Origin of the sequence: Mesorhizobium sp. WSM1293 (assembly GCF_000513875.1) — a bacterium.
GTDB classification, from domain to species: Bacteria; Pseudomonadota; Alphaproteobacteria; order Rhizobiales; family Rhizobiaceae; genus Mesorhizobium; species Mesorhizobium ciceri.
This window is the reverse complement of record NZ_AZUV01000027.1, coordinates 1-54,884: the sequence shown is the minus strand read 5'-3', so window position 1 is coordinate 54,884 and position 54,884 is coordinate 1. Positions and strand designations below refer to the sequence as shown.

Genomic DNA, 54,884 nt, shown 5'->3' with positions numbered 1-54,884 from the left:
CTGCGTGTAGAGCATCCAGTCGTCGAGCGCATGGCTGCGGTGGAACCACATGGCGTGGTCGAGGCTCGCCGCCTGGATATCGCGATCGAAAATGGCGCGGCCATGCGCGAAGGTCGATGTGTCGAGCAGCGTCATGTCGGAGAGATAGGCGAGCACCGCTGCCTGGATGGCGCGGTCCGCCGGCACCGGACCGGTGGTGCGGATCCAGATGTTCTGCTTTGGCTCCAGCTTTTCGCGGCTGGTGTAATGCTTCAGCATCACCGGCTTCATCTCGATCGGCCGGTCGCGCTCCCAGTAGCGTTTGATGCCATCGGGCACCGCCTCGCCGAATTTGCCCAGCAATTCGCGTTGCGACAGCAATGTGTCCGGCCCCGGAACGTCCTGCGGCATCGGCACCTGGTGCTCCAGGCCGACCTCATCCTGCTGGAACGAGGCTTCGAGCGAAAAGATCGCCTGGCCGTGCTGGACCGCCACCACGCGCCGCGTGGTGAAGGAGCCGCCGTCGCGAATGCGGTCGACCTCGTAGACGATCGGCACCTTGGTGTCGCCGGGCCGCATGAAATAGCCGTGCAGCGAATGCACGTACCGATCGGGATCCACTGTCCGCTGCGCCGCCACCAGCGCCTGGGCGATGGTCTGGCCGCCGAACACGCGCTGCCAGTCGAGCAGCGGGCTGCGACCACGATACAGATTGTGTTCCAGCTTCTCGAGGTCGAGAATGCCGAGAAGCTCGTCCATGGCTGCCGTCATATTTCGCGCCCTCGCCGCAGAAGTGTTATGGCGGTTTCCGACAGGACGGACAGGCAGTCAAGGGCGCAAGACCCGGCCGGCGCAGGAGCGAAGATGATGGAACGCAAGGCGGACACGAAAAACAGATCCGGGCTCGATGTCCTGGTCGCCGGCGCCGGCTATGTCGGCCTGGCCGCCGCCGTATCGCTGAAACAGGCGCGACCGGGCCTCGCCATCGCTCTCGTCGATGCGGCACCTGCTGGCGCCTGGCAAAGGGATGGCCGCGCCTCGGCCATTGCCGCTGCCGCCTGTCGCATGCTCGACCAGCTCGGCGTGTGGGCCGAGATCGCACCCCAGGCGCAGGCGATCACTGAGATGATCATCACCGATTCGCGCACCGCCGATCCGGTGCGTCCGGTCTTCCTGACCTTCGGCGGCGAAGTGGCGCCGGGCGAGCCCTTTGCGCATATGGTCGCCAACAAGGTGCTGAACGGCGCCTTGCGGGCCAGCGCCGAAAGGCTCGGCATCGATATCATCGAAGGCGTCGCGGTGCAGGGCTTCGAGACCAACGGCAGTGGCATCACCGTGCATCTCGCCGACGGCGCGGCGCTGAAGGCGCGGCTGCTGGTCGCCGCCGACGGCGTCAACTCGAAGCTGCGCGACATGGCCGGCATCAAGACGGTGAAGTGGGAATATGGCCAGTCCGGCATCGTCTGCACGGTAGCGCATGAACGCCCGCACAATGGTCGCGCCGAAGAGCATTTCCTGCCGGCCGGGCCTTTCGCCACATTGCCGCTCAAACCCGGCGAGGACGGCACCAACCGCTCGTCGATCGTCTGGGTCGAGCGTACGCCCGATGCCGAGAAGCTGGTGGCCGGTGACGATCTCCTGTTCGAACACGAACTCGAGCAGCGTTTTGGCCTGAAGCTTGGCGAGATCCGCGTTACCGATGCGCCGCGCGCCTGGCCGCTCGGCTTGACCATTGCGCGTGCCTTCGTCGCGCCCCGCATCGCACTCGCCGGCGATGCCGCCCACGGCATCCACCCGATCGCCGGCCAGGGCCTCAATCTCGGCTTCAAGGATGTCGCAGCCCTTGCCGAGGTGATCGTCGAGGCCGACCGGCTCGGCCAGGACATCGGCGCGCTCGACGTCCTCGAACGCTACCAGCAGTGGCGCCGCTTCGACACGGTGCAGATGGGCATCACCACGGACGCGCTGAACCGGCTGTTTTCCAACGATATCGGCCCGTTGCGAACCGTCCGCGACATCGGCCTCGGCCTTGTCGAACGCATGCCGCGCCTGAAGGACTTTTTTATCCGCCAGGCGTCGGGGTTGTCCGCCAGCACGCCGCGATTGTTGAAGGGCGAGGCGATCTGAGCGTTATCGCTCAGTTGACCTCGAAACCCAGCTTCTGCCGCAGCCGCAATATCCTCTGGTCGGATATTTCGAGGCGTTTTTCGCCGCCCTGGGCGGCGCGGTTGACCATTTGCAGCAGATCGTTTCGCTCGGCGACATCGAGGCGTTCGCGCAGGAACGGCGCCAGCTTGTCGATGACGACGGTGGTGTCGTCGACCTGCGCCGCCGCCCATTTGGCGTAGATCACCGCCTCGTCGGTCTTCTTCTTGTCGGCGATCTCGGAAATCACCGCGCGGATGACAGCCTCGCGCTGCGGCAGGATGGGCCCATCCTCGGAGACGATTGATGTGATCAGCGTAGCCGCCGCTACGACCGGATCATCGATCGCCGTCAGAGGCGACAGAGCCGCCTGCTTGCGCAGCTTCTTGCGATGGATGTTGCCCTGCACGCGCCCGACAACGTCCGCAACCTCGCGAGCCGCGTCGTTCATCGCCTTCATCCGGTACCACCAGAACGCCGCCGCGCCCATCACGCCAAGGATAGCAATCAGGAAAGGCATGTCGAAATCCCCAAGAACCCCGGCGACGATAGGAGAACTCTCGCCTTGCTTCAACACGCAAAAGTTGCGCACCAAATGAACCGGGACGATCGTTCAATCGAACGCCTTGGTTTCCGCGTGGCTGTAGCACATGGCGGGGGCTATGACCCCGGCACATTGTAGATCGCCCGCACCTCGATGGTGCCGATTTCGGCCAGCGGGATCTCGCCGGCGATCTCCAGCGCCTGGTCGAGATTGTCGGCCTCGATCATGACGAAGCCAAGCAACTGCTCCTTGGTTTCGGCGAACGGGCCGTCGGTGATCAGCCGCTTGCCCTGGCGTCGCCGCACCGTCTTCGACGTCTTCACCGATTGCAGCGCCTGCGCGACGATCAGCACCCCACGCTGATCCAATGACCGGTCATGAGCCATCGAATCGGCATCGAGCTTGGCCAGACGCTCCGGCGTCATGGCATGGAGGTCGTTTTCCTCGCCATAGACCAGACAGACATATTTCATTTCCAGCTCCCTTGCTGTGACGAACCATAGGCGATCACGGTATCGGTTGAGTTCTTGCCGGCAGCGACATGGTCGAGAAGGCTGACCGCAATGCCGATGATTGCAACTGCCGCAAGCAGCCGGCCGAAGCCGGAGGGCGGCACATGCAGCGGGTCGCTTTTCCCTGGATCGGCCGTTCGGCAGGTGCTTGTCCAATGGGCAGAAAACAGATTGTTCATGCGAACCTCCATCCGCCACGAGAATCCGTGGCCGCCCGCAGGACGGTCGGGGCCGATGCAAGTCGACATTCTTGCACGCACATTTTTTCAAAAAAATTCGGTGCGGCTCGCAGGTGCTGCGTGCGCGCGCAAACAGCGCGGTGGCCTTCCCTCGCGCCCGCGCTATAGTTGGGAGGAACGCCGCCTGGCCGGCGCCACCGCTGTAATAAGGAGGAATTCATGGACCGCACCGCAAACGCCGTCTGGAAAGGCAATCTGAAAGAGGGCACGGGCACGCTCGACACCCAGAGCGGAACCCTGAAGGGCACGCCCTATTCATTCAAAGCCCGCTTCGAGGACGAGAGCGGCAAATCCGGCACCAACCCTGAAGAGCTGATCGCGGCGGCGCACGCCGGCTGCTTTGCCATGCAGTTTTCGCATTTCCTGGCCGAGAACGGCACGCCGGCCACCGAACTCGACGCCAAGGCCGTGGTGACGCTGGTTCCCGGCACCGGGATCACCGGAAGCGCCCTCACAGTGGTCGGCAAGGTCCCGGGCATCGACGTGGCGAAGTTCAAGGAATTGGCCGAAAAGGCCAAGGCCGGCTGCCCGGTCTCGAAGGCGCTCGGCGCCATAAACGTATCGCTCGACGCCAAGCTCGGCTGAAGGCCCGAACGGCAAATTCATCCAGAAGCCGCCGGCCCTTGGGCCGGCGTTTTCGTTTGCGGTCAGCCCTTCAACGCGGCCGCCCGCACATCCGATGGCGTCGCGCCGTAGCGCCGCCGGAACGCCCGGTTGAAATAGGAGAGGTCGTTGAAGCCTGCCTCGAAGGCGATCGCCGTGATGCTGCGTCCGGCATGACGAGGATTGCTGAGCATCCGATGCGCGCGCAACAGGCGCTGGCACAGCATGAAATCCGACAGCGACGTGCCTTCGCTCTCGAACAGTTTTCTGATGTAGCGGGCCGAAAGGCGGTGACGGCGGGCGATGTCTTCGGCCGACAGGTCGCCGCCATGGGCTGTTATTTCGGCCTTGATGGCACGCAGCCGCGCCACGCGCACGCCTCGGCCCCGGGCGATTTCTGCCGCGTCTCGGGTGGCACCCATGGCCAGAGCGACGAGATCGAAAATATGCGTCGTCGCCAGATGCCAGGCCTCCGGGGTCAGCACGTCGCCGGCATCCTGGATCGACCTGACATAGTCGAGCAGCAGCCGCATCGCCCCGCCGGAGGTTGGCAGCGGCTGCATCAGCGCCGGGGCCGGGTCGCCGATCAGCGGTGACAGTGCCTTGAGCGAGAAGCTCATATTGACGAAGCGAAGACCGCCTGGCTGGATGACATTGAGGCCGACCTCCTCGCCGCTCATCATCAGCGCCTGGCCGTTGCCGACCGGCTCCTCGCGGCCGCGATGCTTCATCACGCTTGCGCCATCGAGGGCGACCAGGAGGACGAGATCGTCGCTGTCGATCAGCGACGTCGAATGATGGACGCGGAATTCCGAACACGTGCCCGTGGCGATGCCGAGGCCAGGCAACGCGCGCACCTGCATATCGACATGCGTCGGGCCGAGTGGATCGAGATCGACCTTGAGCACCGTGCGGCCATAGACCTCGCGCATGACCTCGACGCGATCCCGCTCCGGAAGCGCGTCCGTCATCAGTCGGAACGAGGCGGTTGGCCCCATCGTCGCCGTCACCGGCATCCCCCATGCCTCAGGTCAATCAGAAGCGGCGTGATATGCGCCGCGCCTCCGAAAACGTCAATACAGGGCCGTTTGGGCCGTTTTTAGGGCCGCTGCGTCCAAGCTGCCCGCTTTTGCCGGACCTAGTTTGCAGCGCGTTTCCGATCAGGAAGCGCATCGCAAACAGCCACAAGGGGGTTCGATGTATCATTTGCAATTGTTCAGGACACTGTCGGGGCTCGCCTCGGCAGGCTTCAATCCACGCGTCTATCTGTTGTCCATCGCTCTCGGCGGAACCGTCGCCGACCATCGCGATCCGAAGCGGCCGTGTGGGGAGCGTCGGCCATGAGCGTCCGGCATACAGTCCTGGCGGCACCGGTCCTGTGCCTCGGCCTATCGGGCTGCGTCGGCATCAACCCGGTTTCTGCGGTCGTCGGCATGGCCGGCATGGCGGCGGCCAACTCCGCCGGCATGGCGCAATCGAGCGTCATCAGCCCGCAGGAGCAGGCGAAGTACGCCTCGATGTCCTGTGCGGATCTGCGGCAATTGATGGCAGGTTACGAAGAGGCGAAGAATCATGGGCCGTCGGTCAAGAAATACGGCGGCATGGCGCCGGCCGGCAAGACGGCGATCGTCAACAATGTCATCGGCACGCGGCTTGTCTATCTCCGGCAGCTTGTTGCGAGCAAAGGATGTTGAGGGCCTCGTCACACCACGCCTGCCGGGCGGCACTTGTCGGGCTTGCCGGCTGGCTGGCCTTCAGCGCCGGCGGCGCTTACGGCCAGGGCAAGGGACCGACGACACGCTCGCGCCTCGGTGCGATGCCGGGAGCGCTCGTCGGCAAGTGGGGTTTTGCAGTTGCCAGCGGCAATTATTGCGACACATTCAGCAACTGCGATCCAGGCAGCGGCGGCAGCGTCACCTTTACCTTCGGGGCTGACGGGCGCACCTATTACGCGCTGTTCCAATCGTCTCTGGTCGACGGCTGCGGTCAGGTCCGGTCGCTGACCCTGAAAACCGGCAAGGCCTCCGTGCGCGGTTCGACCCTGGTTTTCACGCCGACGGCAGGAACCTACAAATCCGTCAATGGTTGCCGGCCCGACCTTACGGGCCTCTGGAAATTCAAGCCCGGTGACCTGAAGCCGGTCTCCTTGCGTTGGCAACTGGACGGCAACCAGTTGCGGCTGATCGACCCCGACGGCGAAGCGAGCGGCGTTTACTCGAGGAGGTGAACCTAGCGCTCGCCGGTCAGCGCGTCGATGCGGGCGCGTAACATTGCAATCTCCTCCTCGAGGGCGCTGACGCGCTCCTCGAGGCCGGAGGCAGATGAAGCAGCCGACGCAGCCTGCATGGCGATGGGGGCGATCTGCGGAATCCCGCTCAGCAGATGGACGTAACGCTCCTCGCGCTGGCCCGGTCCGCGTGGGATTTCCTGGATGAGTGGCGGTCGGCGGCCGATCAGCATGTCGAGCTCGGCGCGCAAATCTTCGATCGACGAAAACCGTGCCATGCGCTCGGTGCGCGCCGACAATTCATGGGCCGTCTGCGGCCCGCGCAGCAACAGCAAGCCGATCAAGGCGGTCTGCGGTGTGGTCAGCGAGAAGCGCTGCGCCATCTGGTGCTCGTAGCGCTCGACACGCGAACCGAACATCTGCCGCACCAGCCCCTTTTGTTCGAGCAGCTTCAGCCCCCGGTGCACCTCGCTCTGCTCCAGCGCCATCACCGGCTCGCGCGCCGTCTTCTGGTTGGCGGCGGCCAGTGCCGCGTTGAGCGTCAGCGGATAGACATCCGGCGTCAGCTCCTTCTTCTCGATCAGGCAGCCGAGAATGCGAGCTTCCACAGGGGAAAGGATGGGAAGGTCATCGCTCATTGGATTACTCTCGCCGGCAACCAACCAACCGCCTAAACCCTTCTCTCCACCATCATCTTCTTGATCTCCGCGATCGCCTTGGCCGGGTTGAGGCCTTTGGGGCAGGTCTGCGCGCAGTTCATGATGGTGTGGCAGCGATAGAGCCGGAACGGGTCTTCGAGATTGTCGAGCCGCTCGCCGGTGGCCTCGTCGCGGCTATCGATCAGCCAGCGATAGGCCTGCAGAAGCGTTGCCGGGCCGAGATAGCGGTCGCCGTTCCACCAATAGCTCGGGCACGAGGTCGAGCAGCAGGCGCACAATATGCATTCATAGAGCCCGTCGAGCTTCTCGCGGTCCTCATGGCTCTGCAGCCACTCCTTGGCCGGCTCCGGCGACACCGTCTTCAGCCAAGGCTGGATCGACGCGTGCTGGGCGTAGAAATTGGTGAGGTCGGGCACCAGATCCTTGACCACCTGCATATGCGGCAGCGGGTAGACTTTTACCGCGCCCGAAATGTCGTCGCAGCCCTTGGTGCAGGCGAGCGTGTTGGAACCGTCGATGTTCATGGCGCAGGAGCCGCAAATGCCTTCGCGGCAGGAACGCCGCAAGGTCAGCGTCGGGTCGATCTTGTTCTTGATCCACAGCAGCGCGTCGAGCACCATCGGCCCGCAGTCGTCCATGTCGACGAAATAGGTATCGATGCGCGGGTTCTCGTCGTCGTCCGGCGACCAGCGATAGATGCGGTATTCCCGCAGATTGGTGGCGCCCTCCGGCTTCGGCCAGGTCTTGCCCGGCTTGATCTGCGAATTCTTGGGGAGCGTGAGTTCAACCATGTTCGATCCTCAATACACTCTGGCCTTGGGCGCGATCTTGGCGAGGCTGATGCCGCCGTCCTTTTCAGCCAGCTGCGGCTCGGTGTGCACCGGCCGGTAGGAGAGTGCCACCTCGCCGTCTTCGCTCAGCCTGGCCAGCGTATGCTTGCGCCAGACCGCGTCGTCGCGCGCCGAAAAGTCCTCGCGTGCGTGCGCGCCACGGCTCTCCTTGCGCGCCTCGGCGCTGTAGACCGTGGTGATGGCATTGGCCATCAGGTTTTCCAGCTCCAGCGTTTCGACCAGATCGGAGTTCCAGATCATCGAGCGGTCGGACACTTTGATGTCCTTCAACTCGCCCCAGATCTGCGAAATGCGCTTACAGCCATTTTCGAGCGACTCCTGCGTGCGGAATACGGCCGCGTCTTCCTGCATCGCCTTCTGCATCTTTTCACGCAGCACCGCCGTCGGTGTCGAGCCGTTGGCGTAACGCAGCCGGTCGAAGCGGTCCATGATCTTTTCGACCGAGGCTTCGTTGGGCGAAGGGATCGCCGACTTGCGGTCGATGACCTGGCCGGCGCGGATCGCCGCCGCGCGGCCGAACACCACAAGATCGATCAACGAATTCGAACCGAGCCTGTTGGCGCCGTGCACGGAGGCGCAGCCGGCTTCGCCGACAGCCATCAATCCGGGCGACACCTGGTCTGGATTGAGCGCCGTCGGATTGAGCACCTCGCCCCAGTAATTGGTCGGCACGCCGCCCATATTGTAGTGGACCGTGGGCAGCACCGGGATCGGCTCCTTGGTCAGGTCGACACCGGCAAAGATCTTGGCCGATTCCGAAATGCCCGGCAGCCGCTCATGCAGGACGGCGGGATCGAGATGGTCGAGATGCAGGAAGATGTGGTCCTTGTTCTTGCCGACGCCGCGGCCTTCGCGGATCTCCAGCGTCATGCAGCGCGAGACGACGTCGCGCGAGGCAAGGTCCTTGGCTGACGGCGCGTAGCGCTCCATGAAGCGCTCGCCCTCGGAATTGACGAGATAGCCGCCCTCGCCGCGCGCACCCTCGGTGATCAGGCAGCCGGCGCCATAGATGCCGGTCGGGTGGAATTGCACGAACTCCATGTCCTGCAGCGGAAAGCCGGCACGCGCGGCCATGCCGCCGCCGTCGCCGGTGCAGGTGTGCGCCGAGGTGGCCGAGAAATAGGCGCGGCCATAGCCGCCGGTCGCCAGCACCACCATCTTGGCCGAGAAGCGGTGGATGGTGCCGTCATCCAGGTTCCAGGCGACGACACCGGTGCAGGTGCCGTCCGGCTCCATGATCAGGTCGAGCGCGAAATACTCGATGAAGAACTGCGCATTGTTCTTCAGCGACTGGCCGTAAAGCGTGTGCAGGATGGCATGCCCGGTGCGGTCGGCGGCGGCACAGGTGCGCTGCACCGGGGGACCTTCGCCATAGTTCATCATGTGGCCGCCGAACGGCCGCTGGTAGATCTTGCCCTCTTCGGTGCGCGAAAACGGCACGCCGTAATGTTCGAGCTCGTAGACCGCGGCCGGCGCCTCGCGCACCAGATATTCCATGGCGTCGACATCGCCCAGCCAGTCCGAGCCCTTGACGGTGTCGTACATGTGCCATTGCCAGGAATCGGGACCCATGTTGGACAGCGAGGCGGCAATGCCGCCTTGCGCCGCCACCGTGTGCGAGCGGGTCGGGAACACCTTGCTGATGCAGGCGGTGCGCAGCCCCTGTTCGGCCATGCCGAGCGTGGCGCGCAGGCCGGCGCCGCCGGCGCCAACGACCACCACGTCGAACTTGTGGTCGACAAAGGTATAGCCTGCCGTGTTGGCTTGTTTCGCGTCCTTGGCCAACTCAGCCTCCGAATGCCAGCTTGAGCAGGGCGAAGATCGATGCGACGCCGACCGCTATGGTGAAAAATGTATTGAGCGCGATCAGCGCCAGCTTCATGCCTTCGCCATGCACGTAATCCTCGATGATCACCTGCATGCCGATCCGCATATGGGTGAGACCGGAGATGAGCACCAGGGCCATCACCAGCGCCACGAACGGGTTGGCAAGGGCTGCCCGCACATGCTCGTGGTCGGCGCCGTTGAGCGCGATCAGGAAACCGACGAAGAACAGGATCAGCGGGATGTTGGCGATCGCGGTCAGGCGCTGGCGCCAGAAATGCCCGGTGCCCTCGCGGGCGGAGCCGAGGCCGCGGACCCTCGCCAGCGGCGTGCGCATGTCGGTGTTTTTGCCGCTCATGATCAAGCTCCCCGCGCCATGGTGCCGGCGATCCATATCAGCAGCGTGAGCAGGATCGAGCCGGCCAGCGTCGCCCAGGCGATCTTCGAGGCGGTATGCTTTTCCAGGCCCGCGCCCGTGTCCCAGATGAGGTGCCGTACGCCGCCCAGCATATGATGCATCAGCGCCCAGGTGTAGCCGAACAGGATGATCCGGCCGAGCCAGGTGCCGAAGGCCCAATTGGCCCAATCGAAGGTCGCCTGCGAGCTTGCCGCCGCCATCAGCCACAGGGCGACCAGCAGCGTGCCGAAATACAGCGCGCCGCCGGTGATGCGGTGAATGATCGACATCGTCATGGTGATCGGCGGCCGGTACACGGTGAGGTGCGGCGAAATCGGCCGTTCACGTCTGGCAAATTCGCGGGTGGCTGGTGATTTGCTCATGGCTCCCCCAGTTCGGCGTCTCTCTGGAGCCTCAGGTGGAAATACGGCATTGCCGCTTCCGGTTGCGACTTCGGACAGCCGGTTTCTAATGCTCTTTTTGCACCGCGTCAAAGCCAGAAAACCGTTTCGAAAACGTAATTTAGTCTGACTAAAAGGCGGGCTTTGGCTTCAATCGATTAGGCCGGGAAGGCCTGAAGCCGGCTCGATATCGCTGCAGTGCAACATATCTGCCCCAGGGCCCAGCGGTGGTGAGACTGGCGTCAGCGTTTGCAGGTCTGCGGCGTCGATCCCTTCTTCATCACCAGCGCCTCGCGCCCGTCGATCACGATTGCGTCATGCGTGGCCGCCTGGTAGCGGCTGCTCTGGTTGGCAGGCGACGCCGCAAACTCCTCGGTCGCGCCGTCGGACCCGACCACACGCAACGACGTGCCTAGATTTTGGATGAAAATCATACCGTTGTTGCCGCATCTATAGGTGGCCGTGCCTGTGCCTGGTCGCGGCGCGGTAAGGTCGGTGATAATCTTGGTTGCAGCTGCCGGAGGCACCGCGGCTGCGACGGACTGCTGGGCCGGCGCAGGTGAGACGACGACGGTATTGGCTGCCTTCGGCGCGCTGTCTTGCGGCACACAGGCAGCGACGACACCGAGCAACGGGAAAACGGACACCCAAATCGGCCGGCGTAGCGCCATATGCTGTCCTCCCGCGCGGCAAGCGGCCACGATGCTTTGTCCAGATCACGATCGTCCCGACGCCAAGGCGGACGCCGCCGCGATGGTGCGGCCAAGCATGGCCGAATGATGGCCACCGGGTTTTCCATCCAGTCGGATATTAACGGATATTAACCATGTTTACCGAGACATCGCCGCCAACCGCGCCGGCCTCTTAACAAAGGTTAAGAAACCGTTAATTTCTGATTCGAGGAGGCTTTCCCTCAAGACACGGAGGACGCCATGCGTTCGAATTCGGGCAAATCGCGCCTTGCGGCGCTCGTCGTAGCAGCCTCGGTCGCCGGCCTTGCAGCGCCAGCGCTTGCCGGCGCACGGCATCAGGATCGCGTCTACGCCGATTCCTTCGGCAACCTCGTCGTCGACAGCGCCGCCGGCTACAAGCGCATCATCGTCGGCCAAGGCAGGCTGGCCAAGCAGCTCTCCGACTACACCAGCGCCGGCCAGCCCAAGGTGATCTACGAGAACGAAGCCGACGAAATCGGCGGTTATAGCGATTGCTACCGGCCGCCGGTGCTGGTGAAGGGCCGCTCCTATATGTACGGCCTCTCCGACGGCGAGATGCCCGAACTCAGCCCCTGCCGCTAGCTTCCGTTCCGGCTGACGACCAGTTGCCGGCAGGCCCGACGGAGACGCGCACGCAATCGCGCCCGGCATTCTTCGCCTGATAGAGCGCCTGGTCGGCCCGCCGCATCAGATCGGCAAAGTCTTCGCTCGCATGGAGTTCGGCGACGCCGAAGCTCGCGGTGCAGCGGTTGTCAGCCGGCAGTCCGTCTATGGGCAGCGCGCCGAAGGCGCTGCGCGTTCCCTCGGCGAACAGCCGCGCCGCGGCAAGGTTGGTTCCCGGCAGGATGATGGCGAACTCCTCGCCGCCAATGCGGCCGGCAACGTGATGCGCGGCGGCGGCTTCACGCAGGAAGCCTGCAAAAGTCTCGATCACCCGGTCGCCGGACGCATGGCCGAAGCTGTCGTTGACGCTCTTGAAATGATCGAGATCGGCTATGACCAGCGCGACCGGCACGCCTTGCCGCAGGGCGCCAAGCACCGCCAGTTCGGCATGGCGGGTGAAGCCGCCGCGATTGAGCAGGCGCGAAAGCGTGTCCGTCTCCGACTTCGACGTCACTTCGGCAAGCACGTCGCGAACCAGGATGGCCAGCATCAGCAGCGCCAGCGCCAGCGCAAAGACAGTGCCGAGCGATTGCGACACCAGCGCGTAGTTGCTTTGCAGATAGGCTTGCGGATTGGCGCCCCAGCCGCCGAGCGCATGGGCGATGAATGGCTTGGAGGCAAACTGCAGGCCGCTCGCCGCCAGCACGGCCATCAATATGCGATCGAGACGGGCAAGCTTTTGCCTCGATGACCAGACGATGGCCAGCCCGATGAACTGCATGACCGCATAGGGAAGCTGATAGGCCATGATGCGGATCAGCGACTGGCGGGGCAGGTCCTGTACGAAATACACAGCTATGGTGGTGGCCAACAGGAAAAACAGCATCGCCTTCCAGGGCGGCGCCACGCCGTATTTGCGGGCAAGCCCGCCATTGAACGCAATGGTGGCGGCAAGGAAGACCGCGAAGGCGGCAACGACCGGGAGCCGCGCGTCGGCAAAAGCGGGAATGGAGAATTCGATGGCCGAATAGGCCATGCCCAGCAGATAGCCAAATGCCAGCCAGCGCGCCGGCGCCCGGCCGACATCGTGGAAGGCGACCGCCATGAAGCAGGCCGCCAGCAGGCCGGCAACCGACAGATTGATCAACAGGATGAAGTTGGCGCCGCTCATGTTCTCCCGCACCCGCGCCGACAGCTAATCATCGACGGGCGAAGAAGACGTTAACGTCCTGGCCGGGCAGGATTCAGCCGGTCTTGAGCGGCTCCGGCAGGAACGCCGTTTCCGGTCGCTCATAGGACAGGCGTACACTGTCGCGGCCGTTCTTCTTGGCCTTGTAGAGCGCATCGTCGGCACGGCGCATCAGCGGCTCCAGCGCCTCGTCACCGCTGCGGGCCGCCACGCCGAAGCTTGCCGTCACCTTCGTTCCCTGGGGAAGCCCGTCGACATGGCCGGCCGAATAGACCGTGCGCACCGCTTCGGCGAACAGCCGTGCCGCGGCAAGATCGCTGAGTGGCAGCAGCACGGCGAATTCCTCGCCGCCGATACGCCCGGCAACACCGCGCGCGCCGGCCGCCGACCGAAGCTTGGCGGCGAAATCGGCAATCACGCGATCGCCCGCCCCATGCCCATGCACATCGTTGAGCGCCTTGAAATGGTCGAGGTCGGCCAGCACCAGCGCGACCGGGAACCGCGCCGAGGCGCAGTGCCGCAAGAGCAGCATGCCGCGCTCCTCGAAGCCACGCCGGTTGAGCAGGCCCGACAGAGGGTCGGTAAAGGTCTCGGTCTTCAACGCCTTCAACACGTCGAGTGCCGCGGCGGAAAACAGGCACAGCGCGATAAGCAGCGACAGCAGCGCGTGCGACAGCAGCGCCGTCGTCCAGTAGGACGAGCCATAGAACCCGTCATAGCTCGTGAAGGGCCCGTGCGCGATGACGACGATAAGGGTGCGCACGAAGAAGTTGACGCCCGACAGCAGCGACAGCACGAACAGGATTTTCTCGGTCGGGCCGCTGTTGCGCACCGGGCGCAGTTCGGCGGCAACCAGAAGGCTGATACCGCCGAAAGCGAAATTCATCGCCAGGATGCGCCAGGTGAGATCCGGCGCGATGAACAGGAACCAGCAAAACGACGCCAGTCCCCCGCAGGCCAGCGCGCCGATCCCCACATAGGGCACCTTGCGGCCATAGCGGTGGACGATGGCGCCGGCCAGGCAGCAGCCGGCGATGCTGAAGCAGATGTTCGACACCAGCTTGGTCAGCGGCATGCCGATCGGCAAGGTGAAATACTGAAGCAGGAAGCCCACCGCCGAGAGACTGTAGCTGAGCGCCAGCACGGCCAGATAGGGGCGGTGGCGCTGATAGGACCATAGCACGAGGAACGCCGCGCCGAGCGCCAGCGCGATCGTCGGGTTGAGCAGCGCTATGAGCAGACCCGTGTCCAAACGACTATGACTTCCCCTCGCTTACGTCGGGGAAGAGCTTAGAGGGCAAGCCCAAACAAGCGGTTAAGCCTCGCCGCAAGCAGGACCGCCATCTCAAAATAATGTCAGGGAACCGCCGTCTCCGGTCAGCGTTCCTTCGTTGACAATCTGGAGCGACCGATGGCCGACACAATCACACTGACCGACCACGATGCGATCCGCTCGTGGGCTGCCGGGCGCGCCGGCTTTCCCGCAATCGTCGACATCTCGCCCGAAGCGGGGACGCAGCCCATGTTGAGGCTGGTCTTCGGCCAGCACGCCTATCAGGATCAGGACCAGCCTGAACGGCCGCTCAATGCGGGAGGCTATGAACTCGTCGAATGGGACGAATGGTTCAAGCTCTTCGAGGAACAACAGCTTGCGCTTGTGGTCGCGGCCGAACAGCCTGGACGCCGCGAGGAGTTCCACGAACTCGTCCGCCGTGACGGGAAGCGTTGACCCGAGCCGGGTGCGGCTCGGGTCCGTTCAAGTCTGGACTACTTCCACTCGCGAATGTCGACGAAGTGGCCGGCGATCGCCGCCGCGGCCGCCATCGCCGGCGACACCAGATGGGTGCGGCCCTTGAAGCCTTGCCGGCCCTCGAAATTGCGGTTCGAAGTCGAGGCGCAGCGTTCATGCGGCTTCAGCCGGTCGTCGTTCATGGCCAGGCACATCGAGCAGCCCGGCTCGCGCCAATCGAAACCGGCGGCGACAAAGATCTTGTCGAGGCCTTCGGCTTCCGCCTGTTCCTTGACCAGGCCGGAGCCCGGCACGATCATCGCATCGACATGCGGGCTGACCGTCTTGCCTTCGACCACCTTGGCGACGGCGCGCAGATCCTCGATGCGGCCATTGGTGCAGGAACCGATGAAGACGCGGTCGAGCGTGATGTCGGTGATCCTGGTGCCCGGCGTCAGACCCATATAGTCGAGCGCACGCTGCTTGGAGGTGCGCTTGTTCTCATCGGTGATGTCGTCCGGGTTCGGCACGATGCCTTGCACCGACACGACGTCCTCGGGCGAAGAGCCCCAGGAGACGATCGGCGGCAGCTTGGCCGCGTCGAGCACGATCACCTTGTCGAAATGCGCGCCCTCGTCGGACTGTAGCGTCTTCCAGTATTCGAGTGCCGCATCCCAGGCCGCGCCCTTCGGCGCGCGCGGCTTGTCCTTGACATAGGCGAAGGTCGTCTCGTCCGCGGCGATCAGGCCGGCGCGCGCGCCGCCTTCGATCGACATGTTGCAGATCGTCATGCGGCCCTCCATCGACAGCGCACGGATCGCCTCGCCGGCATATTCGATGACATAGCCGGTGCCACCGGCAGTGCCGATCTCGCCGATGATGGCCAGGATGATGTCCTTGGCGGTGACACCTTCCGGCAATTGGCCGTCGACACGCACCAGCATGTTCTTGGCCTTGCGCTGGATCAGCGTCTGCGTCGCCAGAACATGCTCGACCTCGGATGTGCCGATGCCATGCGCCAGCGCGCCGAAAGCGCCGTGCGTCGAGGTGTGGCTGTCGCCGCAGACGATGGTCATGCCGGGCAGTGTAAAGCCCTGCTCCGGACCGATGATGTGGACGATGCCCTGGCGGATATCGTTCTCGGAATAATATTCGACGCCGAAATCCCTGGCGTTCTTGGCCAGCGCCTCGACCTGGATGCGGCTTTCCTCGTTCTTGATGCCGAACTTGCGCTCGGGCGAAGTCGAGACATTGTGATCGACCACGGCCAGCGTCTTTTCCGGATGCCGGACTTTACGGCCGGTCATGCGCAGGCCTTCGAAGGCCTGCGGGCTGGTCACTTCATGGACCAGGTGGCGGTCGATGTAGAGCAGGCAGGTGCCGTCGTCCTGGCGATCGACGACATGGTCGTCGAAAATCTTGTCGTAGAGGGTGCGCGGTGCGCTCATGTGCGTAAATCCGTCGATATGAGAATGGGAAAGAGCAGGTGCCGGACCTCCGGCCCGGCGAAACGACCCCGATGGGTCGGCCTAGGGTAGTCGGCTGGTCAGCGCCCCGGACACGCGCGCGGAGAAGCGCGACGGCAGGCGTTTTCTGTCCTGCAGCACGAACCCCTTGTAGGCCGGATCGCCAAAAAGCTCTTCCATGGCGTGGCTCATATCAATGTTTTGGGTTTTCGGCAATTGGAAGCTGCCTTCGCAGAACTCGGGTTCCTCGTCCTCACTTCCACACCTTCAGGGGGAGAGGAAGGGAGCCGACCTTACTTAAGCTAGCGCCTTCCTCTACCCCGTCGATCGGGGGAGAGGTGTCGAGCGAAGCTCGACGGAGTGGGGGNNGACCGGCTCAAGTGTTGTGATTTCGTGTCGAGGCGATGCATGCGCTGGGTTACCCGGCTGCACGAGATTTGGAGCCAGCCTGATCGTGCTCGCCTATCGGCGACTGTGCCTTCGAGAACCGCCTTCCCCCACTCCGTCGCTGCTTCGCAGCGCCACCTCTCCCCCCTCCGGAGGGAGAGGAAGGAAGCCAAGATCGGAGAACGCGCCGCTCAGATCACTTCAAACACGAACGTCTTCACCAGCGCATCCGGCTCGGCGATCGCATAGCAGCGGAACCACGGGCTTTCCTCGACCGGCCGCCATTTCCCAGTCTGCTCCAACTCATCGAACACCGCCTGGAAGCCGCCGCTCTCGAACACCCGGTCGCGCACGGTGAAGATCGCATGGCCGCCCTTGCGGGTGATGCGCACCAGTTCGTGCAGGCCTGTCGCCGGCGCATGGCTGATGGTGAACACGCCTGTCGAGAAGAAGGCGCGGAAATACCCGTCCGGCCACGGCAGCGGACCGCCCAGCATTGCCTGCTTCAGTTCGCTGTAGGCATTGCGGCTGCCGGCGATCTTCAGCATATCGTCCGAGAGGTCGAGCCCCGCAATGTCGCGGTAGCCGAGCGCATTCAGCGACGGTCCCGACAGGCCGGTGCCGCAGCCGGCATCGAGCAAGGGGCCATCGTCCGCCGGCACATGGCGCGCCACCCAGGCGGTGATCAGGAAAGGCAGGAGGTAGCCGAGCGAGGCGGTCTCGCTGTCATAGGTCGCGGCCCATGCGGCATAGGCCTCTTCAAGCGCTTCCGGCGTGTCGGCCGTATACACGGAATCCAGCGCCGCATTGGCTTTGTCGACGATCATGGGACCTCCTCAACGGGAATGCTCGGGGATCGTAGCGCTGCCTTGGCCGAAAGACTATTCCTCGTGCTGGCGGCGCAGCCGCCGTTCCAGCGCCCTGAGCGCCAGCGACAGGCCGACGGTCAGGATGAGATAGATGTAGGCTGTTATCGAATAGGTCTCGAAGAAACGGAACGAGCCGGCGGCGTAGACCTTGCCCATCTGCGTGATGTCGGCAACGCCGAGCACCGAGACCAGCGAGGAATCCTTGACCAGTGCGACGAAATCATTGCCGAGCGGCGGCAGGATGGTGCGGATCGCCTGTGGGAACACGATCAGCCGGAAACGCTGCGCGCGGGTCAGCCCGAGCGCCTTCGCCGCCTCGATCTGGCCCTTCTCCACCGCCTGGATGCCGGCCCGGAAAACCTCCGAGATGAAAGCCGAATAGCCGATGGTCAGCGCCATGATGGCGCGCCACAACAGCGACACGTCGCGCACCAAAAGCTCGCCGAACAGGCCGGCGCTTTGCAGCGGCGCGGTCAGCGCGTTCCAGGCCGCGACGAAGGCCGGCGCGCCGGCAAAGGCGATCCAGAACAACAGCACCAGGATCGGCACGCCGCGGATGATCTCGACATAGAAGCGCGCGATCTGGCGCAGCCAGCGCGAACCCGACATTCCCATCAGCGCGATGCCGAGACCGATGGCCGACGCCAGCACGAAGGCGATCACGGTGACGAAGATGGTGACGCCGATACCCTTGGCGACCGTGGCGAACACCTGGGCATAGAGATTGCTGGTGGCGACGAAGACGGCCACCGCGATCGCGATGGTCACGGCCACGACGAGCCACCAGGGGAAGTCGGCTTTGGAGGAAGAGGCGGGAGGCATCAAAAGGATTGCGCCAAGGCACCCCCCTCTGGCCTGCCGGCCATCTCCCCCTCAAGAGGGGAGATTGGCAGCTTCGTCGACGGCACTCTTTTTACAACTTTGGTGATTGGCGAAAGCGGAAAAAACAGCCAATCTCCCCCCTTGAGGGGGAGATGCCCGGCAGGGCAGAGGGGGGCGTTCAAGCGCGAAGTCGGCGCGAAATCACTGCCCCATCTTGTAATCAAGAAACCACTTCTTGTTCAGCGCATCGAACGTCCCGTCCGCCTTCAACGCCGCAATCGCCGCATTGACCGGCTTCACCAGGTCGGAACCCTTCGGGAAGATGAAGCCGAAATCCTCGGTGCCGAGCGGGCCGCCGATCAGCTTCAGCTTGCCGTCGGAGGCGGCGACATAGCCCTTGCCGGCGGTGCCGTCGGTCAAGACGACGTCAACGTCGCCGGATTTCAGTGCCTGCACCGTGGCGCCGAAGGTCTCGAACAGCTTGATGCGCGGGTTCTGCTCATTGCCGTCGAGCACGCTGTAGACGGCGGTGTAGAAGGGCGTGGTACCGGCCTGCGCGCCGATCAGCCCATCCTTGAAGGCGCCGAAGGTCTTGGCGTCGGTGAAACGGCTTTCATCGCCGCGCACCAGCATGAACTGTTCCGAGCGCATATAGGGGTCGGAGAAATCGACCTTCTCCTTGCGGTCGTCCTTGATGGTGATGCCGGTCATGCCGATGTTGTACTGGTTGTCGGAAACCGCCTGGATCATCGCGTCCCAGGATGTGTTCTGGTACTCGACGGCGAAATTCAGCCGCTTGGCGATCTCGTTCATCGCATCATATTCCCAGCCGATCTGCTTGCCGGTCTTGGCATCGATGAACTGCAGCGGCGGGTAGGCGTTTTCGGTGACCACCACCACCTTCTTGCCGCCGAGGTCGGGCAGCACCTGCGCAAAGGCGGCAACGGGTACCAGGACGAGGGCAAGCAGGCCTGCCAGCAGCAGTTTCGATTTGGTCATGACACACTCCCCGGAAATTGACGGACCCGGGCACGGCCGGGCTTGTAGGAAAATCCGGCGCCGACTTTAGCTTTCCGCAAGCGTCATGCAAGACGGTCCGCTGCGTCAGCGCGCGCGAAAAGGGATTCCGATGCCTTCATTTCCGGGATTCAGGAATGAACGGTGTCGCGGCAGCGATCAGCTCCGCTTCACGATGCCGGCATCCGCCTTGCGCAAGCCGGAGACGAACCGCGTCAGCGTGCGGTGCAGGGATTTCAACTCGTCGGCATCCAGCGGCAGGTTGCAAAGCATCGCCGCCGGCACGCTTTTGGCCTGCTCACGCAACGCTTGTCCCTTCGCTGTCGGCTCGACCAGAACCCGGCGCTCGTCGGCCAGGTCGCGCCGGCGTGTGACCAGGCCACCGGCCTCCAGCCGCTTGAGCAGCGGCGTCAGCGTCGCCGAATCCAGCCCGAGCGCTTCGCCAAGCTCGCCGACCGTGCTTGGAGCCCGTTCCCAAAGCGCCAACATGGCCAGATATTGCGGATAGGTCAGACCAAGCGGATCGAGCAGCGGGCGGTAGAGCTTCGTCATCAGCCCGCTTGCCGAATAGAGCGCGAAGCAGAGCTGTTGGTCGAGCCGCGGAACGTGAAACGTCCCGGTGGCCTCCGCCGGGACGTCCCTGGTGCTCTTTGTCGTCTTTTCCGTCATGCCGCCTTTACCGAAAGCGCTACGTCGACATTGCCCCTGATGGCGTTGGAATAGGGGCAGATCTTGTGCGCCTCCGATACAAGCGCTTCCGCCGCCGCCTGATCAAGGCCTTTCGTTTCCGCCGCGAGCGCGACGCCGAGCTTAAAGCCTTCGCCATCGGGAAGCAGGCTGACGGTGGAGGTTACCCCGGCATCCGTCAGCGACAGCTTCTGTTTGCGCGCGACAAAGCGGATGGCGCTTTCGAAGCAGGCGGCATAGCCGATAGCGAACAGTTGCTCGGGATTGGTGGCGCCCCCCGGCCCGCCGAGTTCCTTGGGCATTGCCAGATCGACCTTGAGCAGACCGTCGCTGGTCTCGCCATGGCCGGCGCGGCCGCCGGTGACGTGAGCCTGTGTGGTGTAGAGTGCCATATCAAATCTCCAATTACTTTGTGCGCGATTATTTAGTGCACAAAGTAACACGCCGTCAACAGCCGGATCCTGTGTCTGGCGCTGAAAGCGTTCACAGTCTGGTGAAACGAAAAAAGGCGGCCGAAGCCGCCTTTTTGAATGAGTTCCGAAAATCTTATTCGGCAGGGGTCGCTTCTGCGGCGGCCTTGGCTGCTGCTTCGGCCTCGGCGGCGGCCTTCTTCTCGGCGGCGTCCTGGGCGGCCTTCTCGACGGCCAGGGCCTCGGCTGCTGCCACCTTCTCGGCTTCGATGCGGGCCTTCTCGGCGTTTAGCGCATCGCGCTCCTCATCGTTCAGCTTGCGGGCGCGCACGCCGGTGTTTTCCGAAATACGGGCCGATTTGCCGCGACGATCGCGCAGGTAGTAGAGCTTGGCGCGACGCACCTTGCCGCGGCGAACGATCTCGACGCCTTCAACCATCGGCGAGTAGACCGGGAACACGCGCTCGACGCCTTCGCCGTAGGAAATCTTGCGAACCGTGAAGTTCTCCTGGAAGCCGGCGCCGGCGCGGGCGATGACGACGCCCTCATAGGCCTGAACGCGGGTGCGGGTGCCTTCGGTCACGCGGACCTGGACGCGCACGGTGTCGCCGGGCTGGAATTCGGGAAGCTTGCGCTTGGCTTCGATCTTGGCGGCCTGTTCGGCCTCGAGCTGACGGAGAATATCCATCTCAAAAGTCCACTTCTTGTTCTTCCGACAGTCAGAGCGTCCGACACTCGCCTTGCAGTTCCATTGACCGCTTGGCTATGCCTTTTGTCTCCAAGACATTTGTCTTTGAAACATCAGGCAGGGGCGACTACACCGTCATTGTTGACGGGTCCGGCAGATTCTTTCTGGCCGGTACGGGCGGGCACATACAGCTATTTCGCCGCTTTGTCACGCCTTGGGCGCGCATTTTCTGCTCGCATGGCACCATCGTAATCCTGCCGTGCCGGGTTGCGCCGGTCGTTCAGGCTTTCTAAAGCCTGAAATAACACAGTTTTGAGCGGCCGCAATTCATGTCTGTCTTCGATGCCATCCTGCTGTTTCTAGCGGGCTTTCTGTCAGGCGCCGCCAATGCGGTCGCCGGTGGCGGCACCTTCATCACCTTCGGCGCCATGACGTTGGTCGGCCTGCCGCCGATTGTTGCCAACGCCACCTCCTCGGTGACGCAATTTCCAGGCTACATCACCTCGACCCTCGCCTACTCGGCCGATATCAGGCACTTCTGGCGCGGCGCGCTGCTGCTGTGCCTGATCTCGGCCGTGGGTGCACTGGCCGGCGCTCTGATCCTTTTGGCGCTCGACAATCCCTCGTTTCGCGCTCTGGTGCCGTGGCTGCTGCTAGCCGCGACGGCCCTGTTCGCCGCCGGCCCCTGGCTGAAACCAGTGCCAAAGCCCGGCCATGAAGCGGCGGTGGGCTCGCTCGCCGGCTCGCTCGCACAATTTCTCACCGCCATCTATGGCGGCTTCTTCGGCGCCGGCATGGGCGTGATGATGCTGGCGACGCTCGGCCTCACCCAGGCCGGCGACTATCACCGGCTGAACGCGTTGAAGAACATGCTGGCCATGGTCATCGCCGCTGTCGCGATCGTCGTCTTCGTCTCGGGCGGCGTCGTCGCCTGGCCGCAGGCGATCATCATGATCCCGGGCGGCGCGCTCGGCGGCTATGCCGGCGTCTGGATCGCCAAGCGGGTGCCGCAAAACGCGGTGCGCGGCTTCGTCGTCGCCGTCGGCCTGTTTTTGGCCTTCTATTATTTTGCCAAGGGCTGAGCAGCGGCAAGCAGGTCCGGACGCCTCTCGGCTGTCAGTCTTTCTGACTCCGCCCGCCGCCAGGCGGCGATCTTCTTGTGATTGCCGGAAATCAGGACCTCGGGAATGTCACGGCCTTCGAACTCCTGCGGCCGCGTATAGTGCGGATGTTCGAGCAGGCCGTTTTCAAAACTCTCTTCCTCGCCCGACATCGCGTTGCCCATGACCCCGGGCAGCAGCCGCACCACCGCGTCGAGCAGCACAAGGGCGGCCGGCTCACCACCCGAGAGAATGAAATCGCCGATCGAGACTTCCTCCAATTCCCGCGCGTCGATCACCCGCTGGTCGACGCCTTCGAAGCGGCCGCACAGGATGACGGCGCCCGGCCCAGCGGCCAGCTCGCGCACACGCGCCTGGGTCAGCGGCTTGCCGCGCGGGCTCATCAGCAGCCGAGGCCGCGCATCGCCTTCCGGCGAAGCATAGTCGATGGCTTTCGCCAGCACGTCGGCGCGCATCACCATGCCGGCGCCGCCGCCGGCGGGCGTGTCGTCGACGGTGCGGTGGCGGTCGGTGGCGAAGTCACGGATCTGGATCGTCTCCAGCGACCACGTCCCGGCCTCGAGCGCCCGGCCGGCCAACGACAGGCCGAGCGCGCCGGGAAACATCTCGGGGTAAAGCGTCAGCACCGAAGCGGAAAAACTCACCGGTTGCCCCCGGCATCGCTCGGTCCGCGCGGCCTGCCCTTCGGATCGAAGTCTTCCTCACGCGGACCACCGCCATCCTCGTCATCGACCAGCCCGGCCGCCGCCGGATCGACGCGGACGAAACCTTCGGCGATCGACACTTGCGGTACGGCAGCCTGTGTGAACGGGATCAGCACGCCCTTGCGCCCGCCCAGCGTCACGTCGAGAATGTCGCCGCCGCCGAAATTGTGCACCGCGACCACCTTGCCAAGCACGGCACCCGTGTCGTCGCGGACTTCGAGGCCGACGAGGTCGGCATGGTAGAATTCGTCTTCCTCGCCATCGTCCGGCAGCATCGAACGGTCGACGAACAGCTCCGTGCCGGCCAGCGCCTCGGCCGCATTGCGGTCGGCAATGCCCTTGAAACGGACCACGACGACGGTGTTGGCGGGCCTGATGTCGACGATCTGGAAGGCGCGCCCGTCCCTGGCGTAGAGCGGCCCGTAATCGGCCAGCGCCAGCGGCTCGCCGGTGAAGGTCTTCACCCGCAATTCGCCCTTGATGCCATGGGCGGCGCCGATCACGGCCATCTGGACAGGGTTCTGGAGCTTGCTCATGGCGAAATATCCTTTGGCCTGCTCTAGCCCCACGCGGCTGTCATTTCAATGACGGGCTATTCACCGCTTCCTAACCCGAATATCGGAAAATGCCGCCATGCAGGAATTCCTCATCCCGGCCAAACCCGATCTCCAGGCGGCACGCGAAAGCTGGCTGAAGATCCTGGCGCGAGAACGTCGGCTGTCGCCCGAGACGGTGGAAGCCTATGAGCGCGACACGCGTCAGTTCCTGCATTTCCTCACCGGCCATTGCGGCGGCTCGCCCGGCATTTCGGACATCGCCGATCTGCGCCCGGCGGATTTGCGCGGCTTCCTTGCCGCCCGCCGCAATGCCGGCGCCGGCGCCCGCACGCTGGGCCGGGGTCTCGCCGGCATCCGCTCGCTGCTGCGTTTCCTCGAGCGGCGCGGCCTCGCCAATGCGGCCGGTGCGGCGGCACTGCGCGCGCCGCGCCAGCCCAAATCGCTGCCCAAGCCGCTGACGGCGAGCGATGCCAAGCATATCGTTTCCATCGAAGGCCAACTGGCGGAGGAACCCTGGATCGCAGCCCGCAACGCCGCCGTGCTGACGCTGCTCTACGGCTCTGGCCTGCGCATTTCCGAGGCGCTCGGCCTGGCCGGCGCCGATCTGGCGTCGGCGGCCGACACGGTGCTGCGCGTTGCCGGCAAGGGCGGCAAGACGCGCCTGGTGCCGGTGCTGCCGGTGGCGCTCAGGGCAATCGCCGAATATCGCCGGCTCTGCCCCTACCATCTCGACCCCAAGGGCCTGTTGTTTCGCGGCGCCCGCGGCGGCCCGCTCAACCCGGCCATCGTCCAGCGCGACATGGCCAAGCTGCGCTCGGCGCTCAACCTGCCCGATACCGCGACGCCGCATGCGCTGCGCCATTCCTTCGCCACGCATCTGCTCGGCCGCGGCGGTGATTTGCGCACCATCCAGGAACTGCTCGGCCACGCCAGCCTGTCGACGACACAAATCTACACCGGCGTCGACACCGCGAGGCTGCTCGAGATTTATGAGCAGGCGCATCCCAGGGCGTGAACGCCAGTAACGTTCACCATTTGGCCGAAAGCCTCCCCAACGTCGTCGTCCCTGGGCGAAGCAGGAGCGAAGCTCCGTCGCGGAGACCCTGGGATGACGAAGAAATGGGCGTTTCCGCTAATCGTTGAAGCATGAGCCCCATCGACGTCAGTTGAGGGCGATAGCCAGTCCAAGACAATTTCTCAGCACAGGTTAACCGTTTTGCCGCTTTTCAGTTCTAGAAGAGGCTCATGAAACGCGTCATAGCCATCGCCGACCGTGCTGCTTCCGTGTCGCTGAAGCTGCTCGTCGCGCTCAATGTTCTGTTCTTCCTGTCGTTCCTCGCCGTGCTGCTGTTCGCGGCCGGCAAGGCGCATGCCGAAGTCCCGACCTGCACCGGTGCCGACATGCTGTCGGCCCTGCAGAAGAACGATCCGGCGACCTACCGCAAGATCGAAGCGGAAGCCGCCGCGACGCCGAACGGCAAGGGCCTGTTGTGGAAGCTGGAAAAGCCCGGCGAGAAGCCGTCCTTCCTGTTCGGCACCATGCATATGACCGACCCGCGCGTCACCACGCTGCCTCCCGAAGCGCAGAAAGCCTATGACGCCGCCGGCACCATCGTCATCGAAACCACCGACGTGCTCGACAAGCAGAAGATGATGGTAGCGATGCTCAAGGAGCCGGACCTGATGATGTTCACGGATTCGACGACGCTGGCGTCGCTACTGTCGCCCGACGATGCGGCGGCCATGAACACCGCGCTCGACGCACGCGGCATTCCGCCGGCAACGGTTGCCAAGATGAAGCCGTGGATGCTCTCGGCCATGATGGCACTGCCGGCCTGCGAGCTGGCCCGTCAGTCAGGCGGCGCCCCGGTGCTCGATGTCAGGCTGGCGGAAGGCGCGAAGGCTTCCGGCAAGCCGGTGGAAGGATTGGAGACGGCTGAAGGCCAACTGCGCGCCATGGCCTCGCTGCCGCTGGCGTTTCACATGAAGGGCCTCGTCGACACGCTGAAGCTCGGCGACAAGGTCAACGACATCAACGAAACCATGATCGTGCTCTACCAGCGTGGCGACACCGGCATGTTCTGGCCGCTGTTTCGTGCCGCGATGCCGGACCAACAGGACGACCCCGCGGGCTACGCGGCGTTCGAGGAAACCATGATCACCAGCCGCAACAAGGTGATGGTCGAGCATGCCGAACCGATCCTTGCCAAAGGCAACGTCTTCATGGCGGTCGGCGCCCTCCACCTCCCCGGCCCCGAAGGCCTGGTCGAGGATTTCCGCAAGGCCGGTTACACCGTCACGCCTGTCGGACTTTAGTGACTTCAGCTTACTTCGCCAGGATCTGGGCCAGCATCGCCGGAACGACGATCCGGTGAAACGGCATGATGATCGCGAGATAGGCGCGCCCGAGCCAATTGTGCGTCTTGACGATCGTCGTCGCGGCCACCTCTTGCCGGCCGCTGCCAAGATCCCTGACTTCGACCAGGACACGGAAATCGAGATGCCGGTCGTCGAGGCCAAGCACAACCTTGCCGGGAAACTGGCTGATGAGCGGAAATATCCCGATCCGGCCCGACGGCAACACCGCAGTTTCCAAGCCCGTCTTCAGCCGGAACGGCCTGACGGCAAGATTGCGCAGCGCCATGAGCCTGCCGACCCAGGGCGGCGTTCGCCCCAGAGCGCGTTCGGCCGCGCCGAATGCGGTTAAGGAAAGGCCTTCAGTGACCAGCACATAGCGGTCTGCGAACTGGGCTCTGGCGAGAGCATCGCAGTGATTCGGGACAAGCTGAGCTGACGGATTCGTCACGGCAAAACCCTCTGATTCGACCTTAACAGACGCAAACTTGGCGCGCTGCGTGGCGAAACGACGCCACTCCGGCTGCGGAAGGGCAGGATTGTCCTTGTTTTTGGCGTTTTCCAACCCTAGCGTGAAACCAGTTCAATGATTGCGCGTTGTATGGTGTTGATTGATATTTTTCATCCACGGAGGACACTTTTATGGCGAACACACCGAATCCAAACGACCCGTTCAATTCGTCCACCAACGCACCAAGGCCAAGTGGCGGCGGCGGTGGTAGCGGTTGGCTGATTGCCCTGGTCGTCGTTATTCTGGCGGTTGTCGCGTATTATGTTTTCGGAAGAAGTGGTGAGCACCCGGCACCCGCCGAGCCGCCGGCGGCCAGCACACCGGCCCCAGCGCCTGCACCGGCGGAACCGATGAAGCCGGCTGAACCTGCGCCCGCGCCTGCTCCGGCACCTGCAGAACCGGCGCCTGCCCCGGCACCCGCGCCCGCACCGGCTCCTGCGCCGGCACCAGCCCCTGCGCCGGCACCTGCACCGGCCCAGTGATTGGCTCGATATCAGTTACGAACGGTCCGCTGAAAAGCGGGCCGTTTTGTTTTGTAGGGGCCGCCAGAAAGGCCTTTCCAGAAACTCGCTCCGGTGAGTCAGCTGGTGTGGTTTTCGAGAACCGGAGCGCAGCGGACATTGGGTCCGTGAGCAGCGCATGACCCCGAAGATCAGTCCGATTTTCGGAGAGGATCATGCGCCAATCAAAAAGGGTCACAGCATCCTTTGAGCGTCCAGGAGGGACGCGCGGCGCTGTGAAAGCGGAGAAAACCTCGCCAGATGGCCGCCGGAGTAGAGTTTATGAAAGGGCCTTAGATGTGGATCGGCTTGAAGAACGTCGCCAGCGCCGCCTCCTTGATCGCCTCCGACATCGTCGGGTGCGCATGGCAGGTGCGGGCGAGATCCTCCGACGAACCGCCGAACTCCATCAGCACCGCCGCCTCGTGGATCATCTCGCCGGCGCCGAAGCCGACGATATGCACGCCGAGCACGCGGTCGCTTTGCCTGTCGGCGAGGATCTTCACAAAACCGTCCGTGTGCAGCATGGCGCGCGCCCGGCCATTGGCGGTGAACGGGAATTTTCCGACCTTGTAGTCGATGCCGGCCTTCTTCAATTCTTCCTCGGTCTTGCCGACCGAGGCGATTTCCGGGCTGGTGTAGACGACGCTCGGAATGACGTCATAGTTCACGTGGCCGGCCTGGCCGGCAATGGTTTCCGCTACCGCCACGCCCTCATCCTCGGCCTTGTGCGCCAGCATCGGCCCGGCGATGACATCGCCGATGGCATAGATGCCCGGGATATTGGTCTTGAGATGGCCATCGGTCTTGACCCGGCCGCGCTCGTCGACCTCGACGCCGGCTTCCCTGAGCCCGAGGCTGTCGGCATAGGCGCGGCGGCCGGTGGCGATCAGCACGGCATCGGCCTCGATGGTCTCGGCGGCGCCGCCCTTGACCGGCTCGAAGGTGACGGTCGCACCCTTCTTGGCCTTGGCGACGCCGGTGACCTTGGCACCGAGCTTGAACTCGAAGCCCTGTTTGCCCAGCAACCGCTGGAATTGCTTGGAGACCTCGCCGTCCATGCCGCCCAGGATGGTGTCGAGGAATTCGACCACGGTGACCTTGGCGCCGAGCCGCGCCCACACCGAGCCGAGCTCGAGCCCGATGACACCGCCGCCGACCACCACCAGATGGCCGGGAACCTTATCCAGCGACAGCGCGCCGGTCGACGACACGATCACCTTCTCGTCGATGTCGACCTTGACGCCGGGAATGCCGGCGACATCCGAGCCGGTGGCGATGACGATGTTCTTGGTCTCGATCTCCTCGACCTTGCCGTCCTCGGAGGTGACCGACACCTTGCCGGCGGCGAGCACCTTGCCGGTGCCGCGGAAACTGTCGATCTTGTTCTTCTTGAACAGGAAGGCGACGCCGTTGACGTTCGACGACACCGTCGCATCCTTGTGCGCCATCATCTTCTTCAGGTTCAATTTCGGCGCCGATATCTCGACGCCGAGCGTGTCGAAGGAGTGGCCGGCCTCGGCGAACATCTCGGAGGCATGGAGCAGCGCCTTGGACGGGATGCAGCCGATGTTCAGGCAGGTGCCGCCGAAGGTCGCGTTCTTCTCGACCACCGCAACCCTGAGCCCGAGCTGCGCCGCCTTGATGGCGCAGACATAGCCGCCGGGTCCCGATCCGATGATAACGACGTCATAAGCCATGATACTGTCCTTCTGTTTTGAGCATGATGCCGAAAAGTGTGACGCGGTTTTCGGATAACATCATGCTCGATCTGCTTGAGAGCGCTCAGCGGCCGCCGCTTACATTCAGGATCGCGCCCGTCGTATAGGACGCGGCGTCGGAGAGAAGATAGAGAACCGCGCCCGCGACTTCATCCACTGTACCGGCTCTTTTCATCGGCAGCAGATCGCGGAACCGCTCCACCCGGTCCGGCTGCCCGCCGGAGGCGTGGATGTCCGTGTCGATGATGCCCGGCCGCACCGCATTGACGCGGATGCCTTCTAGCGCCACCTCACGGGCGAGCCCGACGGTGAAGGTGTCGATGGCGCCCTTGGAGGCGGCATAATCGACATATTCGCCCGGCGAGCCCAATGTCGCCGCGGCCGACGAGATGTTGACGATGGATCCGCCCGACCCGCCATGACGGGTCGACATGCGCTTCACCGCCTCGCGGGCGCAGAGGAACGAGCCGACGACATTGATGCGCATCATGCGCTCCAGCCGCGAAACATCCATCTCGTCGACGCGCGCCTTGACGTCGACGATGCCGGCATTGTTGACGAAGGCATCGAGCCGTCCATAGGCGCGGTCGACGGCCTCGAACATGGCTACGATATCGGACTCCTTGCCGACATCGCCCTTGACCGCGAAAGCCTCGCCGCCGGCGGCCTCGATCTCGGCGACCAGCGCCTTGGCGGCCTCCTGGTTCGAAGCGTAGTTGACCGCGACCCGGTAGCCGGCCTTCGATCCGAGCCGGCAGATCGCGGCGCCGATGCCGCGGCTGCCGCCGGTGACCAGCAGCACCTTTTGCGTCCCGCTCATTCCTGGCATCCCTTCAAGGCAAACACATCCCACGGCACTTTCGAAAATCCGCTGCCGCCATAGGCGCTGGATTGGCGCAACGCCGGCCCGAGGTCCGGCAGGATCAGCGTCTTCGGCGCTTCGACGCCTTCAGCCGGCAGCAGTCCGATGTTGCCCTTTTCATCCGCCGTGTAGATGACGCCATGCCAGGGCGTGCAGGCGGCAAGCTCCTCGCCGGTGACGTCGCCCTCGGGGCATTTGTGCATCAGCGCACCGTTCGGCCGCGATACGCCTTCATTCCACATGACGATGCCGTTCAGCACCACATTGTTGTCGAGGATCATGCGGAAGCTGTTGGTGACGGTCGCCGAGGTGCCGGTCGGCGTGAAATCGATCTCGCTGCCGCTCTGGGCGTCGCCATAGACAGCGAGCTCGATCGGACAGGCGGCGTGGGCGCCGGCAGCGGCCAGCATCATGCCGGCCGCGATCGATGCGATCGAAAGCACCTTGGAAAGGCTAAGGGAACGGGTCGTCATTCTGCCGCGCAGATCCCTTCCTCCGGCACACATTCCAACAGCCGGATCAGCACCAGACCTCAGAGATCAAGCACCAGCCGTTCCGGATCCTCCAAGCTTTCCTTGACGCGCACCAGGAACGTCACCGCTTCCTTGCCGTCGACGATGCGGTGATCGTAGCTGAGCGCCAGGTACATCATCGGCCGGATGACGATCTGGCCGCCGACCACGACAGGCCGGTCCTGGATCTTGTGCATGCCGAGAATGCCCGACTGCGGCGCGTTGAGGATCGGGGTCGACATCAGCGACCCGTAAACGCCGCCGTTCGAAATCGTAAACGTGCCGCCCTGCATGTCGGCGACCGACAGCTTGCCGTCGCGCGCGGCGATACCCAGCCGGCCGATGTCCTTCTCGATCTCGGCGATCGACATCTGGTCGGCATCGCGCACCACCGGCACGACGAGGCCCTTTTCAGTGCCGACGGCGACGCCGATATGGGCATAGTTCTTGAAGATGATATCGGTGCCGTCGATCTCGGCATTGACCGAGGGGATTTCCTTCAACGCGTGCGTGACGGCCTTGGTGAAGAAGCCCATGAAGCCGAGCTTCACGCCGTGCTTCTTCTCGAACACATCCTTGTATTTGGTGCGCAGCGCCATCACCGCTGACATGTCGACCTCGTTGAAGGTGGTCAGCATGGCTGCGGTCGACTGCGCTTCCTTGAGGCGGCGCGCGATGGTCTGGCGCAATTTGGTCATGCGCACGCGCTCCTCGCGCGATGCATCGTCGCCCGAGGACGGCGCCCGCACGGCAACCGGTGCCGGTGCTGCTTTCGGCGTCTCGGCCGGCTGCGACGGCGCGCCCTTGGAGATGGCGTCGAGCACGTCACCTTTCAGCACCTGGCCGCGCTTTCCCGAACCGGAGATCTGGTCGACCGAGAGATTGCTTTCGGCGATCAGTTTCGCCGCGGCCGGTGCCGGTGGCATGGTGCGCGGCTCGACCGGGCCGGCATCGCCGGCGATCTTGGCGGTCTCGGCCGCGGCCTGCTTGCCGGTCGATGCCGCATCCGGCGACGAGGCCTGCGACACCGCTTGCGGCTTCGTGGCGGGAGCCGCGCCGCCTGCCGAAATCGACCCCAGCAGCGCGCCGACACCGACCGTCTCGCCTTCCTTGACGGTGATCTCACCCAGCGTGCCGGCGGCGGCGGCAGGCACCTCCACCGTCACCTTGTCGGTCTCGAGCTCGACCAGCGGTTCATCGGCGGCGATTGTATCGCCAACCTTCTTGAACCATTTGCCGACGGTCGCTTCAGTGACGGATTCGCCGAGAGTGGGAACGCGGATTTCGGTAGCCATTGTGCCTGTCCGTTTTCTTTCGGTTCTGTTGTTCGCCCAGATCTTCTCTATTCACCAAGCGCGTCTTCGAGCAAGGCGGCGAGCTGGGCGAGATGCTTCGACATCAGTCCGGTCGCCGGCGAGGCGGCGGCCGGACGGCCGGTGTAGCGCACCCGCTGATGCTTGGCGTCGATATGCGCCAGCACCCATTCCAGATACGGGTCGATGAACGACCAGGCGCCCATGTTCTTGGGCTCCTCCTGGCACCACACCATCTCGGCATTGCGGAACCGCGACAGTTCGGTGATCAGCGCCTTGGCCGGGAACGGGTAAAGCTGCTCGACGCGCAGCAGATAGATGTCGTTGATGCCGCGCTTCTCGCGCTCCTCATAGAGGTCGTAATAGACCTTGCCCGAACACAGCACGACGCGGCGGATCTTGGAATCCTTGACCAGCTTGATCGCTTGTCCGGAAAGCAGCTGCGCATCGTCCCACAGCAACCGGTGGAACGAGCTTTCGCCCGAAATTTCCGGCAGCGTCGACACCGCCCGCTTGTGGCGCAGCAGCGACTTCGGCGTCATCAGAATCAGCGGCTTGCGGAAGTCGCGCTTCAGCTGCCGGCGCAATATGTGGAAGTAGTTGGCCGGCGTGGTGCAGTTGGCGACTTGCATGTTGTCTTCGGCGCAAAGCTGCAGGAAGCGTTCGAGCCGGGCCGAGGAATGTTCCGGACCCTGGCCTTCATAGCCATGCGGCAACAGGCAGACGAGGCCCGACATTCTGAGCCACTTGCGTTCGCCTGACGAGATGAACTGGTCGAACACCACCTGGGCGCCGTTGGCGAAGTCGCCGAACTGCGCTTCCCACAAGGTCAGCGCCTTGGGCTCGGCCAGGCTATAGCCGTATTCGAAGCCCAGAACCGCCTCTTCCGACAGCATCGAGTTGATGACTTCATAGCCGGCCTGAGCCGCCGACAGATTGTTGAGCGGGATGTAGCGGGTCTCGTCGCGCTGGTCGTAGAGCACGGAATGGCGCTGCGAGAAGGTGCCGCGTTCGGAATCCTGCCCCGACAGGCGGATCGGATTGCCGTCGAGCAGGATGGCGCCGAAGGCCAGCGCCTCGGCCGTCGACCAGTCGATGCCTTCGCCGGACTCGATCGCCTGGCGGCGGTTTTCGAGGAAGCGGATGATCGTCTTGTGCGCCTCGAAGTCCTTCGGCACCTCGGTCAGCTTCCTGCCGATTTCCTTCAGTGTCTTGACCGGCACGGCGGTCTTGCCGCGCCGCTGTTCGTCCTGGTTGTCGGCAGTGCGCAGGCCCGACCAGGCGCCGTCGAGCCAGTCAGCCTTGTTGGGCTTGTAGTGCTGGCCGACTTCCCATTCGGATTCCAGATGCGCCCGCCAGTCGGCTTTCAACTGGTCGAGCTCGGCCTGGGTGAGGTGACCCTCGGCGATCAGCCGGTCGCCATAGATCTGCACCGTCGTCTTGTGGTTGCGGATGTTGCGGTACATGATCGGCTGGGTGAAGGCCGGTTCGTCGCCCTCATTGTGGCCGAAGCGGCGATAGCAGAACATATCGACCACAACAGGCTTGAAGAACTTCATGCGAAACTCGATCGCCACCTTGGTGGCGTGCACCACGGCTTCCGGGTCGTCGCCATTGACGTGGAAGATCGGTGCTTCGATCATCTTGGCGACGTCGGACGGATAGGGCGAGGAGCGCGAAAAGCGCGGGTTGGTGGTGAAACCAATCTGGTTGTTGATGATGAAATGCAGCGTGCCGGCGACGCGGTGGCCGCGCAGGCCGGACAGGCCGAGGATCTCGGCGATCACGCCCTGACCGGCGAAGGCGGCATCGCCATGCAGCAAGAGCGGCAGCACCTTGGCGCGCTCTTCCAGCGGCACGATTTCCTCGCGGCTGCGGCCGAACAGATAATCCTGCTTGGCGCGCGCCTTGCCCATCACCACCGGATCGACGATTTCCAGATGCGAGGGGTTGGCGGTCAAGGACAGATGCACCTTGTTGCCGTCGAATTCGCGGTCCGACGAGGCGCCTAGATGGTACTTGACGTCGCCCGAGCCTTCGACCTCATCGGGTGCCGCAGAGCCGCCCTTGAACTCGTGGAAGATGGCGCGGTGCGGCTTGGCCATCACCTGGGAGAGCACGTTCAGCCGGCCGCGATGCGCCATGCCGAGCACGATTTCCTTCATGCCGAGCTGGCCGCCGCGCTTGACGATCTGCTCCAGCGCCGGGATCAGCGCCTCACTGCCATCGAGGCCGAAGCGCTTGGTGCCCTTGTACTTGACGTCGATGAACTGCTCGAAGCCTTCAGCCTCGACCAGCTTCTGCAGGATCGCCTTCTTGCCGGCGGCGGTGAAGGTGATCTCCTTGTCGGCACCCTCGATGCGCGCCTGGATCCAGGCCTTTTCCTCAGGGTCGGAAATATGCATGAACTCGACGCCGAGCGTGGAGCAATAGGTGCGGGTCAGGATTTCCAGCATCTGCCGGATGCTGCCGAATTCAAGCCCCAGCACATTGTCGAGGAAGATCGGCCGGTCGTAATCGGCTTCGGTGAAGCCGTAGTTTTCCGGCGACAGCTCGTTGTAGTCCTCGAGCGGCTTGGCGATGCCGAGCGGATCGAGATTGGCGTGCAGATGGCCGCGCATGCGGTAGGCGCGGATCATCATGATGGCGCGCACCGAATCGCGCGTCGCCTGGTGCACGTCGGCGTCGGACAGGACGACACCGTTGGTGACCGCCTTGTCCTTGACCTTCTTTTCGATCGTCTTCTCGACGATGCCCCAATTGCCGTCGAGCGCCGACACCAGTTCGCCATTGGCCTGCAGCGGCCAGGAGGGCTTGGCCCAGGAGGCGCCCTTGGCGTTCCTGCGCACATCGCCGGAATCGTCTTTCAGCCCGGCGAAGAACTCCTGCCATTCGGGATTGACCGAGGCTGGATCGTCCTCATAGGCGGCGTAAAGCGCGTCGATGTAATCGGCATTGCCGCCATAGAGGAAAGAGGTGAGAGAAAATTGGTCGTTGGCCTGATCTTGTCTTGCCATTTTTGTCCGCGGAGCCCGGCTCCGTCTCCTGTTTTTGGAGGGGAGTAGGGGAATAAGGGAATAGGGGAGCAGGGCTTTTTGCCGCTGCTATTTTCCCTACTGCCCTACTCCCTTACTCCCCTATTCCCTTACCCTTTGATCGCTTCGACCAAGGTCGTGCCCAGCCTTGCCGGCGACGGCGAAACTTTTATCCCGGCCGATTCCATCGCCGCGATCTTGTCTTCGGCGCCGCCCTTGCCGCCGGAGATGACCGCGCCGGCGTGGCCCATGGTGCGGCCGGCCGGCGCCGTGCGCCCGGCGATGAAGCCGGCCATCGGCTTCTTGCGGCCACGCTTGGCTTCGTCCTTGAGGAACTGCGCGGCGTCTTCCTCGGCCGAACCGCCGATCTCGCCGATCATGATGATCGACTTGGTCTCCTCGTCGGCGAGGAACATCTCGAGCATGTCGATGAACTCGGTGCCTTTGACGGGGTCGCCGCCGATACCGACGGCGGTGGTCTGGCCGAGGCCGACATTGGTGGTCTGGAACACTGCCTCATAGGTAAGCGTTCCCGACCGCGAAACAACGCCGACCGAGCCCTTGCGGAAGATGTTTCCGGGCATGATGCCGATCTTGCATTCGTTGGGCGTCAGCACGCCCGGGCAGTTCGGGCCGATCAGCCGCGAGGTCGAACGGTCGAGCCTGGCCTTGACCCTGATCATGTCCATCACCGGTATGCCTTCGGTGATGCAGATGATCAGCGGGATCTCGGCCTCGATCGCTTCGAGGATGGCTTCGGCGGCGCCTGCCGGCGGCACATAGACGACGGACGCATTGGCACCGGTCTTTTCCTTGCCCTCGGCGACGGTGGCGAAGATCGGCAGGCTTTCGCCCTTCGCGCCGGTCCACGTCTCGCCACCCTTCTTGGGATGGATGCCGCCGACCATTTTCGTGCCGTGATAGGCCAGCGCCTGTTCGGTGTGGAACGTGCCGGTCTTGCCGGTCAGGCCCTGCACCAGCACCTTGGTGTTCTTGTCGACGAGGATGGACATGGGAGCCCTTTTCTAAAAACCGTTGATCGAGGAAAACATGGTCAGAGCCGCTTCAAGTCGGCGACAGTGAGGTCGCTCTTGGCGTTGCCGGTGTTGAGCGTCGTTGCCGGCTCGAACATCAGCACCACGGGCTCAACGGTGAGCGAGCGCGGCCGGTGTTCGACGCCGCGCGGCACGACGATGAAATCGCCCTCGCCGAGTTCGACCGGGCCGTCGCGGAAATCGATGGCAATACGCCCACGCAGCACGAGGAAGGCTTCGTCCTCATTGTCATGCGCGTGCCAATCGAAGACCTCGCCGAACTTGGCGACCTTCGCCTGGCTGTCGTTGACGTCGCCGGCGATATGCGGATCGAAGACCTTCTTGATCTTTTGATCCGCAGCCTCGACCAGGTTTATCTTATGCGGAGGCACCAGATCAGCCCTTCACCGCCGCCACGATCTTCTTGGCTGCATCGTCGAGATCGTCGGCCGACACCACGTTCAGGCCGCTGTCGTTGATGATCTTCTTGCCCAGCTCGGCATTGGTGCCTTCCAGGCGCACCACCAGCGGCACTTCCAGGCCGACTTCCTTGACCGCGGCAATGACGCCCTCGGCAATGATGTCGCACTTCATGATGCCGCCGAAGATGTTGATCAGGATGCCCTTGACCGCCGGATCCCTGGTGATGATCTTGAACGCCGCCGTCACTTTTTCCTTGGACGCACCGCCGCCGACATCGAGGAAGTTGGCGGGTTCGGCGCCATAGAGCTTGATGATGTCCATCGTCGCCATGGCAAGGCCGGCGCCGTTGACCATGCAGCCGATATTGCCGTCGAGCGCGACATAGGCGAGGTCGTATTTCGACGCCTCGATTTCCTTCTCGTCCTCTTCGGTGGTGTCGCGCAGTTCGAGCACGTCGGGGTGACGGAACAGCGCGTTGTTGTCGAACGACACTTTTGCGTCGAGCACGCGCAGCCGGCCGTTCTTCATGACGATCAGCGGATTGACCTCGAGCAGGCTCATGTCCTTCTCGACGAAGGCCTTGTAGAGGATCGGGAACAGCGTATCGCCGTCCTTGGCCGCATCGCCGTCGAGCTTGAGCGCGCCGTTGAGCGCCTTCAGGTCGGCTGAAGTGACACCTTTTTCCGGGTCGATGGCGACGGTGATGATCTTTTCCGGCGTGTCATGCGCGACCGCCTCGATGTCCATGCCGCCCTCGGTCGAGACGACGAAGGCAATGCGGCCGACCGAACGGTCGACCAGGATCGACAGATAGAGCTCGCGTTCGATGTCGGCGCCGTCTTCGATATAGAGGCGGTTGACCTGCTTGCCGGCCGGGCCGGTCTGCTTGGTCACCAGAGTGTTGCCCAGCATCTCGTTGGCGTTGGCGACGACATCGGCCACCGATTTCGCCAGCCGCACGCCGCCCTTGGCGTCCGGGCCGAGCTCGGTGAATTTGCCCTTGCCGCGGCCGCCGGCATGGATCTGGCTCTTCACCACATAGAGCGGGCCCGGCAGCGCCTTGGCGGCGGCTTCCGCTTCGCTCGCCTTGAACACCGGCACGCCTTCGGCCACCGGCGCGCCGAACGACTTCAGCAGTGCCTTGCCCTGATACTCATGGATGTTCATCTGTATGGTCTCCGGATCGACTGGGGGTTCACTTACTGGAGATTCATTTGGAGGCGAGTTGCGGCGCGATCTTGACGCAGGCCTCGGTCAGGCCCTGCACCGTCGCCACGGAGGAGTCGAACATCTTCTGCTCGCTCTTGTTGAGCTCGATCTCGATGATACGCTCGACGCCGCCGGCGCCGATCACCACGGGAACGCCGACATAGGTATTCTTGACGCCATACTGGCCGGAGAGATACGCCGCGCAGGGCAGCACGCGCTTCTTGTCCTTGAGATAGGCTTCTGCCATCGAGATCGCCGAAGCGGCCGGCGCGTAGTAGGCCGAACCGGTCTTGAGCAGGCCGACGATCTCGGCGCCGCCGTCGCGGGTGCGCTGCACGATCTGGTCGAGCTTCTCCTTCGAGGTCCAGCCCATCTTGACGAGGTCGGGCAGCGGAATGCCCGATACCGTCGAGTAGCGGATCATCGGCACCATGGAATCGCCGTGGCCGCCGAGCACGAAGGCGGTGACGTCCTCGACCGAGACCTTGAATTCCTCGGCCAGGAAATAGCGGAAGCGCGCGCTGTCGAGCACGCCGGCCATGCCGACGACGTGGCTGTTGGGCAGGCCTGAGAACTTCTGCAGCGCCCACACCATGGCGTCGAGCGGGTTTGTGATGCAGATGACGAAAGCCTTCGGCGCATACTTCTTCAGCCCGGCGCCGACCTGCTCCATGACCTTAAGGTTGATGCCCAGAAGGTCGTCGCGGCTCATGCCGGGCTTGCGCGGCACGCCGGCGGTGACGATACAGACGTCGGCGCCTTCGATGCCGGCATAGTCGTTGATGCCGGTGAGCCTGGAGTCGAAGCCATCGACAGGCGACGACTGCGCGATATCGAGCCCCTTGCCCTGCGGGATACCTTCGGCAATATCGAACAGCACCACGTCGCCGAGGTCCTTGAGGCCAATCATGTGAGCGAGCGTGCCGCCGATCATGCCAGAGCCGATAAGCGCTATCTTGTTGCGTGCCATGTGAGGATGTTTTCCCTTTGTCGGTGACGACGTCTCAAATCTCTGTGACTTGATGGCGGCGTCGAAGAAGAGGCCGGAATGCTGCGGGGAACCGCGAATTTTCGCCGCACCCAATAGCCCCGGCACGGAAAAAATTCAAACGATTATTTTGGCGTCAGTGTTTTCAATCGGTTAGATCATTTGGGATTTACGTAAACGTCAAAGTTTGTAAGCCGACTTGGGAGGAAATAACCGACGAAGATGGAAATGGTAAGGCTGAATGCGGGTAATGACGCCCTTGTGATGCGGGTGGCCGAGGAGGTTCGAGTTGTAGACGTTGGCATGACAGAGGGGGGCAAAGGATCGCTACCGACGCATTCCCTGGAAATTCAGGCCTGCGCCTGCTGTGCCTCTGGCGCCGGCTTCCCTTTCTGCCGCTCCGCCCAATCCTCCAGCCAGTCGCGACTTTGCATCTCGATCAGCCGCGATGCGGTGCGCTCGAACTCGAAGACCTCCACGCCGCGCTTGGCGGCATAAAGCGCTTGCGGCGGCGCTTCGGCGCTCACCACCAGCCGCACATGATGGTCGTAGAGCGTGTCGATCAGAAGGATGAAGCGTTTGGCCTCGTTGCGCTTGCCTTCGCCGAGCACCGGGACGTGGTCGATGAAAATGGTTGAGAAGCGCCCGGCGATCGCCAGGAAATCGCGCGCGCCAAGCGGCTTTTCGCAGAGATCGGCGAAGGAGAACCGCGCCGCATCGCCTGCCGCACGCGGCACGATCACCTGCCGCCCTTTGAGGGCAATCGATGTCTCGGCGGTCGGCGCGTTGCGCGTCATGGCTTGCCAGGCCTCGTCGAGTAGCTGGTCCGCCGCCGCATCGGCCGGCGTGACATAGACCGGTGTCCGGGCGAGCTTTTCCAGCCGGTAGTCCTTGTCGGCATCGAGCGCCAGCACCTGTGTGTGCCGCTCCAGTATGCCGATGAAGGGCAGGAAAAGCTGACGGTTCAGCCCGTCGCTGTAGAGGTTTTCCGGCGCCACATTCGAGGTGGCGACCAGCACCACACCGCTGGCAAACAGCGCCGAAAACAACCTGGACAGGATCATCGCGTCGGCGATGTCGGTGACCGAGAACTCGTCGAAGCACAGCACCCAGGCTTGCTCGGCAAGGGCCTTGGCCACCGGCGGGATCGGGTCGTCCTGCTTGACGTCGCCGTTCTTGCGCGCCTGCCGGTGCTTCTGGATACGGTCCTGCACGTCCGCCATGAAGTCGTTGAAGTGGACGCGGCGCTTGCGCCGCACCGGCAGCAACTCGAAGAACATATCCATCAGCATGGTCTTGCCGCGACCGACGCCGCCATGGATGTAAAGGCCTTTGACGGCCTCATGCGTCTCGCGCTTGCGGGCGAACAGCCAGCCCAGCGCGCTCGACTTATGCGCCAGCCGCTTGGCCGAAATCTCATCGGTCAGCAGGTCGAGCGCCGCAACGATCCGTTCCTGCGCCGGATCGCGGTCGATCGTACCGGTTTCCACCAGATGCTCGTAGCGCTGCCTGACGGTCGCATGGGTCTGGAGGCCGTCACGCAGATGCATCGGTCACGTCATTTGTTTATGCATGTCGCTGTCCCGAAATCGGGGTCACTTCTGCGCGACACGCATTCGGAGGACTAAAGCGGTCGTGTCTGAACGGATTCAGACGACCCGCTTTAGATCTTTGTTTTCCCAAAACCGCGGCCACTTTTGGGCGACATGCATTAGCCTACCTTGTAAGCGAAATCGGCTGGCCGTTGGAAGTCTGGCCGTCGAATTTCGAGCCGCCCGAGGAATAGAGCCGCGCCAGCGCACCGCCACTCTCGTCATAGAGCGTCAGCTGCTTGCCGGCGACGTTCCACGACTTGACGCCGTCCATCGGCGCCGGGCAATGCAGCGGCCCAGCGCGGAAGCCGGCGCCGAATTTGGTCTGCGGTGTCGCCACCTTGCAGCTCTGGCCCGCAACGCTGGCGTTCCAGACACCGGCGACGCTGGCGGCAGTCACGTCCGAAGCGCCGGCCGGCGCCGAACCATCCGAAGGCAGCGCGGCGACCTGCGTGTTCGCAGGAGCGGTCGGGAATTGAGACGGGTCGGTGGTGCCGGGCGATGCCGGCGGCGGCAGTTGGTTCGCCGTCACCTTGCCGGCGGGCGCGGCCTCCAGCGGTGCCGGCTGCTGGTCATCCATCGAGGAGAAACGCGAGGTCGAACAGCCGCTCGCAACGAGCGCCGCCAGCGATACGGCCACCAGACCGGTTTTCGAAAAAGTCATTCCAACCTCCGTCGGATCCGGCTGGGGGGAAGCCGTCCGCACAATCTCACCCCCACCAAGATGGAGGAGGTGGCGAAATTTCAACCCGATATGGTTAAAATACAGTTTGCAGCAAGAATTGTTGCAAATTTATCGCAATCGCGGCGGCTGACCGCTTGTCGCGCGTCGCCTGGGGATCCGGTCAAAGCAGTGCAGCGCCGACATCGACGGTTGGACGCTTGCGCGAGCCGCCTTAGCGCCTATGTCTGGAAAACTAAACACCTGCCGGAGCCGCAAAATTGGCCGCGAGAAAGACAGCCGCCAATCGCTATTATAGCGGCCCGCCCAGCGACCATTTCGACGGCGCATTGTTCTTCAATCCGGACGGCCAGCCACCCGGCCGTTTCGCCGACCTGCTGAAATGGCAGTTGAATGGCCAGCGCTCGAAATGGCCGGCGAGCGATGCAAGCCCCTTTCCGCAGGCAAAGCCGGCGACAAGGGTCGAGGGCGCCGCGCTGGAAGTGACCATGGTTGGTCATTCCACCTTGCTGGTCCAGACGGCCGGTCTGAACATCCTTACCGATCCGGTATGGTCGTTGCGCGCCTCGCCGCTTTCCTTCGCCGGACCAAAACGCATCAATGCGCCAGGCATCGCCTTTGCCGACCTGCCGCCGATCGACCTCGTGCTGGTCAGCCACAACCACTATGACCATCTCGACCTCGCCACGTTGAAACGGCTGAAGGCCGGCCACGACCCGCTGGTGCTCACTCCGCTCGGCAACGACGCCATCATCGAAGCCGCCGTGCCCGGCATGCGACTGTCGGCGCATGACTGGGGCGACAGCGTCGAGATCGGCAATGGCGCCGCCGTCCATGTCGAGCCGGTGCATCACTGGTCGGCGCGTGGCGCCCGAGACCGGCGCATGGCGCTCTGGGCCGGCTTTGTCGTCGAAACGCCTGACGGCAAGCTCTATTTCGCCGGCGATACCGGCTTCCACGATGGCATCAACTACCGGCGGATGGCCGAGAAACATGGCGGTTTCCGCTTCGCCATCCTGCCGATCGGCGCCTATGAGCCGCGCTGGTTCATGGCGCCGCAGCACCAGAATCCCTGGGAAGCCGTGCAAGGCATGACGCTGTGCAACGCCGCCCATGCCGCCGGCTGTCACTGGGGCACCTTCCAGCTCACCGACGAGCCGATCGACGAGCCGGCGCGCAAATTGACCGAGGCGCTTGACGATCAAGGCATCCCACGCGAGCGCTTTCGCGCCTTGCGGCCGGGCGAGGTCTGGGATGTGCCGGAGCACATAGCGCCCTGATCCGCATCGGTTCGACGGAACCCCAGCGCTGCAACCGCGTTTTCATGTGGTTGAAATATCTGCCGGTTTGCGAGGCATTGTCATGCTCAAATGGATTATCATTCTCCTGATCGTCGCCGCGGCGGCGAGCTTGCTCGGCATGCCGGCACTGGCAGGTGCCGCGGCCACCGGTGCGCGTATCCTTATCGGCATCGTTCTGATCATCTTCCTGCTGGTGGTGCTGGGCATTTTCGCCGTCACGTAAGTCCGGCGCTTTCGCCGAGACCAAGCGGCTGCGCACTGGTAATTCCTGCCCGTTTCCGCCATATAGCGCCAAACGGACACGGAATTTTTCGGAGCAATGGCCAGCACTGCCCCTTTCGCCAAGATGAACGGCATCGGCAACGAGATCATCGTTGCCGATATGCGTGGCCGTGCCGATCGGGTGACGGCGGCGGCGGCGGTTGCGCTGAACGCCGATGCCGCGACCAGCTTCGACCAGATCATGGCGATCCATGACGCCAGGACGTCTGGCACCGCCTTTTTCATCGACATCCTGAATTCCGATGGAACCGGTGCGCAGGCCTGCGGCAATGGCATGCGCTGCGTCGTCCAGGCGCTCGCCGCCGAGACCGGCCAGAAGATCTTCACCTTCGAGACCGTGGCGGGCATCCTCAATGCGCGCGAACACGCCGACGGTTCGATCTCGGTCGACATGGGCACGCCGCGCTTCGGCTGGCAGGATATCCCGCTGGCCGAGGAATTCCGCGACACCCGCATGATCGAGCTGCAGATCGGCCCGATCGACGCCCCCGTGCTGCATTCACCCTCGGTCGTTTCGATGGGCAACCCGCACGCGATCTTCTGGGTCGACAACGACGTCTGGTCCTACGAGCTCGACCGCTTCGGTCCGCTGCTCGAGAACCACCCGATGTTCCCCGAGCGCGCCAACATAACCATCGCTCAGGTTACTTCGCCCGAAACCATGATCATCCGCACCTGGGAACGCGGCGCCGGCCTGACCAAGGCCTGCGGCTCGGCCTCCTGCGCGGCCGTGGTGGCCGCGGCCCGCACCAACCGGACCGGCCGCAGCGTCAGTCTGTTGACGCCAGGCGGCGGCACGCTGCATGTCGAATGGCGCGACGATGACCACGTGGTCCTGACCGGCGCCGCCGAATGGGAATTTTCCGGCAACTTCGACCCGTCGATCGGGACATGGGCCCGCGACACTGAAAGCGCGGCCTGATGTCCGCTCTGCCCAAGAGCCCGGTGTCCCCGGGGATCGATGTCGTCACCTTCGGCTGCCGGCTCAACACCTATGAATCGCAGGTGATGCGGCGCGAGGCTGAAAGTGCGGGCCTCGGCGCGTTGGAAGGTGGCGCCGTGATCTTCAACACCTGCGCCGTGACAGGCGAAGCAGTGCGCCAGGCCAAGCAGGCGATCCGCAAGGCGCGCCGCGACAACCCGCAGGCGCGCATCATCGTCACCGGCTGCGCCGCGCAGACCGAGCCTGAAAAATTCGCCGCCATGGACGAGGTCGATCTCGTGCTTGGCAATGAAGAGAAGCTGAACGCGAATTCCTACCGCGCGCTGCCGGATTTCGGCGTCAACGACACCGAGAAGGCGCGCGTCAACGACATTTTTTCCGTACGCGAGACCGCAGGTCACATGGTCGACGCCATCGAGGGCCGCGCACGCGCCTTCGTCCAGGTGCAGAACGGCTGCGACCACCGCTGCACCTTCTGCATCATTCCCTACGGCCGCGGCAATTCGCGCTCGGTGCCGATGGGCGCCGTGGTCGAGCAGGTCAAGCGGCTCGCCGGCAACGGCTATGCCGAGATCGTTCTGACCGGCGTCGACATGACTTCATTCGGCGCCGACCTGCCGGGCGCGCCGAAGCTCGGCAAACTGGTGAAGACCATCCTGAAACAGGTGCCCGATGTGAAGCGCCTGCGGCTGTCGTCGATCGATTCGATCGAGGCCGACGACGATTTGCTCGACGCCATCGCCACCGAGCCCCGGTTGATGCCGCATCTGCATCTTTCGCTGCAGTCGGGCGACGACATGATCCTGAAGCGGATGAAGCGAAGGCATCTGCGCGATCAGTCGATCCGCTTCTGCGAGGATGTGCGCAAGCTGCGCCCCGGTATCGTCTTTGGCGCCGACATCATCGCCGGCTTCCCGACCGAGACCGACGAAATGTTCGAGAACTCGGAGAAAATTGTCGAGGAGTGTGGCCTGACCCATCTCCACGTTTTCCCCTTCAGCCCACGCGAAGGCACGCCTGCCGCGCGCATGCCGCAGCTCCGCCGCGAGGTGGTCAAGCAGCGCGCCGCCCGGCTGCGCGCCGCCGGTGAAGTTGCCTATGTCAGGCATCTGTCGTTGCTCACCGGTACGCGTCAGTCGATCCTGATCGAGCGAGACGGCCTTGGCCGCACCGAGGGTTTTACGCTTGCCGCACTCGGCACGGGCGCACCGGGTGAGATCGTCGAGGCCAATATATCGGGCCACGATGGTACCAGGCTGATCGCGGCGCCGCTTGCCGCCCGCGCCGCCTGAGAAACGCAAAGCATGGCTGGTTTTTTCAAGAAGATATTTTCGTTCGGCAAGAAAGAGGTGGTCGAGGAACGGATCGACGAGACCGCCCCGCTACCGCCGATCAAATGGGAAGCACTCGATGCGCTGAAGCCGGCGGCCGAACAGGTCGTCCCGGAGTTCTTGAAGCGCGACGAGCCTCGGCCCGAGGCAGAAACGACGCCGACGGTCGAGCCGGAGGTAATTCCTGCGCCGGAACCGGCGCCTGTCGAGGAACCGGTGCCCGCGCCGGAGCCGACCATCCCGCCAGCACCGGAGCCGACTGTTCCCTCCGAGCCGGAACCTCTGCCGGAGCCCGCGCCGAAAGAAGAACCGGCGCCCGCGCCAGAGACTCCAGAGCCGCCGGCGCCCGAGGAAGTTCCGCTCACCCCTGCGACTCCCGAACCCACGCCCGAACGGCAGCCGCAAGAAGTCCCAGCGCCGGCGCCGGCCGAACCGGAGATCGTCCCGTCACGCCCGGAAAAGCGGCCGGAGCCGGCACCAGTCGAAGTGCCGACGCCGGCCGAGGTTCCGGCAGAAACACCAGCCCCGATCGAGGTGCCCACACCGGCGCCGTCCCCTCTTCAGCCGTCTTCAAAGGCCAGCGCCGCCCCTCATCCGCCTGCCGGCACCTTCTCCCCGTATAGCGACGGGGAGAAGGAAGAAGTTTCGGCGCCGACGCCCGAAGCACCCGCCGCCGAAATCGCACCTCCCATTCGCCAGCCTGCGCCGATCGAATCGCAGCCGGTCATTGCGGAAATTGCGCCCGAGCCGCAGCCTCTTCCACCACCCGCGCCGGAGCCGAAAGCCGCCCCCGGCAAGGTGACCGTCACCAAGAAGGTCGAGCAGAAGGCCGAGCCGCAAAAGGCGCCGGAGCCGGCACCGAGGCGCTCCTGGTTCCAGCGCATGAAGGACGGGCTTGCCCGCTCGTCCAAGGAACTGACCGGCAACATTGCCGGCGTCTTCACCAAGCGCAAGCTGGATGAAGAGACTTTGCAGGACCTGGAGGATGTGCTGATCCGCGCCGATCTCGGCATGGAGACGGCCTTGCGCGTTACCGACGCGCTGGCCGCCAGCCGCTACGGCAAGGACGTTTCCGACACCGAGGTCCGCGCCATCATGGCGGCCGAGGTGGAAAAAGTGCTGACCCATGTCGCCATGCCGCTGGAGCTCGACCTCTCGCACAAGCCGCATGTCATCTTGGTGGTTGGCGTCAACGGCACCGGCAAGACCACCACCATCGGCAAGCTCGCCGCCAAGCTGACCGATGGTGGCCTGTCGGTCATGCTCGCCGCCGGCGACACGTTCCGCGCGGCAGCCATCGAGCAGCTGAAGATCTGGGGCGAGCGGACGAAATCGCCGGTCATCGCCTCCAAGCTCGGCGCCGATGCCGCCGGCCTTGCCTATGATGCGTTCGAGCGGGCGAAAGAGGCCGGCTCCGACGTGCTGATCATCGACACCGCCGGCCGTCTGCAGAACAAGACCGAACTGATGGCCGAGCTCGAAAAGATCGTCCGCGTGCTCGGCAAGCTCGATCCGGAAGCGCCGCACACCGTGCTGCAGACGGTCGACGCCACCACCGGCCAGAACGCGCTCAACCAGGTCGAGATCTTCCGCAATATCGCCGGCGTCAACGGCCTGGTGATGACCAAGCTGGACGGCACGGCGCGCGGCGGTATTCTGGTGGCGATCGCGGCAAAGCACAAATTGCCGGTCTATTTCATCGGCGTCGGCGAACAGGTCGACGACCTCGAACCTTTCTCGGCAAGCGAATTCGCCAGGGCGATCGCTGGAGTAGCTTAACAAGCATGTCCCAAAAAGGTGCAGACTTTTTGGATCAGATCATGCGCAAGAAAGAGATTCCATGAACCCACCCATTCTCGAACGCGATCCGTCGGACCCGCAGAAGCAGAAGAAGGAAGGCGTCAATCCGCTGCTCAAGCTGGTGCTGGAGCTGGGTCCGTTGATGGTGTTCTTCTTCGCCAATGCGCGCAGCGGATGGCTGGTGCAGAAATTCCCTGTTCTGGCCGAGTTCGGCGGGCCGATCTTCGTCGCCACCGGCCTGTTCATGGCCGCCACGGCAATCGCGCTGATCGCCTCGTGGCTGCTCACCCGCACCTTGCCGATCATGCCGATGGTGTCGGGCGTCGTCGTCTTCATTTTCGGCGCGCTGACGCTCTATCTGCAGGACGACATCTTCATCAAGATGAAGCCCACCATCGTCAACACGCTGTTCGGCGGGGTGCTGCTCGGCGGCCTGTACTTCGGCAAGTCGCTGCTTGGCTATGTCTTCGATTCAGCCTTCAGCCTCGACGCTGAAGGCTGGCGCAAGCTGACCTTCCGCTGGGGCCTGTTCTTCCTGTTCCTGGCCATCGTCAATGAGGTGGTGTGGCGCAATTTTTCCACCGACGCCTGGGTTACTTTCAAGGTCTGGGGCATCATGCCGATCACGCTTCTGTTCACCTTCAGCCAGATGCCGCTGATCCTGCGCCATTCGCTGGACGACAAGACCGGCAAAGAAGAGAAGGCCGGGAAATAGAGCCTGCAAATAAGGGGAAAGGGCCATGGAATTCGTCACCACGCGCGACCAGTTGAGGACGATCTACAAGACGCCACGGCCGACCGACGGTTCTATCCGCAAGGAGCTGAAAAAACTTGACGGCCATTGCCGCTCCTTCATCGGCAAGAGCCCATTCGTGCTGATTGGCTCGTCCGACGGTGCCGGCAATGCCGACGTGACGCCGAAGGGCGACAAACCGGGCTTTGCCACCGTTCTGGACGACACCACCATCGCCATTCCCGACCGGCCCGGCAACAACCGGCTCGACACGCTGGAAAACATCCTCGTCAATCCCTCGGTCGGGCTGCTCTTCCTCATCCCCGGCATGAACGAGACGCTGCGCGTCAACGGCGATGCCCGCATCACCGTCGACGCAAATTTGCGCGAACGGCTCGCCGTCGACGGCAGGGAGCCGCAAAGCGTTGTCGTGGTCAGCGTCAAGGCGGCCTACATGCACTGCGCAAAAGCCTTCATGCGCTCGGATTTGTGGAAGCCGGAAACCTGGTACGACCGCGCGACGCTGCCGACGCTCGGCCAGATCATGCGCGATCAGCTGGCGGTTGCCGATTCCGCCGAGGCGACCGACCGCTGGCTCGACGAGGAATACAAGAAGACGATGTGGTAGTTTTTGCGGACGCGATTCGCGTCTGGACCGATTCCATACCTTGCTGAACATCCTTGCCATTTCCGGCAGCCTGCGCGCGGCCTCCACAAATTCGGCGCTGATCGCCGCACTGGCGCGCGAAGCGCCGTCCGGCTGCCGCGTCACCGTCCATGACGGGCTTGGCCGTTTGCCGATCTTCAATCCCGACGATGAAGGCGAGCGGACGCCGCTCGAAGCCTCCAAGCTGATCCATGCCGTCAGTCGAGCCGACGGCCTGATCGTCTCCTGTCCGGAATATGCCCATGGCGTGCCGGGCGGGCTGAAGAACGCGCTCGACTGGCTGGTCTCGCGCGATGCCGCCGTCGCCAAGCCCGCCATGCTGGTACACGCCTCGCCGCGCTCGCTGTTCGCCCGCGCCGCATTGGCCGAGATCATGCGCACCATGTCGTTCGCGCTTTACGACGATGTGCTGGAGATCGCCCTGCTCGGCAGGAAGCCGCCGGAGGTGGCGGGCATCCTGGCGGCGCCGGCGAACCGGCAGGCGATGCATGATGCACTGAATGCCTTCGCGGAGTTTATCCGCTCGCGTTGAGCGGCGGCCTCTCTTCCTTCTCCCCTTGTGGGGTCTGAAGGACGGGGCGAGACCCGTGGCTCGCCCCAGGGTGGTGGCCTCGCGAAGCGAGGTCGGATGAGGGTGTTCCAGCTTGGCACCGACGGCAATCCGTCACCCACCCCTCAACCGTCTCGGCGCTGCGCGCCGATCCACCTCCCACAAGGGGAGAAGGAAAGATCGCGCACTACCCCTTTCGCAGCGTCTCCACATCGGTCTTCCCCACGTACCAATCGCGGGCGTTGACCTCTTCAAAAACCACCCAGACATCGTCGTTACTCAGCCCGGTGGCGTCCATGATGGCCGCGGTGACCTTCTTGGCGATATCCGCCTTCTTGCCCGCCGGATCGGCGGCGATCACTTCCTTGACGATGCGGATGTTGACGAATGGCATTTCTTGTCCTCCCGGGGATGTTCGTGCTCACGACCCGCTTCGATGAAACCGTCGAACGGTCGCCAGTGTTCAACTCTCAGTATGTCTTGGCGCCGTTGACCATCAGCCGCACCATGTAGAGCGACGTGGTGCCGGCGATGTAGAGGCAATTCAGCTTGTTGCCGCCGAACACGCAATTGGCGGTGACTTCCGGCACCTTGACCTTGCCGATCAGCGTGCCGTCCGGATCGTAGCAATGGATGCCATCGGCGGCACTGGTCCAGATACGGCCGTCCTCGTCGAGCCTGAAGCCGTCGAACAGGCCGGCGGTGCAGTCGGCGAAGACTTTTTCGCCGGAGACTTTCTTGCCGCCCTTGCCGACATTGAACACCCGCATATGCGCCGGATTCTGCGCGCCATGCGTGCGGCCGGTATCGACGACATAAAGCTTGCTCTCGTCCAGCGAGAAGGCGAGGCCGTTGGGCCTGACCATGTCGGTGATGACGGCTTCGACCTCGCCGGTGCCGGGATCGACCCGGTAGACGTGGCAGGCGCCGATTTCGCTCTCAGCCCTGTCGCCCTCATAATCCGTATCGATGCCGTAGCTTGGATCGGTGAACCAGATGGAACCGTCGGATTTCACCACCGCGTCGTTGGGCGAATTCAGCCGCTTGCCTTTCCATTTGGCCGCGATCGTGGTGACCGAGCCGTCGAACTCGGTGCGGCTGACGCGGCGGCCCGAATGCTCGCAGGTGATCAGCCGGCCCTGCCGGTCGACGGTGTTGCCGTTCGAGTTGCCGGACGGCTGCCGGAAGACGCTGACATTGCCGTCGGTCTCGTCATAACGCAGCATGCGATTGTTGGGGATGTCGGACCAGACGACATAGCGGCCGGCGGCGAACCAGGCCGGCCCCTCCGCCCACTGGCATCCGGTGAATAGCTTCTCGACCTGCGCGTTGCCGTTGAACAGGCGCGCGAAGCGCGGATCGAGAATTTCATAATAGTCTGCGGCCGCCATGCTTTCCTCCCGGCATCAATGACAGGGATCAAGCCAGCCGGAGGGACAGAAGGCAATGTGGGTACGCACAGTGTCCCACAAAAGATCGCTTGCCGGCTCTGCGCATGACGTTAGCGCCGCATTAACCGGCTATGCGTCCAGCGCAATGGTGCATTGCAACATCTTCTTTTTGCAATGCACCATTACTATGTCATGCTTCGTATCGATCAAGGGAGGAAGAAACCGCCGCCGAAATGCGGCGCCAAAAAGGAACCTTGCTATGATCCTCGACAGTCTCATGACCCGCGCTCGCAACAGCATTGCCAAGCGCAAGCACTACAACCGCCTTGTCGCCGAAATCGACAGCTTTTCCAGCCGCGATCTGGCCGACATGCGCGCCGACCGCTCGGAAATGCTCTACCAGATCCACAAGCAGATCTACGGCTGATCTCAAGCCCGATAAGACGCGCCGCCAAGGTGCGTTGAGATTCAGGTCAGGCCGAGTCGAAAACGGTGGTTTCCGAGAACCGGAGCGGAGCGTACTTTTGGTACGCGAGCACCGGACGCGCAGGAAGCCGCTGTTTGCAGGCCGGCATCACCTGAATATCAACGCGCCGCCAGTGCCTTGTCGATCTGCGGCAACAGCAACGCCTGCACCGTCTCGGGCGTCAGCGGGCCGACATGTTTGTAGGCGATCTTGCCGTCCTTGCCGATGACGAAAGTTTCCGGCACGCCGTAGACGCCCCAGTCGATCGCCGCGCGGCCCGCTTCGTCGACCCCTATCGCCTGGAACGGATTGCCGAGATCGCCGAGGAACCGGCGTGCGTTTTCGGGCCGGTCCTTGTAGTTCAGCGCTGCCATGGTGAAACGCTTATCCTGCGACAACGCCAGAAGCACCGGGTGCTCTTCGCGGCATGGCGCGCACCACGACGCGAAGACGTTGACCAATGTGACCTTGCCGGCGAAGGTTTTCGAATCGAGCCCCGGCAGGTTTGAGCCCTCCAGCGCCGGCAGGCTGGTTTGCGGCGCAGGCAGACCGATCAGGGCCGACGGCACTTCCGAAGCATCGCGCCCCGACAGCAGCTGCGACAGGAACAGTCCGGCCAGGCCGAGGAAGATCAGCAGCGGCAGAAGCACGAACAGGCGACGACTGGGCGGCGGCGTTTCCGTTTCGGTGCTCATGGCTTGGCGACCTTGTCGGAGCGACGCCTCACGCCGGACGCCTCCAGTTCGGCAAGCTCACGCTTGCGCGCCCGCTGGTCGAGCAGGATCCAGCCGATCAATCCGGCCAGCACCACGGCAGTGATGCCATAGGCGGCGGTCACGTAGAGTGCATGCGCACTCATGCGGCAGGTCCCGCTGAAGTGGGGCCTTCCAAGCCGATCATGTCGCCCAGTCTAGACATGCTTTTCCTTAGCCTCGCTCCGTCGGCTTCGCAATCGGTCGCCGAGCCGCAGTCATACGCTGCGTCAATCCGTGCCATGGCGCAGCGCCAGCGCCGCCGAGACAGGACCCAGCACGCCAAGAAACAGGGTCAGCGCGGCAAGAATGAGGAAGGGCTGCAGAAACGGGTCGGGATTGGCGGTCGCCCCATAGCTTGCCGAAACGCCGAAGATCAGCACCGGGATGGTCAGTGGCAGCACCAGCACCGAGATCAGCAGCCCGCCACGCGGCAGCGCCACCGCCACCGCCGCACCGGCGGCGCCGATGAACGTGATGGCCGGCGTGCCGACCAGCAGCGTCAGCGCCGTGGCGCCGATGCCGAGCGGCTCCATGTTCATGAACAGGCCGAGCAAGGGAGCCGCAATGACCAGCGGCAGCACGCTGCCCGCCCAATGCGCCAGGCATTTCACCAGCACCGTCAAGGCCAGCATGTGGCGATCGTTGCCGAGCACCAGGAGATCGAGCGAACCGTCCTCGCGATCGGCCTGGAACAACCGGTCGAGCCCGAGCAGGCAGGACAAAAGCGCGCCGATCCACAGGATGGCCGGTCCGATGCGGGCCAGCAGCTTCAGGTCCGGCCCGACCCCGAACGGGATGGTGACGATGACGGCGAGGAAGAAGATGACCCCGGTCAGCGCTCCGCCGCCGGCACGAATGTTGAGGCGGATGTCGCGCAGGAAGAGCGCTAGCATGGTTTGAGATGCTTTCGCCCAGACACCATCAACCGGCTTCCCCCATCCTCAACTCGATCCCCTCGATCCCGAGCGGCAGATGCGTCGCCGCGACAATCATCCCGCCATCCGCGCAATGCCTCGCCATCAACCCCGCAAACCGCGCCTCCGCCGCCTTGTCCAGCCCCGCCGTCGGCTCGTCCAGCAGCCACAATGGCCGGTGGCTGACCAAAAGCCTGGCGATCGCCGCGCGGCGCCGCTGCCCGGTCGATAGATAGCCGAACGGCAGGTGGCCGATGCCGCCGAGCCCGACCGTTTCCAGCGCCTCTTCGACGCCGAGCTGTCCGTCGCCATGGAAGTCTCGCCAAAGGCGCAAATTCTCCGCCACGCTGAGCGCCGGCTTCATTGCGTTCTGGTGGCCGAGATAGTGACAGGCCGAGGCGACAGACGGAAACGCTTCGCCCCCGTCTTCAACCTTCATGACGCCCTCAATCCTCACGCTGCCTTCCGCCGCCGGCAGCAGCCCGGCGATGATCCGCAGCAAGGTCGACTTGCCCGATCCGTTCGGCCCGGTGACGATAAGCGCCTGACACTCCTCCAAGGCAAAGCCGATGCCAGAAAACACCGCGTCGCCGCCTCGCTCGCCGCCCAGATTTTCGGCGATCAGCCGCATTCCTCGCCTGCCCTGAAACCATGTGTCGCGGCCGCTGCCGCATCGCACAAAATTGCTTTCCAACTGTCTAGAACTATTCCAGAAAATTCTCTATATGCGGTGCATCCGTGCCAGCGGTCGGCACGGGAACAGAATTAGCGCCGAACCAGCGCACGCGCCGCCTTGAACGGCTCGGGTTGCTTGGGAACGGACAGCGGAAATGGCCGTACCCGCACCTTTGCGCGTGATTGCATGCCATCGGCGTCCGTTCCCTTTCAGGCTGAACAGACAAGGATCGCACGTGTCAAAATCTCTCGACAGTTTCAATTGCCGCCGCACGCTGACCGCAGGCGGCGCTGAATATGCCTATTTCGATCTCATCGAGGCCGAAAAGAACGGCCTTACCGGCATCTCGCAACTGCCCTATTCGATGAAGGTGCTGCTGGAAAACCTGCTGCGCAACGAAGACGGCCGCTCCGTCACCAAGGAATCGATCCAGGCGGTGGCCGGCTGGCTGACCGATAAGGGCACCGCCGGCGTCGAGATCGCCTATCGCCCGGCCCGCGTGCTGATGCAGGATTTCACCGGCGTTCCGGCCGTGGTCGACCTTGCCGCAATGCGCGACGCCATGGCTTCGCTCGGGGGCGATCCGCAGAAGATCAACCCGCTGGTGCCGGTCGACCTCGTCATCGACCATTCCGTCATCGTCGACGAATTCGGCACGCCGATGGCCTTCGCCCGCAATGTCGAGCTGGAATATGAGCGCAACGAAGAGCGCTACAAATTCCTGAAATGGGGCCAGCAGGCGTTCCGCAACTTCCGCGTCGTGCCGCCCGGCACCGGCATCTGCCATCAGGTCAACCTCGAATATCTCGGCCAGGTGGTGTGGACCAACACCGAGGACGGCGAAACCACAGCCTATCCCGACACCTGCGTCGGCACCGATTCGCACACCACCATGATCAACGGCCTGGGCGTGCTCGGCTGGGGCGTCGGCGGCATCGAGGCCGAGGCGGCCATGCTCGGCCAGCCGGTCTCCATGCTGCTGCCGGAAGTCATCGGCTTCCGTCTCACCGGCAAGCTGAAAGAGGGCGTCACCGCCACCGACCTCGTGCTCACCGTCACCCAGATGCTGCGCAAGAAGGGGGTCGTCGGCAAGTTCGTCGAGTTCTTCGGCCCGGGCCTCTCCAACATGACGCTGGCCGACCGCGCCACCATCGGCAACATGGCCCCCGAATATGGCGCCACCTGCGGTTTCTTCCCAGTCGACTCGGAAACCATCCGCTATCTCACAATGTCCGGCCGCAGCGAGGACCGCATCGCGCTGGTCGAGGCCTACGCCAAGGCGCAGGGCCTGTGGCGTGAAACCGGCTCGGCCGACCCTGTCTTCACTGATCTGCTCGAGCTCGAACTTGGTTCCGTCGTGCCGTCGATGGCCGGCCCCAAGCGGCCTGAAGGCCGCGTCGCCCTGGAAGGCATTCCGGAAGGCTTCGCCAAGGCGATGGAGACCGAATACAAGAAGGCGGCCGAAATCTCCAAGCGCTATGCCGTCGAAGGCACCGACCATGATCTCGGTCACGGCGATGTCGTCATTGCCGCCATCACCTCCTGCACCAACACCTCGAACCCGAGCGTGCTGATCGGCGCCGGTCTTTTGGCCCGCAATGCCAACCGGCTCGGTTTGAAGCAGAAGCCGTGGGTGAAGACCTCGCTGGCTCCCGGCAGCCAGGTGGTCGCCGAATATCTGGAGAAATCCGGCCTGCAGAAGGAGCTCGACCAGATCGGCTTCAACCTGGTCGGCTTCGGCTGCACCACCTGTATCGGCAATTCCGGCCCGCTGCCGGCGCCGATCTCCAAAACCATCAACGACAAGGGCCTGATCGCCGCCGCGGTCCTGTCAGGCAATCGCAACTTCGAAGGCCGTGTCTCGCCTGACGTGCAGGCCAACTATCTGGCCTCGCCGCCGCTGGTCGTCGCGCACGCGCTGGCCGGAACTGTCACCAAGGACCTCACGACAGAGCCGCTCGGCGAGGACAAGAACGGCGAGCCGGTCTACCTCAAGGACATCTGGCCGAGCTCGGCCGAAATCCAGGAGTTCATCGAGAAGAACGTCACCCGCGAGCTGTTCGCCCGCAAATATGCCGACGTCTTCAAGGGCGACGAGTACTGGCAGAACGTCAAGGCGCCGGAAGGCCAGACCTATGCCTGGGACGACAACTCGACCTATGTGCAGAACCCGCCCTATTTCGCCGGCATGACATCAGGTTTCGGCAAGATCGGCGACATCAAGGGCGCCCGCGTGCTCGGCCTGTTCGGCGACAAGATCACCACCGATCACATCTCGCCGGCCGGATCGATCAAGGCAGCGTCGCCGGCCGGAAAATATCTCACCGACCACGGCGTCGGTGTCGCCGACTTCAACCAGTACGGCACACGGCGCGGCAATCACGAGGTGATGATGCGCGGCACCTTCGCCAACATCCGCATCCGCAACCACATGCTGGGCGAGAACGGCCGCGAGGGCGGCTACACCATTCACTACCCGTCGAAGGAAGAGGAATCGATCTACGACGCGGCGATGGAGTACAAAAGGGAAGGCGTGCCGCTGGTCGTCTTCGCCGGCGTCGAATACGGCAACGGCTCGTCGCGCGACTGGGCGGCCAAGGGAACCAATCTGCTCGGTGTCCGCGCGGTCATCGCCCAGTCTTTCGAGCGCATCCATCGCTCGAACCTGGTCGGCATGGGCGTCATCCCCTTCGTCTTCGAGGAAGGCACCTCATGGGCATCGCTCAACCTCAAGGGAGACGAGCTGGTCGAGATCGACGGGCTGAGCACCATCAAGCCGCGCCAGACGATGATCGCCAAAATCACCTATGGCGACGGCACGGTGAAGAACGTGCCGATCATCTGCCGCATCGATACGCTGGATGAGCTCGACTACTTCAAGAACGGCGGCATCCTGCAATACGTGCTGCGCGATCTGGCAGCTTAGTAAGGGAGTAGGGGAGTAGGGGAGTAGGGAAGTAGGGAAGTAGGGAAGTAGGGAAGTAGGGAAGTAGGG

At 63.7% G+C, this 54,884-nt stretch carries 59 protein-coding genes and 1 pseudogene (1 of these 60 running past the window's edge); 19 read left to right on the top strand and 41 right to left on the bottom strand.

Features of this window, described 5'->3' with window-relative positions; genetic code table 11:
• A protein-coding gene (gene tesB, locus M729_RS0125850; protein ID WP_013528888.1) for an acyl-CoA thioesterase II crosses the window boundary here: on the bottom strand, positions 1-750 show its 5' portion. It extends 126 nt beyond the left edge of the window; 750 of the gene's 876 nt are visible here — the first part of the coding sequence; its start codon is at positions 748-750; its stop codon lies beyond the left edge, outside the window.
• A 96-nt stretch (positions 751-846) separates the two neighbouring features.
• Here tesB and M729_RS0125845 point away from each other — a divergent pair, with 96 nt between their 5' ends.
• Positions 847-2,106 (top strand): ubiquinone biosynthesis hydroxylase, encoded by a 1,260-nt coding sequence (locus M729_RS0125845; RefSeq protein WP_027163307.1) that lies wholly within the window; start codon positions 847-849, stop codon positions 2,104-2,106.
• A gap of 10 nt (positions 2,107-2,116) precedes the next feature.
• Here M729_RS0125845 and M729_RS0125840 read toward each other — a convergent pair whose 3' ends face one another.
• The 3 genes from M729_RS0125840 to M729_RS0125830 all read right to left on the bottom strand — a co-directional run bounded on the left by M729_RS0125840 (position 2,117) and on the right by M729_RS0125830 (position 3,359).
• The gene (locus M729_RS0125840; RefSeq protein WP_027163306.1) at positions 2,117-2,644 is read right to left on the bottom strand and encodes a hypothetical protein; all 528 of its coding nucleotides are present in this window, start codon (positions 2,642-2,644) and stop codon (positions 2,117-2,119) included.
• A gap of 140 nt (positions 2,645-2,784) precedes the next feature.
• Entirely contained in the window at positions 2,785-3,141 is a 357-nt protein-coding gene (locus M729_RS0125835) for a YciI family protein (RefSeq protein ID WP_024504997.1), read from the bottom strand.
• A complete protein-coding gene (locus M729_RS0125830; RefSeq protein WP_024504996.1) occupies positions 3,138-3,359 on the bottom strand; it encodes a hypothetical protein in 222 nt (73 codons plus the stop codon). The genes M729_RS0125835 and M729_RS0125830 overlap by 4 nt, the downstream gene beginning before the upstream one ends.
• A 219-nt stretch (positions 3,360-3,578) precedes the next feature.
• Here M729_RS0125830 and M729_RS0125825 point away from each other — a divergent pair, with 219 nt between their 5' ends.
• Positions 3,579-4,004: an OsmC family protein gene (locus M729_RS0125825; RefSeq protein WP_027163305.1), complete on the top strand. Its 426-nt coding sequence runs from the start codon at positions 3,579-3,581 to the stop codon at positions 4,002-4,004.
• Between the two features lie 62 nt (positions 4,005-4,066).
• Here M729_RS0125825 and M729_RS0125820 read toward each other — a convergent pair whose 3' ends face one another.
• Positions 4,067-5,038: an AraC family transcriptional regulator gene (locus tag M729_RS0125820; RefSeq protein ID WP_013528882.1), complete on the bottom strand. Its 972-nt coding sequence runs from the start codon at positions 5,036-5,038 to the stop codon at positions 4,067-4,069.
• Between the two features lie 324 nt (positions 5,039-5,362).
• Here M729_RS0125820 and M729_RS0125810 point away from each other — a divergent pair, with 324 nt between their 5' ends.
• On the top strand, positions 5,363-5,716 hold the full coding sequence (locus M729_RS0125810) for a hypothetical protein (RefSeq protein ID WP_013528880.1): 354 nt from the start codon (positions 5,363-5,365) through the stop codon (positions 5,714-5,716).
• Complete coding sequence (locus M729_RS0125805; RefSeq protein ID WP_027163304.1) at positions 5,710-6,249, top strand: hypothetical protein; 540 nt, start codon at positions 5,710-5,712, stop codon at positions 6,247-6,249. The genes M729_RS0125810 and M729_RS0125805 overlap by 7 nt, the downstream gene beginning before the upstream one ends.
• A gap of 2 nt (positions 6,250-6,251) precedes the next feature.
• Here the strand turns inward: M729_RS0125805 and M729_RS0125800 are convergent, their stop codons facing one another.
• From M729_RS0125800 to M729_RS0125775, 6 genes are all read right to left on the bottom strand, one after another.
• Positions 6,252-6,887: a DUF480 domain-containing protein gene (locus tag M729_RS0125800; RefSeq protein WP_027163303.1), complete on the bottom strand. Its 636-nt coding sequence runs from the start codon at positions 6,885-6,887 to the stop codon at positions 6,252-6,254.
• A gap of 32 nt (positions 6,888-6,919) precedes the next feature.
• Entirely contained in the window at positions 6,920-7,699 is a 780-nt protein-coding gene (locus M729_RS0125795; RefSeq protein WP_013528877.1) for a succinate dehydrogenase iron-sulfur subunit, read from the bottom strand.
• 9 nt (positions 7,700-7,708) lie between these two features.
• Entirely contained in the window at positions 7,709-9,544 is a 1,836-nt protein-coding gene (gene sdhA / locus M729_RS0125790) for a succinate dehydrogenase flavoprotein subunit (RefSeq protein ID WP_027163302.1), read from the bottom strand.
• Between the two features lies 1 nt (position 9,545).
• Positions 9,546-9,941, bottom strand: coding sequence for a succinate dehydrogenase, hydrophobic membrane anchor protein (sdhD, locus tag M729_RS0125785; protein ID WP_013528875.1), 396 nt, complete (start codon positions 9,939-9,941; stop codon positions 9,546-9,548).
• Between the two features lie 2 nt (positions 9,942-9,943).
• Complete coding sequence (gene sdhC / locus M729_RS0125780) at positions 9,944-10,363, bottom strand: succinate dehydrogenase, cytochrome b556 subunit (protein WP_013528874.1); 420 nt, start codon at positions 10,361-10,363, stop codon at positions 9,944-9,946.
• Positions 10,364-10,623: 260 nt separating this feature from the next.
• Entirely contained in the window at positions 10,624-11,052 is a 429-nt protein-coding gene (locus M729_RS0125775) for a hypothetical protein (protein WP_027163300.1), read from the bottom strand.
• A 261-nt stretch (positions 11,053-11,313) separates the two neighbouring features.
• Between M729_RS0125775 and M729_RS0125770 the strand changes: the two genes are divergently transcribed.
• Entirely contained in the window at positions 11,314-11,676 is a 363-nt protein-coding gene (locus tag M729_RS0125770) for a hypothetical protein (protein WP_024504989.1), read from the top strand.
• On the opposite strand, the gene M729_RS0125765 is transcribed toward M729_RS0125770, so the two are convergent.
• On the bottom strand, positions 11,660-12,868 hold the full coding sequence (locus M729_RS0125765) for a GGDEF domain-containing protein (protein ID WP_027163299.1): 1,209 nt from the start codon (positions 12,866-12,868) through the stop codon (positions 11,660-11,662). The genes M729_RS0125770 and M729_RS0125765 overlap by 17 nt on opposite strands.
• Before the next feature lie 73 nt (positions 12,869-12,941).
• Positions 12,942-14,138 carry a GGDEF domain-containing protein gene (locus M729_RS0125760; protein WP_027163298.1) on the bottom strand — a complete coding sequence of 399 codons (1,197 nt, stop codon included), beginning with the start codon at positions 14,136-14,138 and terminating at the stop codon, positions 12,942-12,944.
• Between the two features lie 159 nt (positions 14,139-14,297).
• On the opposite strand from M729_RS0125760, the gene M729_RS0125755 reads away from it, so the two are divergent.
• Complete coding sequence (locus M729_RS0125755; protein ID WP_013528869.1) at positions 14,298-14,615, top strand: hypothetical protein; 318 nt, start codon at positions 14,298-14,300, stop codon at positions 14,613-14,615.
• Positions 14,616-14,653: 38 nt separating this feature from the next.
• On the opposite strand, the gene leuC is transcribed toward M729_RS0125755, so the two are convergent.
• The 7 genes from leuC to rplS form a co-directional block, all read right to left on the bottom strand.
• Positions 14,654-16,063, bottom strand: a complete 1,410-nt coding sequence (gene leuC / locus M729_RS0125750) for a 3-isopropylmalate dehydratase large subunit (RefSeq protein WP_027163297.1) — start codon at positions 16,061-16,063, stop codon at positions 14,654-14,656.
• Between the two features lie 596 nt (positions 16,064-16,659).
• A complete protein-coding gene (locus tag M729_RS0125740; protein WP_027163296.1) occupies positions 16,660-17,295 on the bottom strand; it encodes a class I SAM-dependent methyltransferase in 636 nt (211 codons plus the stop codon).
• A gap of 54 nt (positions 17,296-17,349) precedes the next feature.
• A complete protein-coding gene (locus M729_RS0125735; protein ID WP_027163295.1) occupies positions 17,350-18,159 on the bottom strand; it encodes an amino acid ABC transporter permease in 810 nt (269 codons plus the stop codon).
• 201 nt (positions 18,160-18,360) lie between these two features.
• The gene (locus M729_RS0125730; RefSeq protein WP_027163294.1) at positions 18,361-19,158 is read right to left on the bottom strand and encodes a transporter substrate-binding domain-containing protein; all 798 of its coding nucleotides are present in this window, start codon (positions 19,156-19,158) and stop codon (positions 18,361-18,363) included.
• Between the two features lie 177 nt (positions 19,159-19,335).
• A complete protein-coding gene (locus M729_RS0125725) occupies positions 19,336-19,845 on the bottom strand; it encodes a MarR family transcriptional regulator (RefSeq protein WP_024504983.1) in 510 nt (169 codons plus the stop codon).
• A complete protein-coding gene (locus tag M729_RS0125720) occupies positions 19,842-20,255 on the bottom strand; it encodes an organic hydroperoxide resistance protein (protein ID WP_013528862.1) in 414 nt (137 codons plus the stop codon). The genes M729_RS0125725 and M729_RS0125720 overlap by 4 nt, the downstream gene beginning before the upstream one ends.
• A 154-nt stretch (positions 20,256-20,409) precedes the next feature.
• On the bottom strand, positions 20,410-20,961 hold the full coding sequence (gene rplS / locus M729_RS0125715; protein WP_013528861.1) for a 50S ribosomal protein L19: 552 nt from the start codon (positions 20,959-20,961) through the stop codon (positions 20,410-20,412).
• A gap of 329 nt (positions 20,962-21,290) precedes the next feature.
• Between rplS and M729_RS0125710 the strand changes: the two genes are divergently transcribed.
• On the top strand, positions 21,291-22,043 hold the full coding sequence (locus M729_RS0125710; protein ID WP_027163293.1) for a sulfite exporter TauE/SafE family protein: 753 nt from the start codon (positions 21,291-21,293) through the stop codon (positions 22,041-22,043).
• Here the strand turns inward: M729_RS0125710 and trmD are convergent.
• Positions 22,025-22,726: a tRNA (guanosine(37)-N1)-methyltransferase TrmD gene (trmD, locus tag M729_RS0125705; protein WP_027163292.1), complete on the bottom strand. Its 702-nt coding sequence runs from the start codon at positions 22,724-22,726 to the stop codon at positions 22,025-22,027. The genes M729_RS0125710 and trmD overlap by 19 nt on opposite strands.
• Positions 22,723-23,322 (bottom strand): ribosome maturation factor RimM, encoded by a 600-nt coding sequence (gene rimM / locus M729_RS0125700; RefSeq protein WP_013528858.1) that lies wholly within the window; start codon positions 23,320-23,322, stop codon positions 22,723-22,725. The genes trmD and rimM overlap by 4 nt, the downstream gene beginning before the upstream one ends.
• Before the next feature lie 97 nt (positions 23,323-23,419).
• On the opposite strand from rimM, the gene M729_RS0125695 reads away from it, so the two are divergent.
• Together M729_RS0125695 and M729_RS0125690 are read left to right on the top strand one after the other, a co-directional pair.
• Positions 23,420-24,358, top strand: a complete 939-nt coding sequence (locus M729_RS0125695) for a tyrosine recombinase XerC (protein WP_027163291.1) — start codon at positions 23,420-23,422, stop codon at positions 24,356-24,358.
• Positions 24,359-24,588: 230 nt separating this feature from the next.
• Positions 24,589-25,659, top strand: coding sequence for a TraB/GumN family protein (locus M729_RS0125690; protein WP_027163290.1), 1,071 nt, complete (start codon positions 24,589-24,591; stop codon positions 25,657-25,659).
• A 10-nt stretch (positions 25,660-25,669) separates the two neighbouring features.
• On the opposite strand, the gene M729_RS0125685 is transcribed toward M729_RS0125690, so the two are convergent.
• The 13 genes and pseudogenes from M729_RS0125685 to M729_RS0125630 all read right to left on the bottom strand — a co-directional run bounded on the left by M729_RS0125685 (position 25,670) and on the right by M729_RS0125630 (position 40,062).
• Positions 25,670-26,149, bottom strand: coding sequence for a DUF2867 domain-containing protein (locus M729_RS0125685; RefSeq protein WP_027163289.1), 480 nt, complete (start codon positions 26,147-26,149; stop codon positions 25,670-25,672).
• Positions 26,150-26,446: 297 nt separating this feature from the next.
• Positions 26,447-26,908, bottom strand: a complete 462-nt coding sequence (locus M729_RS1000000138960) for a hypothetical protein (protein WP_210163522.1) — start codon at positions 26,906-26,908, stop codon at positions 26,447-26,449.
• A 94-nt stretch (positions 26,909-27,002) separates the two neighbouring features.
• A pseudogene (lpdA, locus tag M729_RS0125680) lies at positions 27,003-28,418 on the bottom strand (dihydrolipoyl dehydrogenase); the annotation flags it as partial.
• A gap of 76 nt (positions 28,419-28,494) precedes the next feature.
• Complete coding sequence (locus M729_RS0125675; protein WP_013528853.1) at positions 28,495-29,250, bottom strand: SDR family oxidoreductase; 756 nt, start codon at positions 29,248-29,250, stop codon at positions 28,495-28,497.
• Entirely contained in the window at positions 29,247-29,765 is a 519-nt protein-coding gene (locus M729_RS0125670; protein ID WP_027163287.1) for a hypothetical protein, read from the bottom strand. The genes M729_RS0125675 and M729_RS0125670 overlap by 4 nt, the downstream gene beginning before the upstream one ends.
• Positions 29,766-29,824: 59 nt before the next feature.
• Entirely contained in the window at positions 29,825-31,099 is a 1,275-nt protein-coding gene (gene odhB, locus M729_RS0125665; RefSeq protein ID WP_013528851.1) for a 2-oxoglutarate dehydrogenase complex dihydrolipoyllysine-residue succinyltransferase, read from the bottom strand.
• A gap of 47 nt (positions 31,100-31,146) precedes the next feature.
• Positions 31,147-34,134 (bottom strand): 2-oxoglutarate dehydrogenase E1 component, encoded by a 2,988-nt coding sequence (locus M729_RS0125660; RefSeq protein ID WP_027163286.1) that lies wholly within the window; start codon positions 34,132-34,134, stop codon positions 31,147-31,149.
• Between the two features lie 128 nt (positions 34,135-34,262).
• Positions 34,263-35,165, bottom strand: coding sequence for a succinate--CoA ligase subunit alpha (gene sucD, locus M729_RS0125655; protein WP_013528849.1), 903 nt, complete (start codon positions 35,163-35,165; stop codon positions 34,263-34,265).
• Between the two features lie 41 nt (positions 35,166-35,206).
• Entirely contained in the window at positions 35,207-35,578 is a 372-nt protein-coding gene (locus M729_RS0125650) for a cupin domain-containing protein (protein ID WP_013528848.1), read from the bottom strand.
• Between the two features lie 4 nt (positions 35,579-35,582).
• The gene (sucC, locus tag M729_RS0125645; RefSeq protein ID WP_024504973.1) at positions 35,583-36,776 is read right to left on the bottom strand and encodes an ADP-forming succinate--CoA ligase subunit beta; all 1,194 of its coding nucleotides are present in this window, start codon (positions 36,774-36,776) and stop codon (positions 35,583-35,585) included.
• 43 nt (positions 36,777-36,819) lie between these two features.
• Positions 36,820-37,788 carry a malate dehydrogenase gene (gene mdh / locus M729_RS0125640; RefSeq protein WP_027163285.1) on the bottom strand — a complete coding sequence of 323 codons (969 nt, stop codon included), beginning with the start codon at positions 37,786-37,788 and terminating at the stop codon, positions 36,820-36,822.
• Between the two features lie 368 nt (positions 37,789-38,156).
• The gene (zapE, locus tag M729_RS0125635; protein WP_027163284.1) at positions 38,157-39,356 is read right to left on the bottom strand and encodes a cell division protein ZapE; all 1,200 of its coding nucleotides are present in this window, start codon (positions 39,354-39,356) and stop codon (positions 38,157-38,159) included.
• Between the two features lie 166 nt (positions 39,357-39,522).
• The gene (locus tag M729_RS0125630; protein WP_013528844.1) at positions 39,523-40,062 is read right to left on the bottom strand and encodes a protease inhibitor Inh/omp19 family protein; all 540 of its coding nucleotides are present in this window, start codon (positions 40,060-40,062) and stop codon (positions 39,523-39,525) included.
• A gap of 278 nt (positions 40,063-40,340) precedes the next feature.
• Here M729_RS0125630 and M729_RS0125625 point away from each other — a divergent pair, with 278 nt between their 5' ends.
• The 8 genes from M729_RS0125625 to M729_RS0125590 all read left to right on the top strand — a co-directional run bounded on the left by M729_RS0125625 (position 40,341) and on the right by M729_RS0125590 (position 47,669).
• On the top strand, positions 40,341-41,360 hold the full coding sequence (locus M729_RS0125625) for an MBL fold metallo-hydrolase (protein WP_027163283.1): 1,020 nt from the start codon (positions 40,341-40,343) through the stop codon (positions 41,358-41,360).
• An 82-nt stretch (positions 41,361-41,442) separates the two neighbouring features.
• Positions 41,443-41,604, top strand: coding sequence for a DUF1328 family protein (locus M729_RS1000000137690; RefSeq protein WP_013528842.1), 162 nt, complete (start codon positions 41,443-41,445; stop codon positions 41,602-41,604).
• 96 nt (positions 41,605-41,700) lie between these two features.
• Positions 41,701-42,585 carry a diaminopimelate epimerase gene (dapF, locus tag M729_RS0125615; RefSeq protein ID WP_013528841.1) on the top strand — a complete coding sequence of 295 codons (885 nt, stop codon included), beginning with the start codon at positions 41,701-41,703 and terminating at the stop codon, positions 42,583-42,585.
• Positions 42,585-43,898 carry a tRNA (N(6)-L-threonylcarbamoyladenosine(37)-C(2))-methylthiotransferase MtaB gene (gene mtaB, locus M729_RS0125610; protein ID WP_027163282.1) on the top strand — a complete coding sequence of 438 codons (1,314 nt, stop codon included), beginning with the start codon at positions 42,585-42,587 and terminating at the stop codon, positions 43,896-43,898. The genes dapF and mtaB overlap by 1 nt, the downstream gene beginning before the upstream one ends.
• 12 nt (positions 43,899-43,910) lie before the next feature.
• Entirely contained in the window at positions 43,911-45,716 is a 1,806-nt protein-coding gene (gene ftsY / locus M729_RS0125605) for a signal recognition particle-docking protein FtsY (protein WP_027163281.1), read from the top strand.
• 61 nt (positions 45,717-45,777) lie between these two features.
• Entirely contained in the window at positions 45,778-46,452 is a 675-nt protein-coding gene (locus tag M729_RS0125600) for a septation protein A (protein ID WP_013528838.1), read from the top strand.
• A 25-nt stretch (positions 46,453-46,477) separates the two neighbouring features.
• A complete protein-coding gene (locus M729_RS0125595; RefSeq protein WP_024504968.1) occupies positions 46,478-47,098 on the top strand; it encodes a pyridoxamine 5'-phosphate oxidase family protein in 621 nt (206 codons plus the stop codon).
• 40 nt (positions 47,099-47,138) lie between these two features.
• Entirely contained in the window at positions 47,139-47,669 is a 531-nt protein-coding gene (locus M729_RS0125590; RefSeq protein ID WP_013528836.1) for an NADPH-dependent FMN reductase, read from the top strand.
• A gap of 205 nt (positions 47,670-47,874) precedes the next feature.
• Here the strand turns inward: M729_RS0125590 and M729_RS0125585 are convergent, their stop codons facing one another.
• Positions 47,875-48,081 carry a 4-oxalocrotonate tautomerase family protein gene (locus M729_RS0125585; protein WP_013528835.1) on the bottom strand — a complete coding sequence of 69 codons (207 nt, stop codon included), beginning with the start codon at positions 48,079-48,081 and terminating at the stop codon, positions 47,875-47,877.
• Between the two features lie 76 nt (positions 48,082-48,157).
• Positions 48,158-49,078, bottom strand: a complete 921-nt coding sequence (locus M729_RS0125580; RefSeq protein WP_013528834.1) for an SMP-30/gluconolactonase/LRE family protein — start codon at positions 49,076-49,078, stop codon at positions 48,158-48,160.
• Between the two features lie 259 nt (positions 49,079-49,337).
• Here M729_RS0125580 and M729_RS1000000137685 point away from each other — a divergent pair, with 259 nt between their 5' ends.
• Entirely contained in the window at positions 49,338-49,505 is a 168-nt protein-coding gene (locus tag M729_RS1000000137685) for a hypothetical protein (protein WP_013528833.1), read from the top strand.
• Between the two features lie 158 nt (positions 49,506-49,663).
• Here M729_RS1000000137685 and M729_RS0125570 read toward each other — a convergent pair whose 3' ends face one another.
• The 4 genes from M729_RS0125570 to ccmA form a co-directional block, all read right to left on the bottom strand.
• On the bottom strand, positions 49,664-50,239 hold the full coding sequence (locus M729_RS0125570) for a DsbE family thiol:disulfide interchange protein (protein WP_013528832.1): 576 nt from the start codon (positions 50,237-50,239) through the stop codon (positions 49,664-49,666).
• Positions 50,236-50,403, bottom strand: coding sequence for a heme exporter protein CcmD (ccmD, locus tag M729_RS0125565; protein ID WP_013528831.1), 168 nt, complete (start codon positions 50,401-50,403; stop codon positions 50,236-50,238). The genes M729_RS0125570 and ccmD overlap by 4 nt, the downstream gene beginning before the upstream one ends.
• A gap of 123 nt (positions 50,404-50,526) precedes the next feature.
• Entirely contained in the window at positions 50,527-51,192 is a 666-nt protein-coding gene (gene ccmB, locus M729_RS0125560) for a heme exporter protein CcmB (RefSeq protein WP_024504965.1), read from the bottom strand.
• A 28-nt stretch (positions 51,193-51,220) separates the two neighbouring features.
• A complete protein-coding gene (ccmA, locus tag M729_RS0125555) occupies positions 51,221-51,844 on the bottom strand; it encodes a heme ABC exporter ATP-binding protein CcmA (protein ID WP_027163280.1) in 624 nt (207 codons plus the stop codon).
• Between the two features lie 280 nt (positions 51,845-52,124).
• Here ccmA and acnA point away from each other — a divergent pair, with 280 nt between their 5' ends.
• The gene (gene acnA / locus M729_RS0125550; RefSeq protein WP_013528828.1) at positions 52,125-54,815 is read left to right on the top strand and encodes an aconitate hydratase AcnA; all 2,691 of its coding nucleotides are present in this window, start codon (positions 52,125-52,127) and stop codon (positions 54,813-54,815) included.
• Positions 54,816-54,884: the final 69 nt, after the last annotated feature.

Bases quoted from the DNA above. Each gene is read 5' to 3' on its own strand.
- M729_RS0125810 (WP_013528880.1), top strand. From the start codon at position 5,363: ATGAGCGTCCGGCATACAGTCCTGGCGGCACCGGTCCTGTGCCTCGGC.
- sdhC (WP_013528874.1), bottom strand. From the start codon at position 10,363: ATGAGCAAATCACCAGCCACCCGCGAATTTGCCAGACGTGAACGGCCG.
- M729_RS0125600 (WP_013528838.1), top strand. From the start codon at position 45,778: ATGAACCCACCCATTCTCGAACGCGATCCGTCGGACCCGCAGAAGCAG.
- sucC (WP_024504973.1), bottom strand. From the start codon at position 36,776: ATGAACATCCATGAGTATCAGGGCAAGGCACTGCTGAAGTCGTTCGGC.
- dapF (WP_013528841.1), top strand. From the start codon at position 41,701: ATGGCCAGCACTGCCCCTTTCGCCAAGATGAACGGCATCGGCAACGAG.
- M729_RS0125755 (WP_013528869.1), top strand. From the start codon at position 14,298: ATGGCCGACACAATCACACTGACCGACCACGATGCGATCCGCTCGTGG.
- M729_RS0125580 (WP_013528834.1), bottom strand. From the start codon at position 49,078: ATGGCGGCCGCAGACTATTATGAAATTCTCGATCCGCGCTTCGCGCGC.
- M729_RS0125660 (WP_027163286.1), bottom strand. From the start codon at position 34,134: ATGGCAAGACAAGATCAGGCCAACGACCAATTTTCTCTCACCTCTTTC.
- M729_RS0125820 (WP_013528882.1), bottom strand. From the start codon at position 5,038: ATGCCGGTGACGGCGACGATGGGGCCAACCGCCTCGTTCCGACTGATG.
- M729_RS0125710 (WP_027163293.1), top strand. From the start codon at position 21,291: ATGTCTGTCTTCGATGCCATCCTGCTGTTTCTAGCGGGCTTTCTGTCA.
- M729_RS0125570 (WP_013528832.1), bottom strand. From the start codon at position 50,239: ATGAGCACCGAAACGGAAACGCCGCCGCCCAGTCGTCGCCTGTTCGTG.
- odhB (WP_013528851.1), bottom strand. From the start codon at position 31,099: ATGGCTACCGAAATCCGCGTTCCCACTCTCGGCGAATCCGTCACTGAA.
- rplS (WP_013528861.1), bottom strand. From the start codon at position 20,961: ATGGATATTCTCCGTCAGCTCGAGGCCGAACAGGCCGCCAAGATCGAA.
- M729_RS0125770 (WP_024504989.1), top strand. From the start codon at position 11,314: ATGCGTTCGAATTCGGGCAAATCGCGCCTTGCGGCGCTCGTCGTAGCA.
- M729_RS0125725 (WP_024504983.1), bottom strand. From the start codon at position 19,845: ATGACGGAAAAGACGACAAAGAGCACCAGGGACGTCCCGGCGGAGGCC.
- sdhD (WP_013528875.1), bottom strand. From the start codon at position 9,941: ATGAGCGGCAAAAACACCGACATGCGCACGCCGCTGGCGAGGGTCCGC.
- M729_RS0125825 (WP_027163305.1), top strand. From the start codon at position 3,579: ATGGACCGCACCGCAAACGCCGTCTGGAAAGGCAATCTGAAAGAGGGC.
- M729_RS0125845 (WP_027163307.1), top strand. From the start codon at position 847: ATGGAACGCAAGGCGGACACGAAAAACAGATCCGGGCTCGATGTCCTG.
- M729_RS1000000137685 (WP_013528833.1), top strand. From the start codon at position 49,338: ATGATCCTCGACAGTCTCATGACCCGCGCTCGCAACAGCATTGCCAAG.
- M729_RS0125805 (WP_027163304.1), top strand. From the start codon at position 5,710: ATGTTGAGGGCCTCGTCACACCACGCCTGCCGGGCGGCACTTGTCGGG.
- ftsY (WP_027163281.1), top strand. From the start codon at position 43,911: ATGGCTGGTTTTTTCAAGAAGATATTTTCGTTCGGCAAGAAAGAGGTG.
- rimM (WP_013528858.1), bottom strand. From the start codon at position 23,322: ATGAGCAAGCTCCAGAACCCTGTCCAGATGGCCGTGATCGGCGCCGCC.
- M729_RS0125670 (WP_027163287.1), bottom strand. From the start codon at position 29,765: ATGACGACCCGTTCCCTTAGCCTTTCCAAGGTGCTTTCGATCGCATCG.
- mdh (WP_027163285.1), bottom strand. From the start codon at position 37,788: ATGGCACGCAACAAGATAGCGCTTATCGGCTCTGGCATGATCGGCGGC.
- M729_RS0125840 (WP_027163306.1), bottom strand. From the start codon at position 2,644: ATGCCTTTCCTGATTGCTATCCTTGGCGTGATGGGCGCGGCGGCGTTC.
- M729_RS0125775 (WP_027163300.1), bottom strand. From the start codon at position 11,052: ATGGCGCTACGCCGGCCGATTTGGGTGTCCGTTTTCCCGTTGCTCGGT.
- M729_RS0125800 (WP_027163303.1), bottom strand. From the start codon at position 6,887: ATGAGCGATGACCTTCCCATCCTTTCCCCTGTGGAAGCTCGCATTCTC.
- M729_RS0125765 (WP_027163299.1), bottom strand. From the start codon at position 12,868: ATGAGCGGCGCCAACTTCATCCTGTTGATCAATCTGTCGGTTGCCGGC.
- M729_RS0125830 (WP_024504996.1), bottom strand. From the start codon at position 3,359: ATGAACAATCTGTTTTCTGCCCATTGGACAAGCACCTGCCGAACGGCC.
- ccmB (WP_024504965.1), bottom strand. From the start codon at position 51,192: ATGCTAGCGCTCTTCCTGCGCGACATCCGCCTCAACATTCGTGCCGGC.
- M729_RS0125630 (WP_013528844.1), bottom strand. From the start codon at position 40,062: ATGACTTTTTCGAAAACCGGTCTGGTGGCCGTATCGCTGGCGGCGCTC.
- sucD (WP_013528849.1), bottom strand. From the start codon at position 35,165: ATGTCCATCCTCGTCGACAAGAACACCAAGGTGCTGGTGCAGGGCCTG.
- M729_RS0125675 (WP_013528853.1), bottom strand. From the start codon at position 29,250: ATGAGCGGGACGCAAAAGGTGCTGCTGGTCACCGGCGGCAGCCGCGGC.
- leuC (WP_027163297.1), bottom strand. From the start codon at position 16,063: ATGAGCGCACCGCGCACCCTCTACGACAAGATTTTCGACGACCATGTC.
- M729_RS0125835 (WP_024504997.1), bottom strand. From the start codon at position 3,141: ATGAAATATGTCTGTCTGGTCTATGGCGAGGAAAACGACCTCCATGCC.
- M729_RS0125595 (WP_024504968.1), top strand. From the start codon at position 46,478: ATGGAATTCGTCACCACGCGCGACCAGTTGAGGACGATCTACAAGACG.
- M729_RS1000000137690 (WP_013528842.1), top strand. From the start codon at position 41,443: ATGCTCAAATGGATTATCATTCTCCTGATCGTCGCCGCGGCGGCGAGC.
- mtaB (WP_027163282.1), top strand. From the start codon at position 42,585: ATGTCCGCTCTGCCCAAGAGCCCGGTGTCCCCGGGGATCGATGTCGTC.
- M729_RS0125690 (WP_027163290.1), top strand. From the start codon at position 24,589: ATGAAACGCGTCATAGCCATCGCCGACCGTGCTGCTTCCGTGTCGCTG.
- M729_RS0125730 (WP_027163294.1), bottom strand. From the start codon at position 19,158: ATGACCAAATCGAAACTGCTGCTGGCAGGCCTGCTTGCCCTCGTCCTG.
- M729_RS0125585 (WP_013528835.1), bottom strand. From the start codon at position 48,081: ATGCCATTCGTCAACATCCGCATCGTCAAGGAAGTGATCGCCGCCGAT.
- ccmA (WP_027163280.1), bottom strand. From the start codon at position 51,844: ATGCGGCTGATCGCCGAAAATCTGGGCGGCGAGCGAGGCGGCGACGCG.
- M729_RS0125695 (WP_027163291.1), top strand. From the start codon at position 23,420: ATGCAGGAATTCCTCATCCCGGCCAAACCCGATCTCCAGGCGGCACGC.
- M729_RS0125720 (WP_013528862.1), bottom strand. From the start codon at position 20,255: ATGGCACTCTACACCACACAGGCTCACGTCACCGGCGGCCGCGCCGGC.
- M729_RS0125740 (WP_027163296.1), bottom strand. From the start codon at position 17,295: ATGATCGTCGACAAAGCCAATGCGGCGCTGGATTCCGTGTATACGGCC.
- zapE (WP_027163284.1), bottom strand. From the start codon at position 39,356: ATGCATCTGCGTGACGGCCTCCAGACCCATGCGACCGTCAGGCAGCGC.
- ccmD (WP_013528831.1), bottom strand. From the start codon at position 50,403: ATGAGTGCGCATGCACTCTACGTGACCGCCGCCTATGGCATCACTGCC.
- M729_RS0125795 (WP_013528877.1), bottom strand. From the start codon at position 7,699: ATGGTTGAACTCACGCTCCCCAAGAATTCGCAGATCAAGCCGGGCAAG.
- M729_RS0125735 (WP_027163295.1), bottom strand. From the start codon at position 18,159: ATGCCTCCCGCCTCTTCCTCCAAAGCCGACTTCCCCTGGTGGCTCGTC.